This is a genomic window from Tropicimonas sp. S265A, from assembly GCF_049800835.1.
Taxonomy (GTDB): domain Bacteria; phylum Pseudomonadota; class Alphaproteobacteria; order Rhodobacterales; family Rhodobacteraceae; genus Dinoroseobacter.
On the sequence record NZ_JBNAFU010000012.1, the window covers coordinates 1 to 57,671 of the forward strand.

The 57,671-nt window shown below is 63.7% G+C and carries 47 protein-coding genes; 19 read left to right on the forward strand and 28 right to left on the reverse strand.

Annotated elements, in window-relative coordinates; translation table 11 throughout:
* The coding region (locus ACP15N_RS18770; protein WP_425093853.1) for a glycosyltransferase at window positions 1-1,563 on the forward strand (1,563 nt) is incomplete at its 5' end.
* A gap of 10 nt (window positions 1,564-1,573) precedes the next feature.
* Here the strand turns inward: ACP15N_RS18770 and ACP15N_RS18775 are convergent.
* Entirely contained in the window at window positions 1,574-2,506 is a 933-nt protein-coding gene (locus ACP15N_RS18775) for a glycosyltransferase family 2 protein (protein WP_425093854.1), read from the reverse strand.
* On the reverse strand, window positions 2,503-3,312 hold the full coding sequence (locus ACP15N_RS18780) for an ABC transporter permease (protein ID WP_425093855.1): 810 nt from the start codon (window positions 3,310-3,312) through the stop codon (window positions 2,503-2,505). Before ACP15N_RS18780 ends, ACP15N_RS18775 begins: the two co-directional genes overlap by 4 nt.
* 124 nt (window positions 3,313-3,436) lie before the next feature.
* Here ACP15N_RS18780 and ACP15N_RS18785 point away from each other — a divergent pair, with 124 nt between their 5' ends.
* Window positions 3,437-4,663: a capsule biosynthesis protein gene (locus tag ACP15N_RS18785; protein WP_425093856.1), complete on the forward strand. Its 1,227-nt coding sequence runs from the start codon at window positions 3,437-3,439 to the stop codon at window positions 4,661-4,663.
* A 9-nt stretch (window positions 4,664-4,672) separates the two neighbouring features.
* The gene (locus ACP15N_RS18790) at window positions 4,673-5,332 is read left to right on the forward strand and encodes an ABC transporter ATP-binding protein (RefSeq protein ID WP_425093857.1); all 660 of its coding nucleotides are present in this window, start codon (window positions 4,673-4,675) and stop codon (window positions 5,330-5,332) included.
* A gap of 3 nt (window positions 5,333-5,335) precedes the next feature.
* Here the strand turns inward: ACP15N_RS18790 and ACP15N_RS18795 are convergent, their stop codons facing one another.
* The 3 genes from ACP15N_RS18795 to ACP15N_RS18805 all read right to left on the reverse strand — a co-directional run bounded on the left by ACP15N_RS18795 (window position 5,336) and on the right by ACP15N_RS18805 (window position 10,343).
* Window positions 5,336-6,280, reverse strand: coding sequence for a hypothetical protein (locus ACP15N_RS18795; protein WP_425093858.1), 945 nt, complete (start codon window positions 6,278-6,280; stop codon window positions 5,336-5,338).
* A 53-nt stretch (window positions 6,281-6,333) separates the two neighbouring features.
* Window positions 6,334-9,057: a calcium-binding protein gene (locus ACP15N_RS18800; protein WP_425093859.1), complete on the reverse strand. Its 2,724-nt coding sequence runs from the start codon at window positions 9,055-9,057 to the stop codon at window positions 6,334-6,336.
* 119 nt (window positions 9,058-9,176) lie between these two features.
* The gene (locus ACP15N_RS18805) at window positions 9,177-10,343 is read right to left on the reverse strand and encodes a nucleotide sugar dehydrogenase (RefSeq protein WP_425093860.1); all 1,167 of its coding nucleotides are present in this window, start codon (window positions 10,341-10,343) and stop codon (window positions 9,177-9,179) included.
* 242 nt (window positions 10,344-10,585) lie between these two features.
* Between ACP15N_RS18805 and ACP15N_RS18810 the strand changes: the two genes are divergently transcribed.
* From ACP15N_RS18810 to ACP15N_RS18820, 3 genes are read left to right on the forward strand one after another with little or no spacing between them, the layout of a single operon-like run.
* A complete protein-coding gene (locus tag ACP15N_RS18810) occupies window positions 10,586-12,019 on the forward strand; it encodes a mannose-1-phosphate guanylyltransferase/mannose-6-phosphate isomerase (protein ID WP_425093861.1) in 1,434 nt (477 codons plus the stop codon).
* Between the two features lie 23 nt (window positions 12,020-12,042).
* Complete coding sequence (locus ACP15N_RS18815; RefSeq protein ID WP_425093862.1) at window positions 12,043-13,056, forward strand: lysylphosphatidylglycerol synthase transmembrane domain-containing protein; 1,014 nt, start codon at window positions 12,043-12,045, stop codon at window positions 13,054-13,056.
* A 15-nt stretch (window positions 13,057-13,071) separates the two neighbouring features.
* A complete protein-coding gene (locus ACP15N_RS18820; protein ID WP_425093863.1) occupies window positions 13,072-14,340 on the forward strand; it encodes a glycosyltransferase family 39 protein in 1,269 nt (422 codons plus the stop codon).
* A gap of 46 nt (window positions 14,341-14,386) precedes the next feature.
* Here ACP15N_RS18820 and ACP15N_RS18825 read toward each other — a convergent pair whose 3' ends face one another.
* Both ACP15N_RS18825 and ACP15N_RS18830 read right to left on the reverse strand, forming a co-directional pair.
* Window positions 14,387-15,103, reverse strand: a complete 717-nt coding sequence (locus tag ACP15N_RS18825) for a hypothetical protein (RefSeq protein ID WP_425093864.1) — start codon at window positions 15,101-15,103, stop codon at window positions 14,387-14,389.
* A 133-nt stretch (window positions 15,104-15,236) separates the two neighbouring features.
* Entirely contained in the window at window positions 15,237-16,706 is a 1,470-nt protein-coding gene (locus tag ACP15N_RS18830) for a UbiA family prenyltransferase (RefSeq protein ID WP_425093865.1), read from the reverse strand.
* A 594-nt stretch (window positions 16,707-17,300) separates the two neighbouring features.
* Here ACP15N_RS18830 and ACP15N_RS18835 point away from each other — a divergent pair.
* Window positions 17,301-20,534 carry a right-handed parallel beta-helix repeat-containing protein gene (locus ACP15N_RS18835; protein ID WP_425093866.1) on the forward strand — a complete coding sequence of 1,078 codons (3,234 nt, stop codon included), beginning with the start codon at window positions 17,301-17,303 and terminating at the stop codon, window positions 20,532-20,534.
* 18 nt (window positions 20,535-20,552) lie between these two features.
* Here the strand turns inward: ACP15N_RS18835 and ACP15N_RS18840 are convergent, their stop codons facing one another.
* The 12 genes from ACP15N_RS18840 to xrtD form a co-directional block, all read right to left on the reverse strand.
* Window positions 20,553-21,443 carry a hypothetical protein gene (locus ACP15N_RS18840; protein WP_425093867.1) on the reverse strand — a complete coding sequence of 297 codons (891 nt, stop codon included), beginning with the start codon at window positions 21,441-21,443 and terminating at the stop codon, window positions 20,553-20,555.
* Window positions 21,444-21,556: 113 nt separating this feature from the next.
* A complete protein-coding gene (locus tag ACP15N_RS18845; protein WP_425093868.1) occupies window positions 21,557-24,178 on the reverse strand; it encodes a hypothetical protein in 2,622 nt (873 codons plus the stop codon).
* Window positions 24,178-25,656: a hypothetical protein gene (locus ACP15N_RS18850; RefSeq protein ID WP_425093869.1), complete on the reverse strand. Its 1,479-nt coding sequence runs from the start codon at window positions 25,654-25,656 to the stop codon at window positions 24,178-24,180. The genes ACP15N_RS18845 and ACP15N_RS18850 overlap by 1 nt, the downstream gene beginning before the upstream one ends.
* A gap of 3 nt (window positions 25,657-25,659) precedes the next feature.
* Window positions 25,660-26,166, reverse strand: coding sequence for a hypothetical protein (locus tag ACP15N_RS18855; protein WP_425093870.1), 507 nt, complete (start codon window positions 26,164-26,166; stop codon window positions 25,660-25,662).
* Window positions 26,167-26,193: 27 nt separating this feature from the next.
* Window positions 26,194-26,454, reverse strand: a complete 261-nt coding sequence (locus tag ACP15N_RS18860) for a spike base protein, RCAP_Rcc01079 family (protein WP_425093871.1) — start codon at window positions 26,452-26,454, stop codon at window positions 26,194-26,196.
* Between the two features lie 194 nt (window positions 26,455-26,648).
* Entirely contained in the window at window positions 26,649-27,617 is a 969-nt protein-coding gene (locus ACP15N_RS18865) for a glycosyltransferase family 2 protein (RefSeq protein ID WP_425093872.1), read from the reverse strand.
* Window positions 27,614-28,207: a serine O-acetyltransferase gene (locus tag ACP15N_RS18870; RefSeq protein ID WP_425093873.1), complete on the reverse strand. Its 594-nt coding sequence runs from the start codon at window positions 28,205-28,207 to the stop codon at window positions 27,614-27,616. Before ACP15N_RS18870 ends, ACP15N_RS18865 begins: the two co-directional genes overlap by 4 nt.
* Complete coding sequence (locus ACP15N_RS18875; RefSeq protein WP_425093874.1) at window positions 28,200-29,198, reverse strand: glycosyltransferase; 999 nt, start codon at window positions 29,196-29,198, stop codon at window positions 28,200-28,202. Before ACP15N_RS18875 ends, ACP15N_RS18870 begins: the two co-directional genes overlap by 8 nt.
* A 1-nt stretch (window position 29,199) precedes the next feature.
* Window positions 29,200-30,753 (reverse strand): hypothetical protein, encoded by a 1,554-nt coding sequence (locus ACP15N_RS18880; RefSeq protein WP_425093875.1) that lies wholly within the window; start codon window positions 30,751-30,753, stop codon window positions 29,200-29,202.
* A gap of 7 nt (window positions 30,754-30,760) precedes the next feature.
* Entirely contained in the window at window positions 30,761-31,561 is an 801-nt protein-coding gene (locus ACP15N_RS18885; protein ID WP_425093876.1) for a WecB/TagA/CpsF family glycosyltransferase, read from the reverse strand.
* Window positions 31,562-31,595: 34 nt separating this feature from the next.
* A complete protein-coding gene (locus ACP15N_RS18890) occupies window positions 31,596-32,687 on the reverse strand; it encodes a glycosyltransferase family 2 protein (RefSeq protein WP_425093877.1) in 1,092 nt (363 codons plus the stop codon).
* A 103-nt stretch (window positions 32,688-32,790) separates the two neighbouring features.
* Window positions 32,791-34,395 (reverse strand): VPLPA-CTERM-specific exosortase XrtD, encoded by a 1,605-nt coding sequence (gene xrtD / locus ACP15N_RS18895; RefSeq protein ID WP_425093878.1) that lies wholly within the window; start codon window positions 34,393-34,395, stop codon window positions 32,791-32,793.
* Window positions 34,396-34,741: 346 nt separating this feature from the next.
* On the opposite strand from xrtD, the gene ACP15N_RS18900 reads away from it, so the two are divergent.
* Complete coding sequence (locus tag ACP15N_RS18900) at window positions 34,742-36,013, forward strand: glycosyltransferase family 4 protein (RefSeq protein WP_425093879.1); 1,272 nt, start codon at window positions 34,742-34,744, stop codon at window positions 36,011-36,013.
* On the opposite strand, the gene ACP15N_RS18905 is transcribed toward ACP15N_RS18900, so the two are convergent.
* Both ACP15N_RS18905 and ACP15N_RS18910 read right to left on the reverse strand, forming a co-directional pair.
* On the reverse strand, window positions 36,002-36,811 hold the full coding sequence (locus tag ACP15N_RS18905) for a polysaccharide pyruvyl transferase family protein (protein WP_425093880.1): 810 nt from the start codon (window positions 36,809-36,811) through the stop codon (window positions 36,002-36,004). The two genes, ACP15N_RS18900 and ACP15N_RS18905, sit on opposite strands and share 12 nt — an antisense overlap.
* Before the next feature lie 105 nt (window positions 36,812-36,916).
* The gene (locus ACP15N_RS18910) at window positions 36,917-37,504 is read right to left on the reverse strand and encodes a VPLPA-CTERM sorting domain-containing protein (RefSeq protein ID WP_425093881.1); all 588 of its coding nucleotides are present in this window, start codon (window positions 37,502-37,504) and stop codon (window positions 36,917-36,919) included.
* Window positions 37,505-37,994: 490 nt separating this feature from the next.
* Here ACP15N_RS18910 and ACP15N_RS18915 point away from each other — a divergent pair, with 490 nt between their 5' ends.
* Together ACP15N_RS18915 and ACP15N_RS18920 are read left to right on the forward strand one after the other, a co-directional pair.
* Window positions 37,995-38,936 (forward strand): glycosyltransferase family 2 protein, encoded by a 942-nt coding sequence (locus tag ACP15N_RS18915; RefSeq protein ID WP_425093882.1) that lies wholly within the window; start codon window positions 37,995-37,997, stop codon window positions 38,934-38,936.
* Window positions 38,937-38,962: 26 nt separating this feature from the next.
* Window positions 38,963-39,883: a sulfotransferase domain-containing protein gene (locus tag ACP15N_RS18920; protein WP_425093883.1), complete on the forward strand. Its 921-nt coding sequence runs from the start codon at window positions 38,963-38,965 to the stop codon at window positions 39,881-39,883.
* A 21-nt stretch (window positions 39,884-39,904) separates the two neighbouring features.
* On the opposite strand, the gene epsE is transcribed toward ACP15N_RS18920, so the two are convergent.
* Window positions 39,905-41,137: an exopolysaccharide biosynthesis GT4 family glycosyltransferase EpsE gene (gene epsE, locus ACP15N_RS18925; protein WP_425093884.1), complete on the reverse strand. Its 1,233-nt coding sequence runs from the start codon at window positions 41,135-41,137 to the stop codon at window positions 39,905-39,907.
* A 197-nt stretch (window positions 41,138-41,334) separates the two neighbouring features.
* Between epsE and ACP15N_RS18930 the strand changes: the two genes are divergently transcribed.
* Both ACP15N_RS18930 and ACP15N_RS18935 read left to right on the forward strand, forming a co-directional pair.
* Window positions 41,335-42,912 (forward strand): GMC oxidoreductase, encoded by a 1,578-nt coding sequence (locus tag ACP15N_RS18930; RefSeq protein WP_425093885.1) that lies wholly within the window; start codon window positions 41,335-41,337, stop codon window positions 42,910-42,912.
* Window positions 42,909-43,694: an SDR family oxidoreductase gene (locus tag ACP15N_RS18935; RefSeq protein ID WP_425093886.1), complete on the forward strand. Its 786-nt coding sequence runs from the start codon at window positions 42,909-42,911 to the stop codon at window positions 43,692-43,694. Before ACP15N_RS18930 ends, ACP15N_RS18935 begins: the two co-directional genes overlap by 4 nt.
* Here the strand turns inward: ACP15N_RS18935 and ACP15N_RS18940 are convergent.
* From ACP15N_RS18940 to ACP15N_RS18950, 3 genes are read right to left on the reverse strand one after another with little or no spacing between them, the layout of a single operon-like run.
* The gene (locus ACP15N_RS18940) at window positions 43,691-45,073 is read right to left on the reverse strand and encodes an oligosaccharide flippase family protein (protein ID WP_425093887.1); all 1,383 of its coding nucleotides are present in this window, start codon (window positions 45,071-45,073) and stop codon (window positions 43,691-43,693) included. The two genes, ACP15N_RS18935 and ACP15N_RS18940, sit on opposite strands and share 4 nt — an antisense overlap.
* On the reverse strand, window positions 45,060-45,896 hold the full coding sequence (locus tag ACP15N_RS18945; protein ID WP_425093888.1) for a hypothetical protein: 837 nt from the start codon (window positions 45,894-45,896) through the stop codon (window positions 45,060-45,062). The genes ACP15N_RS18940 and ACP15N_RS18945 overlap by 14 nt, the downstream gene beginning before the upstream one ends.
* A 44-nt stretch (window positions 45,897-45,940) precedes the next feature.
* Entirely contained in the window at window positions 45,941-46,510 is a 570-nt protein-coding gene (locus ACP15N_RS18950) for an SIS domain-containing protein (protein WP_425093889.1), read from the reverse strand.
* Between the two features lie 150 nt (window positions 46,511-46,660).
* On the opposite strand from ACP15N_RS18950, the gene ACP15N_RS18955 reads away from it, so the two are divergent.
* The 6 genes from ACP15N_RS18955 to galE are packed head-to-tail and all read left to right on the forward strand — an operon-like array spanning window position 46,661 to window position 52,324.
* A complete protein-coding gene (locus ACP15N_RS18955) occupies window positions 46,661-47,941 on the forward strand; it encodes a glycosyltransferase family 4 protein (protein WP_425093890.1) in 1,281 nt (426 codons plus the stop codon).
* Complete coding sequence (locus ACP15N_RS18960) at window positions 47,938-48,921, forward strand: GHMP kinase (RefSeq protein WP_425093891.1); 984 nt, start codon at window positions 47,938-47,940, stop codon at window positions 48,919-48,921. Before ACP15N_RS18955 ends, ACP15N_RS18960 begins: the two co-directional genes overlap by 4 nt.
* A 10-nt stretch (window positions 48,922-48,931) precedes the next feature.
* Window positions 48,932-50,053 (forward strand): NAD-dependent epimerase/dehydratase family protein, encoded by a 1,122-nt coding sequence (locus ACP15N_RS18965; protein WP_425093892.1) that lies wholly within the window; start codon window positions 48,932-48,934, stop codon window positions 50,051-50,053.
* The gene (locus ACP15N_RS18970; protein ID WP_425093893.1) at window positions 50,050-50,769 is read left to right on the forward strand and encodes a nucleotidyltransferase family protein; all 720 of its coding nucleotides are present in this window, start codon (window positions 50,050-50,052) and stop codon (window positions 50,767-50,769) included. The genes ACP15N_RS18965 and ACP15N_RS18970 overlap by 4 nt, the downstream gene beginning before the upstream one ends.
* The gene (locus tag ACP15N_RS18975) at window positions 50,766-51,341 is read left to right on the forward strand and encodes a D-glycero-alpha-D-manno-heptose-1,7-bisphosphate 7-phosphatase (RefSeq protein WP_425093894.1); all 576 of its coding nucleotides are present in this window, start codon (window positions 50,766-50,768) and stop codon (window positions 51,339-51,341) included. The genes ACP15N_RS18970 and ACP15N_RS18975 overlap by 4 nt, the downstream gene beginning before the upstream one ends.
* A complete protein-coding gene (gene galE / locus ACP15N_RS18980) occupies window positions 51,338-52,324 on the forward strand; it encodes a UDP-glucose 4-epimerase GalE (RefSeq protein WP_425093895.1) in 987 nt (328 codons plus the stop codon). The genes ACP15N_RS18975 and galE overlap by 4 nt, the downstream gene beginning before the upstream one ends.
* 51 nt (window positions 52,325-52,375) lie before the next feature.
* Here galE and ACP15N_RS18985 read toward each other — a convergent pair whose 3' ends face one another.
* From ACP15N_RS18985 to ACP15N_RS18995, 3 genes are all read right to left on the reverse strand, one after another.
* The gene (locus tag ACP15N_RS18985) at window positions 52,376-53,539 is read right to left on the reverse strand and encodes a UDP-N-acetylglucosamine 4,6-dehydratase family protein (RefSeq protein WP_425093896.1); all 1,164 of its coding nucleotides are present in this window, start codon (window positions 53,537-53,539) and stop codon (window positions 52,376-52,378) included.
* A gap of 173 nt (window positions 53,540-53,712) precedes the next feature.
* On the reverse strand, window positions 53,713-54,717 hold the full coding sequence (locus ACP15N_RS18990) for a ParB/RepB/Spo0J family partition protein (protein WP_425093897.1): 1,005 nt from the start codon (window positions 54,715-54,717) through the stop codon (window positions 53,713-53,715).
* Window positions 54,718-54,770: 53 nt separating this feature from the next.
* Entirely contained in the window at window positions 54,771-56,162 is a 1,392-nt protein-coding gene (locus tag ACP15N_RS18995) for an AAA family ATPase (protein ID WP_425093898.1), read from the reverse strand.
* Between the two features lie 393 nt (window positions 56,163-56,555).
* Between ACP15N_RS18995 and ACP15N_RS19000 the strand changes: the two genes are divergently transcribed.
* Window positions 56,556-57,584, forward strand: a complete 1,029-nt coding sequence (locus ACP15N_RS19000; RefSeq protein ID WP_425093899.1) for a replication initiator protein A — start codon at window positions 56,556-56,558, stop codon at window positions 57,582-57,584.
* The last annotated feature ends 87 nt before the right edge of the window (window positions 57,585-57,671 follow it).

A 57,671-nucleotide genomic window follows, 5' to 3' on the forward strand; every position in this document is an offset into this window, starting at 1 on the left:
AGTGTCACGCCGATGTCGAACGATGCCGAGATTTTCTCGGCGCCGCTGATCTGCAAGCGACGGGCGCTGCGGGCGGGGGAGGGGGATCATCTGGCCGCCCTCGCGCGCAAGTTCCATCCCGAAGCCCTTCTGTCAGTTGTGCCGACGGGGGTCGGGTTCTGCATGGCGCTCAACATCAAGTGGCTGCGCAAGGAACCCCGGCTCGACCCGGCTTTCGGGCGCGGCTACGGCGAGGAGGTCGACTGGTGCCAGCGCGTGCGCGCCCGGGGCGGGCGCCATCTGGGGCTGCCGGGGCTGTTCGTGGAACACCGTGGCGGCGAAAGTTTCGGCTCGGCGCAGAAGCAGGCGCTGGTGCAGGCCAACAACCGCATCATCACCGAGCGTTACCCCGGCTACGACCGCGAAGTGCGGGATTTCATCACCGCGGACCCCATGGTCACGGCCCGCCTGGCCCTGGCCCTCGGCCTTGTCGGCATCCGCGCAGGGGAAGCCCCGGTGACGATCGCGCTGGCCCATACCCTTGGCGGGGGGGCGGATGACTATCTCGAACAGCGCCTTGCGCAGACCGTCCGGCAGATCGGGGGGGCGGTCATACTGCGGGTTGGCGGGCGCCAGCGCTGGCAAATCGAGGTGCTGACGCCAGAGGGCCGGATCTGCGGCCATACTGATGATTTTACCTTTATAGAGACGTTACTGGACCCGATCCGCACCCGTCACATCCTCTATTCCTGCGGTGTCGGGGATCGTGATCCGGTCAGACTGCCGGGTCTGCTGGCGCGGTTGAAGCGGCAGGCCTGGGACCAAATCGAGGTGCTTTTTCACGACTTCTTTCCGCTCTCGCCGTCCTACTGTCTGCTGGAGGCGGATGGCGCCTATCGCGGTGTCCCGCGTTCGGGCACGCGCAATGCGGCCCACACCACCCGGCGGCCCGATGGAACCCGCGTGGACCTGAGCGGGTGGCGGTCGGCCTGGGCCGGGCTGCTGGCGCAGGCCGAAACCCTGACTGTGTTCTCGCAGGACAGTCGGCGGCTGGTGGCGCAGGTCTATCCCGCATGTGCGCCCCGGATCGTGGTCGCGCCGCACGCGTTGTTGACCCCTGTCCCCCGGGTGCAGGCGCCGCCGCCGCGCGGTGGGCAGTGTATCGGTGTTCTGGGCAATATCGGCTATCAGAAGGGCGCGCAGGTCGTTCAGGATATGGCGGTACGGATGGGGGATCTGCCCGGGCGCGCCATGGTCGTGATCGGGAACATGGACCCGTCTTTCGCCCTGCCTGACCATGTGCATGTGCACGGGACCTACCGGGTTTCCGATCTGGCCCGGCTGGCCACTCGATATGGCATCACCGACTGGCTGATCCCGTCGGTCTGGCCGGAGACGTTTTCCTACACCACGCACGAGGCGCTGGCGACCGGGCTGCCGGTCTGGGGGTTTCACCTCGGCGCGCAGGGGGAGGCGCTGATGCAGGCGCGGAACGGGCATCTCATTCATTTCGATCCTGACAGTGATCTGGCCGATACCGTCCTTGCGGCCCTCACCGTGGACCGCAAAGCCGCAGCTGCCTGACCCTGCGTTGTCAGGCGCGCCCTGCCAGGGCGAGCGCCGTCAGCGCCATTTGCCCTGCGCGGCTGTCCCGGTGTGCTCCGGCCCGCTGGAGCGCCTGTACCCGGCGCAGGCCGCGCTGGCCAAGCGATCCGGTCAGAGGGGCAATCAGGGCGCGGTGGGCCGGGGTCAGCACAGCCGCCACCTCCTGCAGGGCGCTCAGATTGGCGTACGACCATCGCAGATAGGTGCCATCCAGCACGAGCCCGAGCCTGCGCAGCCGGGCTGCGGCGCTGCCATGCGCCCCCAGCGCGTTGCGTGCGTGCTGACGGTAAAAGACGGTGGCTTGTTGGTCCTGGATCACCGCGCCCCCGGCGCCTGTGACCAGCAGGTATAGCCACCAGTCATGGAACGGAACCGGCTGGCGCGGGCAAGTGCTGCGCACAAGCGCGAGGGCTTCGGGGTTCAGCGCCATGGTGTTGCCCGCCATCACGTTCTGAACCAGCGCGTTGCGAAACCCGCCGGCCTTGCGCGTTCGGGCCTGTTTGCGCAGGGGACGCAGCGTGGCATCCGTCACCACGGTTTGCGCGGCATACAACGTCGGACGCGCCCCTGCTGGAGGCTGCAACGCGCGGGCCGCCCGCGCCAGTCGGTCCGGGTGCCACACATCGTCCTGATCCGACAGGGCCACACAGGCCCCGTCCTGCGGCATCTCGGGCCGGGTCATCAGGCTTAGAAAATTCGCGGCCAGCCCCTTCTCAGGCCCTGTGAAGAGCCTGATTTCCCGCTCGGGGTGTGCCGCGGCAAAGGCGGCCAGAATATCCCGTGTGCCATCGGTGGACCCGTCATCGGACACCCACAGCGCCCAGTCCGGATGGCTCTGGGCCACAAAACTGTCAAGCTGCGCCTGCAGGTATGGCGCGCCCTGATACGCGGCCATCAGGATCCGCATCCGGGGCAGGGTCATGCGTGCACCGCGTCGCGCCCGTACCGCTTGAGAAACACCACCCCCAGTCCAAGCAGGATCAGGCTGATCGCGAACACATAGGTCGGGCTGACATAGCTCGCGTCATACCCGGGATAGAACGCCGCGCGCGTCATCCCGGACAGATGCACGGTTGGCAGCCACCACAGCATCTCCCGATAGGGCAGGGGGACGGTCTCGAACGTGAAGAAAATGCAGGAGGCGATGAAAAGCGGGCGCATCAGGATCGCCCAGATGCGCTGCCAGACCGGCATGATCGAGATCAGCAGACAGTTCATCACCCCGACCCCCAGCGCCAGCGCCAGTGTCATGGCCCCGGCCAGCGCCAACTGGTCAAAGGCCAGAACGGTCTGCGTCTCGAACGCCAGCAGGAGCCCGCCAAGCAGCAACGCGGCCACCGCCAATTGCGTCAGCCCGTTCAGTACGAACCTGGCGATCAGCGCGTCCATGTAGGTGACCGTCGGATAGGCAAGCAGTTGTTTGGAAAACAGCAGCGCCGTGCCCAGCTTGCCCGAGATATCGGCATACATCAGGAACGGGATGATCCCCGTGGCATAGAAGAACGGAAAATTCGTGCCCAGGGGCGGCGCATGAAAGCCGAGCGAAAACACCGCCGTCAGCAGGATGATCCCGGCTGCAGGTTCCAGCACCGCCCACAGATACCCCCCAGGGGACCGTCCGTAGCTGGTCGACATCTCGCGCAGGATCAGCGCGCCGATTGCCCGCACCGGGGCAAATCCACGGGTCTTGCGCACGGGCAGCGCCGGAGCAGGGGGAACCATCGTCATGGGGCACAGTGCTAGCGCCGAACTCTTTGTGCGGGCTTAACGGCCCCCCTGTGGTCCGGCGTTAACCCCGTTTTCGGACCCACGGGCCTAGAACCGGAGGGGACACTGCTTTGGACGGAACCCTATGACAGATATGAAACCGATCTCGCGCGGGCCCGCACCGCAAGCCGGGGCAAAGTCCGTGAACCTGCGCCAGATGCGCCCGCGCCCGCCTGCACCGGCCCCCAAAGCGCGCCTGCGCCGCCGGCACCATCTGGTTCTGGCCAGTTTCGTCTGTCTCGTGCTGGCTCCGATCCTTGTGGCGGCGTGGTATCTGTGGACGCGCGCGGTGGACCAATACGCCTCTTTCATTGGGTTTTCCGTCCGTGCGGAGGAGGTGGGGTCGCCGATCCAGCTTCTGGGTGGGGTGACGGATCTGTCAGGGTCCTCCAGCTCCGACGCCGATATTCTGTATAAATTCCTGACCAGTCAGGAGCTGGTGGCGCGCATCGACCGCACGCTCGATCTGCGGGCGATCTGGTCGAAGGTCCCGCCCGGGCAGGACCCGGTGTTCAGCTATGCCCCGCCCGGCACGATCGAAGACCTGCTGGCGCACTGGTCCCGCAAGGTCACGGTGTACTATGACACGACCTCCGGGCTGATTGACCTGCGGGTGCTGGCCTTCGCGCCGGGCGATGCCCAGGCCATAGCACAGCAGATTTTCGAGGAAAGCAGCGCGATGATCAACGCGCTCTCGGACCTCGCGCGGCAGGATGCCATAGGCTACGCACGGTCCGAACTGGATCAGGCCGAAGACCGGTTGCGCGCGGCGCGCCTTGCGCTGAACAGCTTTCGGAACCGCACCCAGATCGTCGACCCCACCATCGATGCGCAGGGGCAGATGGGGCTGCTGAGCACGTTGCAGGCGGAACTGGCCGGGGCGTTGATCGATATGGACCTGCTGCGGGAGGTGACCGTGGCGCAGGACCCGCGTCTGGTGCAGGCGGCCCGCCGCATCGCGGTGATCGAGACGCGGATTGCCGAAGAACGCCAGAAGCTCGGGCTTGGCGGTCAAGGTGGTGGCGGGGGCACGGACCCGGTCTTTGCCAATCTCGTGGGGGAGTATGAGACCCTGCTGGTCGAGCTGGAGTTTGCCGAACAAAGCTACACCACGGCGCTGGCCGCCCATGATGCCGCCCGGCACGAGGCGCAGCGCCAGAGCCGCTATCTGGCAGCGCATGTCACGCCGACCCTGGCCGAGAAGGCCGAGTACCCGCAACGCTGGATGATCCTGAGCCTGTTGTCGCTCTTTGCCGTTCTGGGCTGGTCGGTGTTGGTGCTGGTCGGCTATGCGCTGCGCGACCGGCGCTGAGGTGCGTGCATGATCCGGTTTGAGGGGCTGACAAAGCAATTCAGGTTGCCGGGGCAGACCAAAACGCTGCTCGCGCCGACCTCGCTGGCGATACCGACGGGGCGTGCGGTCGCGTTGCTGGGGCGCAATGGGGCCGGAAAATCGACCCTTCTGAAGATGATCGCGGGGACAATGGACCCCAGCGGGGGGCGTGTGCGCTCTTCGGGGACGGTGTCCTGGCCGGTGGGGTTTGCCGGGGCGTTTCACCCGGACCTGTCGGGGGCGCAGAACACGCGGTTTCTGGCACGGGTCTACGGGGTGGACACTTCGGCGCTCAGCCAGTTCGTGGAGGCGTTTTCAGAGCTTGGACCCCATTTCCGCGCGCCCTTTCGTACCTATTCGGCCGGGATGAAGGCCCGGCTGGGCTTCGGTGTGTCCATGGGCATCCCGTTCGACACCTATCTGGTGGATGAGGTGACAGCCGTCGGCGATGCCGCGTTTCGCGAAAAGTCGATCTGGTTGCTCAAGGCGCGGCTCAACGCAGCCGGGGCCATCGTCGTCAGCCACTCCATGGGGCAATTGCGGGCCCTGTGCGACAGCGCGCTGGTGCTGGAGAAGGGCAAACTGACCTACACACAGGACCTGGAGGCCGCCATCGCCCTGCATGAGGCGCAGATGCACGCGGCCTGAGGCTCAGGCCATCAGCCGGTCGACCAACTGCATCAGGTCCCGCATCCGCAGGTTGGGGGCGGCTTCGGGCGGATCCTCCGGTACCGGGCAGGTCGTCGCCTCATAGGGGTTCTCACGCCCGAAGGCGGCAAAAAGCGCCCCGGTCTCCGGCGCCATCGCCTGGAGCACCGCCCGTCGGTCGCGGGAGGAGACGTGATAGGGGGGCGCTTTCGTGAATTCCTTCTGCGCCAGATGATAGAGTTTCTTCTGCTTGTCGGGGTCCATGCCGATCAGCTTGCTCAGGCGCATCGCCTCGATCACCGCGCCCGGCACGCTGGGATTGACCCGTTGGGCCGGGGCAATGGCCTCACCCGGCAGTCCCATGATCTGCAACACGCGTGCCAGCGGGGGGCCATCCTCATACAGGCACAGGCTGATCGCTTCGGTTCCGAACACTGTCGCCCAGGCCGACAGGCAGGTGTGCACGCGGATATCCGGGTCGATCTGGTCTGGTGTGGCGATGAACGGGGTGATCGGGCGGCAGAACTGGTTGCCGGGGTGTTTGGCCTTCTGGTTGTACATCGACATCAGGAAGGCGTCCGGGCGGCGCACGAAGGCGACGATCCGGGGTGTCGCCCCCTGCAATCCCTTTGCAAAGAGCCTGATTTGTGGCTCTGGTGCGGAAAAGAATTCCTCGCTGGAGATCAGGATCTTGTCGGTGCGCGCCCGCGCGATGGCGCTGTTGAGCGCGTCCAGTTCGACCGGCAGGTCGGGGATATCGCCCCGGGCGGGGTCAGGGCTCCGCTTCAGGGCAAAGGCCAGACGATGCTGGGCATAATGGTACCAGTTCACCTTCGGATAGAGCACACCCAGATCGCGCAGGGCCCGGGCCTGATTGGCGCAGGTTTGCTGGATGGCGGTCGTGCCCGTCTTGTGGGCCCCGATATGGATGAACAGCTTCTTCGCCACGGCGGTGCGTCTCCGGCAGGGTCTGGCCCGCCGGGCATGTGCCGGGCAGACCGTCAGATGAAGATGATATCATCCACAAATGGTGTAAGAGACGTTAGGCCGAGGAAGGTTAGCGTATCTCCGTCGCCGAAATCGAGCATGATGCCGTCATCGGTCGTGGTCGCACTCTCCAGAAACCGGGTCATGCCCTGGAATCCGTCGGGCTGACCGATATCGAGATAGACCAGATCGTCGCCGTTCTTGAAATCAGCAATCACGTCGGCGCCGTCATCGAAGATGAAGACATCCGCGCCAAGCCCGCCGGTCAGGCGGTCATCGCCGTCCCCGCCAAAGAGCATGTCATCGCCCTTGCGCCCATGGAGCAGGTCATTGCCCTGATTGCCCCAGAGGGTGTTGTTCTGCCCGTCGCCGCGCAGATCGTCGCCAAACCGCGTGCCCTGCAGGTTCTCGATATCGCCATAGGTGTCACCGGCGGCCTCGCCGGTGTTGCGGAAGGATTCCTGCAGATCCGCCAGCACCCGGGCCGGGGCCGTGTAATAGGCCGCGCGGTCCACACCCTCGCCGCCCCGCAGGGCATCGGCCCCGGCGCCGCCCAGAAGGATGTCATCCCCGGCCTCGCCAAAGAGAATGTCGTCGCCCAGACGGCCGTGAATCTGATCATCCCCGGCATTGCCCCAGATCGTGTTGTCCTGCCCGTCGCCCCGCAACTCGTCGTTCTGCTGCGAGCCTTGCAGATGCTCGATCCCGGCATAGGTGTCGCCGGCGGCCTCGCCGGTGTTCACATGGGCAAACTGCAGGTCGGCCAGCACGCGTTCCTGTGCAGAATAATAGGCCGCGCGGTCCACGCCCGCGCCCCCGTCCAGCGCGTCCGCGCCGGTGCCGCCCACCAGAATGTCGTTGCCATCCTCGCCAAAGAGCGCGTCATCCCCATGCCGCCCGTGGATCTTGTCATTGCCGTCCTGACCCCGGATCGTATTACTCTGCCCGTCGCCGCGCAGGTCGTCCTGACCCTGGCTGCCCTGCAGATTTTCGATCTCGGCATAGGTGTCGCCCGCGGCCTCGCCGGTGTTCACATGGGCAAATTGCAGATCGGCGCGCAGGCCCGCGCCTGCGGTATCGTAGGCGGCCATGTCCTGCCCGGCCCCGCCGATCAGCGTGTCGGCCCCGGCGTTGCCGCGCAGGGTGTCGTCGCCATCATTGCCTTCGAGCAGGTCTGCTGCCGTCCCTCCGACAAGCGTATCACCGTTGCCGGTGCCCCAGAGATGAAGGGCGGCATCGCCGACGGTGTCCTTGGCGAGCGTCACGCGTGCCAGTTCGTAGTTCTGGGTCAGGTCGACGGTGAAACTGGTCCCTGCAAAGGCGATGCTGTGATTTTCGACAATCGCACTGTCCTGCGACAGGGTCTGTTCGATCTGATACGCGGGCGTGTCCGAGGTGACATGCGTGCTCCAGGCAAACGCAATGTCGGACGCCTCCGTCAGGTAGGCGCCCAGATCGACCGTGTAGCTGAGGGTCGTGTCGGTGGCTTCGGTCTCGAACCGGTTCGCGGCGACGAAGACCACGTATTTCGAGGCATCCTCGAACACGAAGACCCGCGCGGGCAGGGGATCGAGGTCATCGCCTTCGATATCGCGGTGATAGCCCGGAACGATACGGTCCCCGTTGGTGTCATAGGTGAACTCATGGGCGATGCGCATGCCATCCAGACTGTCGGTGATCAGCCGCAGTGTCTCGCCCTTGGGGGTCAGGGTCAGGTTGCCCTCGGCATCGAAAGAGCCGCTTTCATTGGGATGCACATGGGAAATGCCCAGACCCCAGTGGGCCGCCTTGTCGACCCCCAGCAGGCTGAAATTCGCGAACATCTCCACAACCGCGCTCAGTTCCTTCATGCCGTAATCCTGCGCGAAGGGATCTGGCGGGGTGATGTCGCCATTTTCATCCCGGCTGTTGGGGATGCCGGTGTTCCAGGCCGAGACGTAGTGATCCAGCGTGCTTTCATCCTTGCCGGTCTTGTCCAGCCATTCCTCGAAATAGCGGTTGGACGCCTTGTGCAGCCCGTTCCAGCCCCAGTCCCAGGACAGGCCGTGGCCCTTGTTCAACTCGTGCATCCGGACCGCATCGATATGGCTCGCAAGGGCGTCGTCGATCTGATCGATGACCTGCATGTTCATCGACTGGTCGCTGTTGACGCCCATCTGCATCGCGATCTCGACCGGGTCGTCCAGATCATGGGCGCTCAGCACATCCGCATAGGCCTGCAGGAACACGTTGGCGATCTCGCCATAGACGGATTGATCGTCGCCAAAGTGGAAAAACGCCTCGTTGCCGATCTCCAGCGTGAAATCCGCCGGGAGCGCCCCCCATTTCTGCGTGACCAGCAGGTCTTCGAGGAAGGCGGTGTATTCGGTATAGGCCCGTTGCAGGTTCGGCGCCTCCAGCGTGCCGCCCTTGGCCGCATCGGTATAGGACAGGGTCGGCACGATCACCATCAGGCCCAGACCGTGCTCATGCGCGGCGGCGATCATCTCCGACAGACCCGCTTGCGGGGTGCCGCCGGGGTCCTGGTTCTCCATCAGTTCGGGCGCTGTCAGGTCGTAATAGCTTTGCTGGCCCGTGTTCTGATAGCCCGTCTCGGCAATGGTGCCGCCGGGCCACCGGATCGAGGTGATGCCAAGTTCCCCGGCCGCGTAGAGGAACTCCTCCAGCGGCACGCGGTTCGGCATGGTCCCCGTGTAAATAGCCCCGAAATGATCTTCTGTGAGTGTCTCGTACGTCATCGAATGCCCCGTATTCGCCAGCGGCACAGTGCCGGCATGGCTGGGGCCGCCTGACGGAAACAACAGGGCGCAGACGTGAAGAACCGCTAAACTATGAAATGAATTGCGCAGGGCCCGCGTCAGCTCTCGCCAAAGAGATCGCGGGTAAAGACCTTGTCGGCGACATCCTCCAGCGCCGGTTCGCGCCGGTTGGCCACGATCACATCCGCCTCCGACTTGAACCGGTCCAGATCACGCTCCACGCGGGAGTTGAAGAAATCGTCCGCCTCCAGTTGCGGCTCGTAGACGATCACCTCGATCCCCTTGGCCTTCAGGCGTTTCATGATCCCCTGCACGGAACTGTCGCGGAAATTGTCGGACCCGGCCTTCATCACCAGACGGTAGATGCCCACGCGGGTCGGTTTCAGGGCCAGCACCTGTTCGGCGATGAAATCCTTGCGCGTGGTGTTGGCATCCACGATGGCGGCGATGATGTTCTGCGGTACCGCATCGTAATTGGCCAGAAGTTGCTTGGTGTCCTTGGGCAGGCAATAGCCGCCATACCCGAACGAGGGGTTATTGTAGCCTTTCCCGACACGCGGGTCATGGCACACGCCTTCGATCACCGCGCGGCTGTCGAGCCCCAGCGACATGGCATAGCTGTCAAGCTCGTTGAAATAGGCCACCCGCATCGCAAGATAGGTGTTGGCAAACAGCTTGATCGCCTCGGCCTCCGTGGGCCGGGTCAGCAGAACCGGCACGTCCCGGTCAAGCGCGCCTTCGACCAGCAGATCGGCGAAGGCGCGGGCCTGCGGGCCGTCGCCGCCCACCACGATGCGCGAGGGATGCAGGTTGTCCCACAATGCGCGCCCTTCCCGCAGGAACTCGGGGCTGAAGAAAATCCCGTCGATCCCGGTGCGGGCGCGCAGGTCCTCCGTATAGCCCACGGGAATCGTCGATTTGATCACGATGGTGGCGCCCGGCGCATGGGTCTTGGCCGCCTCCACCACTGCCTCCACAGAGGAGGTGTCGAACCGGTTGGTTCTCGGGTCATAGCTGGTCGGGGTGGCGATGATGATGAACTCGGCGCCCGCGAACGCCTCTGCCGGATCGGTGGTCGGGGTCAGATCAAGGGTCTTTTCGGCCAGAAACGCCTCGATCTCGGGGTCCGCGATGGGGGATGTGCGGGCCTTGAGCAGGGCGACTCTGTCTTCGGAGATATCGAGGGCCGTGACCGCATGGCGCTGTGCGAGCAGCACGCTGAGGGACAATCCGACATACCCGATGCCGGCAACTGCAATCTTCATAAACCAACCCTAACCAGATCCTGTGGTGCCAAAGGCATCGTTCAAAACTTGCGAAACTTTAAGGCGTGCACGGGGCAGGGTCACGGCACACCTGTTGAAAGCTGTGCAGGTGCGGCGTGGCTGCTACAGCGACTGTTTCCCAAATGCCCCTTCCGCGGGCTCAATCCACAACGCCGCCTTGCGGAACCGAAGGCGGCGATGTTCTCTGCCCGCGACATCCCAAGTTTCACGAGGGCCTTACGATGATCCATCCTGTTATCCTGTGCGGGGGTTCCGGCACCCGGCTCTGGCCCTCTTCGCGCAAGGCCTACCCCAAGCAGTTCGCGCCGCTTCTGGGGGATGAAAGCCTCTTTCAGATGACACTGGCCCGGTTCGCGGCCCCGCAATTCGCCGCCCCGCTTGTCGTCACCGGCGAGGATTTCCGGTTTCTGGCCACAGAACAGGCGGTCGCGGCGGGCTTGAGCGATCCGCGTGTCATTGTCGAACCCGAGGGCCGCGACACGGCCGCCGCCGTTCTGACAGCCGCGCTGTTGTTGGCTCAGGATGATCCGGACGCGATGATGCTGGTGGCCCCGTCGGACCATGTGATTGCCGATACGGAGGCGTTTCGCGCCGCGGTTGATGCCGCCGCCACCGCCGCCACGGACGGCGCGCTTGTCACCTTTGGTGTCACCCCAGACCGACCCGAGACGGGCTATGGCTATCTGGAACTGCCCGATACGCCTGACGGATCCGGGGCCCCGGTGCGGCTCAAGAGCTTTCGCGAGAAACCGGATCTCGCCACGGCGGAGGGGTTTCTGGCCGCAGGGCGGTACCTGTGGAATGCGGGTCTGTTCCTGTTCCGCGCCAGCGATGTGATCGCAGCGTTCGAGGCCCATGCGCCCGGCCTTCTGGGCCCGTGCCGCGACGCGATCGCCACCGGCGCGCAGGATCTGGGCTTCTTCCGGCTCGGGGCGGCGGCCTATGGGCAGGCGCAGGCGATCTCGTTCGATTTCGCGGTGATGGAAAAGGCCGCCCATGTGATGGCGGTCCCGCTCAGCGTCGGCTGGTCTGATCTTGGGTCATGGGATGCGCTGTGGCAGGCGGCGGGCCCGGATGCGGATGGGGTGTCCACGTCGGGCACAGTGACGGCGCTGGAGTGTGCCGACAGCTATCTGCGCTCTGAGAGTGACGGGATGCAGGTGGTCGGCTTCGGGCTCAAGGGGATCGTCGCGGTGGCAACTCAGGATGCGGTTCTGATCGCCGATAAGGACCGGGTGCAGGACATCAAATCCGTCGTCAGCGCCCTGCGCGCCAAGAAGGCCCCGCAGGCCGACAATTACCCGCGCTACCACCGCCCCTGGGGCTGGTACGAGACGCTGTGTCTGGACGCGCGGTTTCAGGTCAAACGCATCATGGTCAAACCCGGCGGCATCCTGAGCCTGCAAAGCCATGTGCACCGGTCCGAACACTGGATCGTCGTGGCAGGCACGGCAGAGGTTACCATCGGGGACGAGGTCAAACTGGTGACCGAAAACCAGGGCGTCTACATCCCGCTTGGCGCGAAACACCGGATGGCCAATCCCGGCAAGCTGCCCATGTATCTGATCGAAGTGCAGACCGGCAGCTATTTCGGCGAAGACGACATTATCCGCTACGAAGACATTTATAACCGCCCCGAACGGCACGAAGTCTGAGCCAACCAGTCCAAGGAGCCGGCATGGAGACGCCCGCGCGACCCCGATCTGCCGCTGCTGCCCCTGATCTGGCAGCCCGCGCCCGGTTCCGGCGCACGGCGCTTGCGCTGGGGGCGTTTCTGGTCGTGATCGCGTTGGCGATGGTGCTGACTGGCTGGGAAAAGGCGGTGGAGGCCCTGGTCACGCTGGGGGCGATGAAGATCCTCGCCTTGTGTGTGCTGGCAGGCGGGCATTACGTGCTGCGCGCCCTGCGCTGGCACATGATGGTGCGCGCAGGCGGCATCCCGACCGGTGCTGGGCAGAATTTCAGGCACTATTTCGGCGGTTTTGCCATGACAGCCACGCCTGGACGGCTGGGGGAGCTGGTCCGTCTGCGCTGGCTCAAGCGCGAAACCGGGCTCGGCTACACCCGCCTTCTGCCCGTGGCCTTTGCCGACCGGGCGATTGAACTGGGGGCAATCCTGCTGGTCATTGTCGCCGCCCTTGGCGTGGCTGGCATGGGGGCCGGGGCTGCCTGGTGGGTGGTCGGTGTGGCCGCTGCGATCGTCTGGGTGGCCTGCACCCCGCGCCTGCTGGAGGCGGCCGTGGTCGGCCTGTGGCGGCTGACGGGGCGGCGCAAGACCCGGGCTTTTGCCCGCCTGCGCCGGATGGCACGGGACCTGACCCCGTTCATGCGCCCCCGCGTGCTGATCCCGGCCATGGCGCTGGGGCTTGTGGGCTGGGGGCTTGAGGGCGCGGCGTTCTGGTGGCTGCTTGGCTGGCTCGGCGCCGATGTCAGCCTGGCGGCGGCCACCGCGATCTTTCTGGTGGCAGTGCTGTCGGGGACGCTCTCGGGCCTGCCGGGCGGGCTTGGCGGGACAGAGGCGGCGGCGGTCGCGCTGCTGCTCGTGCAAGGTGTGCCCGCGGATATCGCGATCCTGGCCACGGCGATCATCCGGGTCACAACGCTCTGGTTCGCTGTCCTTATCGGATTTTTCGTCTTTCCCGCCGCCGAGATGCGCGCCACCGCCGCCATGACCCCGAAAGCGGCTCTTTAAAAGGTATTTTCAGATATGCGTTTGCCCTCTCTTCCCGTCCTCCTGCTGATCGCGCTGGTGTTGCGCGGGATCTGGGCGTTCTTGATTCCCGTCGATCCGGTCTCTGACGGTCTGGCCTACCAGACCTTTGCCACCAACATCGCCGATCACGGGGTGTACGGGTTCACCCCCGACGAGCCCGGCGCCTATTGGGCGGTTGGTCCGGCGGCGATCTATGCAGCGGCCTACATGGTCTTCGGCACAGGGTCGGGCCTGGGGGTGGTCGTGGTCAACCTGATCTCGTCCCTGCTGGCGGTCTGGGGGCTCTATGATTTGGGGCGCCGTTGGTTCGGCGAGACAGAGGGGCGTCTGGCGGCGCTTTTGTTCGCGCTCTGGCCGATGGCCATCCAGTTCACCACCGTTCTGGCCAGCGAGCTGCATTTCATCGCGCTGACCTGTCTGGCACTGATGGCGTGGGACCGGGCCCTGCCGCGCGATGCGGAGGGGCGCGTGCAATGGACGGCACAGGGGATCGTGATGCTGGCGCTGGCGGGCCTTGCCTTCGGGGCAGCGACGTATGTGCGCCCCATCGCCCTGCTGATCCCCGCCGCACTGGGGCTCGCGGCCCTGCTGCATGCGCCGCGCGCGGCCTGGATCCCCCTGCTGAAGGCCGGGGTCGCCACCGCGATCATCTTTGCCACCGTGGCCCCGTGGTCCGAGCGGAACGCCCGCGTTCTGGAGGCGGATGTGTTCATGTCGACGAACTTCTGGGCCAATTTCTGGATGGGCAACCACCCCGGAACTAATGGCGAATACCAGCCCCTTCCGCCCGAAACCCGCGGGTTGAGCGAGGTGGAGCGCGCCGCCTTCATGCGCGAGCTGTCCCTGTCCGATCTGCGTGCGGACCCGGCGGGGCTGGTGTGGCGCACCGGATGGAAGGCGCTGAAACTGCACCAGCGCGAGACGATCGGGGTTGGCTGGAACAGCCGGCAACTGGGGGCCCTGGTCGGCGGGGCCGGGGTGGCCGGGCTGAAACTGGTTTCCACCGGCTGGTGGTACGCGATGCTGCTGGCGGCGGCGGGGGGCATCGTGGTGCTGGCGCGCCGGACCGGGGTCTGGGCCACGCTGTTGTCGGTACCGGTCTGGCTCTGGCTCTATTTTACCGGGGTGCACGCGGTGATTGTGGTGGGGGACCGGTACCACATGCCCGCCATTCCGATGATTGCCCTGCTGGCTGCGATTGGACTGGCGGCGCTTGCCGTCCGGTGGACCAAGGCGGACCCCGTGCAGACACCACAAACCTGAAATCTGGCTCGCGTGTCGAGCACGCGCGCTTGGAGAAACGCTTCGCCTAGAACTTGAGCGTATGGATGGTCGTGTCGACGCGCGGCGCATGGCGGCCCGCAAGCCGTGTCATCATCTTGTTTGCGTAGATCCGGTTTTTCGTCGTGTTCGCTGGTGGCGGGTTGTAGCGCTTGGCCGGGGTCGTACCGCTGGCGGCTGCAAGATCAGCGAGTGTCTGGCGCATTTTTTCCGGCGCAAAGAGATCCTTGAAAGACAGCGCTATCTGCGGTCGCCCCGTCCAGAACTCCCAGAATCGGTCGTATTGCGGTCCGTACTCCGCCTCGGCCTCTTCAAGGGCTATCCCGTGCCAGCGCGCCAGCGACCGGCAGACATCGCCACGGTCCCGCCGCACCGTGATGACCAGCCCCTGCGCAAGCAGGTCCGTGATGGCCGGATCGCTGGCCATGCTGTCCGGCACGCTGAGCGGCATGTGGGTCTTGATCACGTGCCCTGCATCCGGGGTGACCTGTGCCAGAAGATCCCGGTCGGTTGTGGACTGCTTCACGCATTGGTCCAGATCCACATAAAGCGGGCGATTGCGATAGCCCGGCATGTTGTTGAGGATCAGGTCGATCAGCACATGCGTGCCGCTGCGCATCGGCGTGGCCACGATCAGGTTGGGGCGGCCAGTGGCCCGCAATTTGCCCGGCGGGCAAACCACCCGCGGGTTGGTAAACGGGAGCAGGTGGGTCCCCACGAAATTGGCAAGGCTCTTGGGTGCCATGTCTTTCCTTGCAGTACTCAGCGGCCTGACCGCGCCCGCATCGAGGCCGGGTCGGGGCGCGGGATGTCCGGGCGAAGTCCGATAGGTCGTGTCCTTACAGTGAAATCTCCGGTCGGCACAGACATCTGAGGCATCACAGGGCCGCGACCACCACGACACAGACCGACAGGGCCACGGTCAACAAACTGGTGCGGTCCTTTGCGGCAAAGACAATGGGATCGTCGGTCATGTAGCCGCGATGGGTCACCATCACCATCCGCAGCAGCCAGTACAGAAGCAGCGGGCAGACCAGCCACAACAGTTCAGGCCGCCCGTAAAGCTGCTGCACGGCGTCCGAGCTGATATAGAGCGCCATGACCAGAACCGTGGCATGGGCCGCCGACAGGGCGATGCCGCGCAGGATCGGCAGATCCTCCACCAGATAGGCCCGGCCCGCGCTTTCGCGCCCGGTTTTCATCTGGTCGGTCAACTCGGCCTGCCGTTTCACGGCCGCCAGCGCCAGAAACAGGAACATCGAAAAGCCCAGCATCCACGGCGACAGGACAACCGCGGCAGCAGCCCCCCCGGCCACGATGCGGATCGTGTAAAGTGCTGCCAGCATCAGCACATCGACCAGCAGTTTGCGTTTGAGCCAGAGCGAATAGGCGAAGGTCAGCACCAGATAACCCGCCAAAACCCCTATGAAGAGTGGGTTTCCGGTCGCAAGGCCCAGGATCAGGGCCATCAGCAGCAGCCCCCCGGCCATGGCCACGCCGGTCGCGGCACTCAGGTCGCCAGCGGCAAAGGGGCGGCGGCATTTGCGCGGATGCGCCCGGTCTGCGGACAGATCCACCAGATCGTTCAGCACATAGACCGCCGATGCGGTCAGGCAGAACGCGACAAACCCCAGCAGGACATCGCCAAAGGCCGAGAGCTGGTGACTGGCCAGCAATGGCAGGAACAACAGGACGTTCTTGGACCATTGATGCGGGCGCATTGCCTTGAGCATCGGGCGCGCCTTGCTGCCGGCAGGCGCGATATGCTCCACATCCGGGTTCGCGTCCGCGGCAGCAGCCTGCAGTTTCGCCGTGCCCCCGACGGTGATGGCGCGCCGGGCGGCAGCCCAGACCGGCAGGTCGGCCTGGGAATCCCCCATATAGTCGAACCCGCCCTTGCCGTAGCGCTCCGTCAGGAAGGCGGCCTTCTCGGCGCCCTTGAGGTTCCGCGCCTCAGTGCTGCCATGTACCTCGTCAAAGAGTTCGGTGACAGAGGCCACAGCCTCGGCCTGCCTCTGGTGCGATGCGGTCACGAGCGCTGTGCGCCGCCCTTCCGCGCGGGCAGCCTTGATCGCGGCAATCACATCGGTGTTCAGCGGCAGGTCGGATCCGTTGATCACCTCCGCCTCGGCCATCCGCGCCTTGAATGCGGCCTTTCCGGACAAGAGCGAGCGGGCCAGGGCAAGCGCCTGAAACGGCGCGCGGGCCATAAGATTAAGGGCCGCTTCATGCAGCGTATCGGTCCGGCACAAGGTGCCATCGAGATCAACAACCAGCACAGGCGCCTCCGCGGAGGGCGCCTCCGGCACCGTCGCGGACGGGTGGGTCGGAGAAGGCTGTGTCGTCATATCGAAACCCTGCGATCTTCTGCGGTGCAGCGCAACTACGCCCGACTCCATCGGTGGCGGTTGTGGCTTGGGAGACCCAGCGTCCCTTCGACCCGGAGACTTTGTTTCTGACCCGGAAACAAAAAACGGAGGAGTCAAGCCACCTCTGCCCCATGGCTGCCGTTAGGTTGCGGCAAGATCATGCCAAGCGCCCGGCAGGTTTGTGCCGAATTCCGATGCTGCGGCGCCGCGCGCCTTGCCTCTGTGCCCCCACAACTTCTTATCGGCGCCAGTACGAGCGCCACATCAGTATCCCCCACACTCACTTCAGGCCTGAGGAGCTCATGCCCTTTTTTTGCCACATCGCTGTCAGGACATGGCCTCTCACGCGGCCTGAAACCGCCGTTAACACATTGTTAACCAAAGCGGTAAACACAACGCTTGCGACACAACCGGTCCTATGCGTTCCTTGGAGCACCCCGGAAACCGCGCTGGTTTCCGTAGCACCGAGAGAGCCCGATGGATCACACCTTCCGCCGCAAGCTAGCAAAAACTGGAAAGCTTGCTGCCGTGCTATTCTTCTTACTTGGTCTCGTACCCGCATTCGGTGGTCTCATGGGTAGCCGCGAAGATACCTCCGAGCCAGAAACGTCCCGGGTCGCCGAAACGCCCGAGCGTGGGGCGCCCGAGCGCGTCGCTTTCGTGCCCACCGCGCCCGAAACGGAAGAAGTCGTCGAGACGCCCAAGGCCGCAGCTGCAGAAAAAGACGCGGTCGCAGACCGCACACCGGCGCGCCAGGAGCCTGTCGAGCAGCCCAACAATGCAGGTGCAGAAACACCGCCTCCCGCGCCGGATGGTGAACAGGACCGCGAAGAGCCCGTCGTAGAGGCACCCGCGATCGAAACCCCCGACCGAAACCCGCCGATTGTCGAAGCGCCGGCGATCCCGGCCGTTGAAAGACCTGCCGAGCAGGACCCGGTTCAGGAAACGCCCGTTATGGCGGACGTGCCGGAACGCACCCCCGAGCCGGTCGAGCAGGAAGCGCCTGCGCGCGCCGAGCCCCCCCTTGAAGCACCCGTACAGGATGCAGGCGTTCAGGGCCCGGGTGCCGATGGCGCCACAGGCGTTCAGGTCGATGGGGCCCTGCAGGTCGTGTCCGGTCGTGTGACCACACTGGTGCCCGAGGGGGATAACATCGCCTCCGTGCAGGTGCTGCAAGGCCCGCAAGAAGGCACCCTGACGGTGAACCCCGACAATACGCTCGCACTTGTTCTGACGGATACGAGCTATACGGGCACACTGAACCTGTCCTACGAGGTCACCTTTGCCAATGGCAGCACCCAGACTGTGGCGCCGAAGATCACGGCTGTCGAAGGTCCGGTCGAAGGCGGGTGGGGCCAGGGCAACTTCTATATGCTCGAAACCGATGCCAACGATAATCTGATCGTCGAACACGGCGATAATCACCGGGATGTCTACGTCTCAGGGGACGACACCGCGCTGTCGCTTCAGGAGATTGCCGATATCGAAGGGCTCTCGGTCGACAAGATTACCGGCCGCTGGCTGAGCAACCATCCCGAATATGGCTCCAGCCCCGAAACGGCGCTGGCCGACGACGCCGGATCCAGGCTGTGGAAGACCCTGTCGCAAGATTCCTACAAGGAACCGGCCTCGCACTGGCTGCACCTTGAAAAGGGCTATGACTACGACATGGGCGGTCTGCTTCACAAGGGCATGTACGGGGAATCCGAACTGCACCCGCTGCACATCACGGCCTATGGAACCGGCGACAAACCGGTGATCACCTCCGATTTCGGGATCACGGGCGAAGGTGTCACCAATGTCGTGGTCAGCGATATCACCTTCACCAAGGGTGGTTTCCTGAACCCGGGCCGGAACCTGATCATGGAGAACGTGACCTCCACCGGCGATGCGGAATTCGCCATCCTGCAATCGGACGGGTTCACGCTGCGGAATTCTGAGATCTACGACATCCATCACGAAGCTCCGATGGACCCCAACGCGTGGAACGAATCCAAGGACCGGGTAAGCGGAATTTATGTCGGCCGGGGCACCAGCGGCGTGCTGATGGAAAACAACCTGTTCGACCGCAACGGCTGGGAAGAGGGCTATTACAGCGGAACCGACCCCAACAGCCCGCAGGCGCCCAGCATCTACAACCATAATGTCTACATCGCGTCATCGGTATCGGATCTGACGTTTCGCGACAGCATTTCGATGCGAGGGGCCTCGTTCGGCGCCCAGTTCCGCGGCGGGGCGGTCGTCGAGAACAACGTGTTCCTCGACAACAATGCGGCCGTTTTCGTGGGTGGCGGAAAGAACAACGATGACGAGTTGAAGGGCAATTACTCAATCTATTCCGAAAACATCGTCACGTCTGCCGCCCATCGTGACTACGGCGTTCTGAAGGGGCAGGTCGCCGGCGGCATGGCATCCTATGCGCCGATGACCACCTTGGTGGACAATATCGTCACGCACATGGCCGACCCGAACAATCCCGAAGAGCAGGCCGAAAAGGGGCTCAGCAACTTCGCGCTGCGGGCCGAAGAGGACGCCTATTACGACGACACGATCGTCCACAACTGGGGCGGATCCAAGGAAGGTGGCGACAAATGGGATGCGAATACCGAAGGGCTTGACCCGAATGTCCTTGATGCCACCACGATCCAGATCTTTGCAGCGCAGCTTCTTGGCGACCCGGATGCCACGATCGATGACCTGGCAATGTATCTGCGCGACTCGGCCGAAGACGAGGTCTTCAACGGGGTTTCGGATGCCGAGCTGATCTCGGACTTCTTCCGCGCCGGTTTCGGTCTGGACATTGAGGACCGCGTGATCGCAGAGACCCTGCGGTTCGTGCCCGATGACATGGGCGACGGGATGCGCTGGGACAATACCATGAACTGGTCCACCGACGATCTGCCCGGCACGGCCACGGGCGACAGCGTCGATCTGGCAGGCAATACCGTGATCTACGGCGGCACCAACACGATCAAGGATCTGGACCTTGGCGACGGGGGTGAGCTGCGCATCGGCTACGGGCGTCTGAACGTGACCGGTGAGATCACCAGCGAAGGGGCAGGCGGGCAGATCAAGATCAGCGAAGCCGGCCAGCTCTGGACAGACGGGTATTCCGACAACGCGGCCCTTGAGATCGATGTCACCGGCGGGCGTTTTGCCAACACGGGGGCCATGGACGGGCGAGTTGATCTTGAGGTCAGCGGCGGACAGGCCCTGCTGGCGACCGACAACGCCCGCTATGACGTGGGCGATGGCAGCCGTCTGGACATCATCGGCGACGACGCCAAGGTCGGGTTCGAAGGCAAGGATGGCGGCACCGCCGTATTGCGCTTCGATGAAGGCGGCGTGTTGCGCTTCGAGGCCAAGGACGGCGGCATCGGCAGTATCGAGGAGTTTCGCAGCGGCGCCAATGGCGATGAGGCAAACGACGTGGCCTCTGGCGCCCATTTCGGGGAAGCCACGCTGGAGCTGGACCTTGCGGGTATCGACTCCAAGGCGGGCAATTACACCCTTCTGTCTCTGGACGAGATGATCGGGGCCTTCTCGGAAATCGACGTGCAGGGCCTATCGAACACCCGCGATGCCACGCTGGTCTTCGACTATGGCAAGGATGAAGTGGTTTTGCAGATGTCCAACGCGGGCGCAGGCTCGGGCAACTTCAAGTACGAAGTCCTGGGCGATCAGACCGATGCAATGTCGTCAGATGACCTCTGGGCCGCCCTGACAGCCGGCCAGCCGGTCCTGTCGGACGAGGTTGTCCCGGATACCGTGTCGGTCGACGACCAGCAGATCTACGACTTCCTGTGAGCGCGCCAGGCGCCGGGGCTATACCAGCCCCAGCGTCTCCGCCAGCGCCTTCAACTCCGCATGGTTGGCCACCTGAGTGGCTTTGCGGTTGCTGCTGATCTTGGAGGTCCGCGCCTTTACCGGGCCGGTCGGATGCCCGATCAGGTCACAGATCTTGTCGACGGTGGCCTGCTGTGCCTCCGGGCTGCACAGGTGGTCTTCGTATTGCACCCGGATATGGGGCACGCACGACATCAGCTGGTCTTCGTAATCCAGCATCGCGGCGTTCCATTTCAACTGGTGTTCGAACTGGTCCGTATCGAGCCTGACCTCGGTCGGCAGTGCGCTGTTGACCGGACCACGATCTTCCCAGCTGGTATAGAGCCCCACGTCCTGCGCTTTCGCCAAGGACAGGCTTTGCGGAAACGTCTTGCGGCGCAGGTGGATCAGATGGAACCCATCCGCCTGCAGCGCGTCCAGAAACGGCAGCGGGTCCTTCATCTTCTGGACTTCGAACAACTGGTAGGACAGGACCTTGCAGCCATACGCTTCCTGAACACAGGTCCGTGCAAGGGCAGACAGCAGGCGGGCGGGTTGATGGACCGCAAAATGCAACATCTCGCCATCACAGCGCAGCCCGTCGATCTGGCGCAACAGATCGACAAGCAGGGTCGAACCGCTGCGGGGCCGGGATATCACGACAAAGCGCCGCTCTGCGCCCCGCTTGCCCTTCAGGGCAAGCGCGGCGGCGCGCGTCCGCTTGCCAAGTTCCATCCTGTAGCCCGTCAGGGAAGCGCGGTCGCGATGGACGCGCCCAAAGGCGTACTTGGATCCGGCGGCAGGCATATGATGGACCGGGTGGGTAGCCAGGGCGGTCCGCACCTGCGCGCGACCGCCCTTGTCGTTCTGCATTCCACCATGCACGTTCACGTCCGGACCTCATCCAAGCGAAATTCAGTTCCGCCAGAGTTTAATGACGCCCATCAGACCGGACAAGCAGCATCGCGGCCATCTCCAGCTTGGGGCTGACTGTTGTCAGTCCGTCACACAGAGACTTCCAGCCGGTTCCCGATCACCGACACACCGGCAGGCAGTATCGCGCCATTATCGGTCAGACTGTCCACGTCGATCAGTGTATAGGTGCCCGGTGCGAGCCCAGTCGTATCCACGCTCACCACAGCACCGGCCTCCAGCGTCACCTGCGATGTGAGGTTGGGATCGCGGGGCTGGCCTGTCACGCCCCCACCGAACTCCTCTAGCCCGTAATGGCCGGAGCGGAATTCCCGGATCGTGGACACACCCGCATCTCCGGCGATGAATGCCAATGTGCTGCCGGAGCCGAAGATCACCGCGGCCGTACCACCTTGCCCATCGAACCCGACGCGGGCTGCGTCTCCGTTCAGGGTGAGGGTGTCATCGGCCCCGAACGTGACCGAACCGCCCTGGTAGACAACGAAACGGGCATCGTTGAACACATTTGCCGACAGCCCGCCGTCAATCGTGCCCGAGACACTGATGCGTCCACCTGTGACTGTGGCATCCAGCACCGCGCTGCTCGTGCCCTTGAACTCGAACTGACCAGCTCCGCGCACGTCCAGACCACCGGCGCCATGGGTTGTCGTACAGGACATATATCCGCCAGAGACCCGTGCCACAGCCCCGTTCTCGAACGCGATATCGGCCGCTCGTACCGTACGGTACCAGCCCACCAGAGACTTCAGAACGAGATTGTCACCATCCACCGGGAAATCCCGCTTGCCGTCGATGCGCCAGTTGTGGGGATTGTCGCCCCGGTAGCCTTCCGCCCAGGGGCAGTAGGTCGCGGGATCGAAAATGATCGTTCCGGGTCCGTGACCGAATGTCGGCATGTCAAAGCGCGTTGCCGCAAAATTCCAGATGTCCTGAAACCGGGCCGCGGCATCTGGAAGGGTCCGCAGATAGTCGATGGCCTCGAACGCGGTGGATGTCCCGATCGGCTGGGATTGATGGGCATCGGCCCACCCCCCGAACGTCACCTCATTCAGGGTGCTCGTGTCGAGCCCGGCAATGTCCTTGTCGTTTGACGAGGGCCCCCAGTTATAGGCCTTGATCGTGCCGGTGTAATGGCTCTTGTCGACCTGATCCTGATCACTTCCGACCAGGGTAATGCCAAGTTCCCCATTGGTGAAGAAGCCCGACTTGGCCGAGATCTCTTCAGGGTTCTGCGGATCAACGCCATTGGCGATGATGAGGTTCGCATGCACCGCATCGAGATGCTCAAGACCGTTGAACGCCTTGGTCCGGACACCGATCAGATTGCCGGGCCGGAAACCCGCCCCCATCGTCAGAACATCAAGCGTGGCCCCGTAGTTGCCAAACTCGGTGACGCTGAGAATTTCTCCCGTCGCGCCTGAAACCGAGGCCGTGACCGTCTCGCCGATCTGGAACTGCGTTTGATCTGCAGTGAGGGGCGGGCGCACCCGGAACGCATACTGGTATGTCGTCCCCCCCAGCATGGGCGGAGACATGGCGCCGCTCGACTGTCCCGTGACAATATCGTCTTTCTGAAACTTGATCGTGCTGTCTGTCTGATAGGAGGACCCGGCCCGGCCGTGGAACGACCCTGCATTGTTCTCCCCGTGAACGGATGGCCCGAGGAACCCGCCACCCCGCAACTGTACGGAGTTGTGGGAAGCCCGGGTGCTGATGCTCTCGATGAACGTCACATCCGAGACGTTTTCCGTGCAATAGACATTGTGGTTCTTGTCGTTCGGCGCCTGCGGCAGGCTGCCATCGGCATTGACCGGGTCATACCCGATCTGCCACCCGTTCAGATCCAGAAAGACGTTCCACATCAGAACATGAGACGCGCCGCTGCCAAAGAAAATGCCCGAGGCCCGGTCGCCACCTGACCAGTTGGTACCTCCGGGGGATTTGACGTGGACATCCCAGACATTCGTGCCGAACCAGGTGATGTATTCCGACGGGGCGGCATTGACGACTGTCTCATGTTCGGACAACAGCACGTCGGAAAACAGCGTTCCGTACGCACCGGCCTGCATCGCGTAGCCCGGCATTTCCAGGCCGGAATAGGCATTGTAGTAGGGCCGGGGATCGCCCAGAGAGCGTTGCGGGGCTTCCGCCAGTTTCGGCTTTGGCCCGGAGCCGAACGCGCCGTGCACGACGGGGTGCAGCAGGCACTCCCCCGAGACAACCCGGGTGTCGAACTGATACGTGCCCCCGCGCTCGAACATCCACCAGTACGCCACGAATTTCGTGTCGGACTGCGTCTCGTTCATCTTGCTGGTATAGATCGATCTGCCCGGTCCGGCCCCGCCCGCAACATCCCATTCCAGCGGGTGACTTGAGCGCTTGCCATAAAGATCCTGGCCATTCAGCCACGCATTCGTCACCTGCGATGTGCTGGACAAGCCTGGCTCGGCGTCCACGATATCCTGCCGCGACCAGCCGCGCCCCTCGGTCGTGAGGTACCAGACCTCAGTCGTCGTGCCAGGCTCGAACTTCATGGCAACCGGGTTGGCCGGATCGACCTCCAGCGCGTAGTGGTCGCCCTCCCCGAACCCGTTGGGGAAATCAAACCGTGTCTGCCCGTCGGGCTGGAACGCAGGGTGGTTCGACAGCACGCTCTCGGGGATGATCGTTCCGCGAATTGTCAATGTGGGCATCATGCCACTCCCGTAACGGCAACTGCAGCCATGGCAATCGCGCGGTTGTTGTTTGTGGTGCCGTTGGTATCGACGATCACCTCGAAGTCGCCGGGTGCGACCCCGTTTTCCAGCTTCAGATCAAAGGCCGCGCGGTCCTGATCGGACGACGCGGTGCTGAAACCCCCGGTCCAGGATGCCTGGCCCGACTGGTTGCCCTTCGCCCCGAAAAGCGCGACGACCGAATGATTTTCAGGCACATCCGACAGTGTGCCGGACAGGACGTGGGTGCCGGTGCCCGCAGCGAAGTTGACCGCATCCGTCGCCGTGACCGCCGCAGCGCTGAGCGTTTCGGTGCTGGACAGGATCATTGCCGAGACAAGATCGACCGTGCCCGTTCCGCTTTGGGTCAGCGTCAGCGTGTCGGCTGCGGCCGCTTCGACAAGGTAGATCGCGCTGTAGGCCACGTTGTCGGCCGAGGACGTGCTGACCAGCCGGGTCACGGTCGAATTCGCACCACTTACGGTGATATCAATCGTGCCCCCGCCGAAGGTCGTGTTGTTGGCATTCAGCGCCAGGAGCCAGGAGCCCGCTGCGTTTGGCACAGCACCTGTGTTCGTCTGGGCCTGCCCGGTCGTCAGATTGGCCTGGTTGAACCAATGCACCCCGGCAACCGCCAGCGTGGTCGGAACAGAGGCTACAGACGGCGTGAACGCGACATCAATCGGCGTGTCGGAGATCTCTCCGTTGACATTGATCGCCCACACGCGGAGCCGGTTTGCCGTGGTGGTGGCCGGATAGGTCAGCGTATAGGAAAACGGCCCTGAATCCGCGACCTGCGTACCCGCCTGTTCGACATTGCCCGTCACGGCACCCTGGTTATCCGTGACCGGGGGGGTCCCGCCGGATTTGGTATCGTCCCAGAGCGCCCAGACCAGAAGTCCGTCACCTGCCACCTTCATGTCGATATCGACCTGCAGATCACCGGCCACATCGTCAAACGACAGCCCCGAGATCGTGGGGGATGTGGGGGGCAGCATGGGCGCCGCCGCCATGATACTGTCGGTTGTCTCGCTCGTCGCGGTGTCCGACCCTTGGGAATTGGTTTCGGTCTGACGGACGCTGAGCCCTGACCCCACATCGGCGGCCTGCAGCACATAGGTCAAACCGGTCGCACCCGGAATCACGGCGCCGTCGCGCAACCACTGAAGCGCTCTTACCGGGACCGGAAAGCCTGTTGCAGCCGCCGGCGTGACGGTCAGGGTCGCCCCCTGTTGCTCTGTACCGGAGATCGTCGGAACACCGGAAATCACCGGCGCGACATCGGCAGCCGCAGGCGTAAACGCGGGGCTCGGATCCTGCAGGACCAGTGCACGGTAGGCGGTCCCGTTCGACAGCCCCGACAGGTTTGCCTCCTGCAGGGTTGCATTGGCCAGTGTGGTCGGCAGACCGTCCGCGTCGCAGTCAGCCGCGGGGAGGGTCAAGAATTTCTCGGGCATGTCCTACGCTCCTGGGAATGAGTTGATGGTCGCGCCGCCGTCACCCGGGGCGATGTCCCACGTGCCGGTTGGCGCGCCGGGGAAGGACGCGATGGTTGCGGCCGCATCCCCTGCACTGATCTGCCAGATGGACGGAAGCGGCGGCGGAGGGGGAGGGGGAGGGGGGATCTGGATCGTATCCGTCGGCGCACTGGTTGCCGTGACCCCGCCGGTGCTGTTTGTCTCGACCTGCTGCACCGCGATCGCGGTCCCGTCATCGGCCGCGCTCAGCACATAGCTGGGCCCGGTCTCACCGGAGACGAGCACACCGGATCGCAACCATTGCCAGCTCCGGACCGGGGGCGGAAAACCGGCCACGGGGGCGGGGCTGGCCATCAGAACCTCCCCGACAAGCGGAACACCGGAGATCGTCGGCACGCCATTGATCACCGGAGCGGCCGTGCCGGGATCGAAGACTCCGGTGCTCGAAGCCGCACCACGGCTGAGGCTATTGGGAAAACCAATTCGCATATGAAGGCCCGTCGCTAGAGAGAAGGATCAGTAAAGGGCCACGATGCCCGTTGCCGTGGTGCCAGAGGCCCATACGCGGGTGCACCGGATCGGAAACGGCACACCGGCCACCACCGAGACATTGGCAGTATCGCCGCCAACCGTGGTCACCCGGACAATGCCTTCGGAGGCGACATTCAACGCGCGACTTGCCACGGGCAGGTCCTCGGTATCGCTGGGGGTCACTTCCAGAATGTGACTGGCAGGGCTTTCCAGCGAGGGGCTGAAAGAAGCGAAGATGTCTTTCATGTCGGATATCCGTCTATGCTCAGGGTTGGGATCGAAACCGCTCCGATCAACCGGCGGGCAGCCAGGTCGGAACCGAACTCTCCCTAAGCGTCACTGGATATCGTTAAAGGACCCGAAGCGCGGCGTGCGTTGCGCGGGGCTGCTTGGAAACCAAGCTTTACAGGGTCTTACGAAGGGCCGTGGCGGGTGCTGTGCTACTTGTACTCGATCAGCTGCGCGGGCTTTGCCCGGAGCCGCCGCCAGACCCATGTCAGCGCGCCCTGCATCTCGGCCAGCTTGCCCAGCATCAGGAATGCGGCACTGGAGGACCGCATCCCCCGACGCTGCAACCGAAGGACCTGCAAGGGCCAGATCAGCAGAAGCAGCAGGGCAAAGGGCGTCACGAACATCCCAAGCACGACAATCAGCGGCAGAACGCCCCCCCAAAGGATCGTGCGCCGCAGCCGGGCCACGTTGTGCCGCTCCGGCGGGGCCCCATACATGGCGACCCCTTCGGCATAGGTGTAGCCCGCGCGCCGACAGCGGCTCCACCATTGGGAAAACCGGGTCATGGCCGCATCATGCAGCGTCATTTCGGCAGGCAGGCGCCAGACCTCCCACCCGGCCTGCCGGAGCCGCACACACAGTTCCGGCTCTTCCCCGGCGATCAGGTTCGGGTTGAATCCGCCAACATCCATGAGCGCCGCCCGGCGCATCATGGCATCCCCGCCGCAGGCCCGGACCTTGCCCGGGTCCGCCGCCCATTCCTCGTCCGTCAGCCGGTTCCACAGCGTGGCCTCGGGAAACCGTTCCCGACGGCGCCCACACACCACCGCGACCTTGGCATTGTCCTCCAGGAACCGGCGCGCCGTATCGATCCAATCGGGCTGAACCTCGCAATCGCCGTCCACGAATTGAACATACCGGATCTGCGGATCATCCGCGACATGTGCCAGACCTGCGTTGCGGGCCCGCGCAGCCGTGAAGGGCTGGCTCGTGTCCAGCTCGACCACTTCCGCCCCAAGCGCCTGCGCTTGTGCAAGACTGTCATCGGTGGACCCGCTGTCGATGTAAACGATCCGTCCAACCCGCCCGGCAAGAGAGGACAGGCAGCGCACAAGCCGCTCCCCCTCGTTGCGGCCGATCGCAATCGCCGCGACATCCTCTGCCGCTCCCCTGATCACGCCGAAAACCCATCCTTCATCCGGATCAGACGCGCCGGCACACCGCCGACGATCGCGCCGGCTGGCACATCCTTGGTGACAACCGCATTGGCCCCGACAATCGCGTCATCGCCCACATGGATCGGCCCGACCACGACGGCCCCGGCGCCCAGTTCCACCCGGTTGCCGATCACGGGCCGGTCCTTCAGGGCGTCCAGCCCGGCAATGCCGAAAGTGGTGTTCTGGCGGATGATCACATCGTCGCCGATGGTCTGAGCCACCAGGATCATGCCCCCGAAATGTTCCAGCCGGACACGCCGCCCGACCCGCACCGTATAGGGCAGGTCGATCCCCCCCATCCATTGGCAGAGCTTGTGCATCATGCGGTACAGCAGCGTCAGCGGCACCCGCAACAGGCGCGGGCGCACCCCCATGCGCCAGTTGCCGAACCGGTGCCAGAACAGCGCCCAGAATCCCTGGGCCAGCACGTCACCGTCATGGGTGCGCAGGTCTTCGGCAATCAGGGCGCGCAGCCCGATGCCGGTCGGATTACAATTCTCCGACCCGGGGTTCTGGACGAAAAGCGCCTGTGAAGGGCCTGTGTCAGCCATAAGACCCCTCCCGCAGGCCCAGCAACGGGCGCAGCACGACCGCCCAGAAATCCCCGAAGAACCTGTTAGGCACCGACGCGCCCCGGCCCGGGATCAGCGACAGGAGAAGATTGCCAACCGCCCCCATCACCCAGCACAGAGCCGCGATACGCACCCCCACGGGACCGTAGGTATCGGTGAAATACTTGCGCCATGACCGGTACCAATAGGCAGGCTTGCGGGGGCGGTTCCGCACCCCGCTTCTGACATTGGTCGCCGCCCCTTCGGCGTGGATGACCCGGGCCTGCGGAACGAACCATGTCTCCCACCCGGCGCGCGCCGCGCGGTGCATCAGGTCGACCTCTTCGTAGTACAGGAAATACTCCGGATCGAAGAACTCAAGCGCTTTGAGCGCCTCGAACCGGATCAGGACCGCCGCGCCCGCAACCCACCCCACGGGGCCCTGCGGATGATCGGGGGGCAGGGGCACCACGAGGTTCGGCGCCAGTCGTGTAACCGGGCCAAAGGCCAGCGCCCGGGTGAATTCTCCCACCGGGCGCGGGAACCGAAAGGCGGCCGTGACCGCACCGGTTCCGGGCTTGTCGATACCGGCCCCGGCAAAGGCCGCTTTCGGGTGCGCATCCAGATGGGCGGCCAGAATGTCCAGCGCTTCGTTTTCGAGCCGCGCATCGGGGTTGAGCAGAAAGACATAGGTCGGCGGGGCGGGGCGGGCGGCCAGATCCTGAAGCACAAGGTTGTTTCCACGCCCGAAGCCGTGGTTTTCGGATTCCAGATGCAAGGTCACGTCCGCGCCCCAGCCAAGATCCCGTGCAGCCCGCTGAAACGCCGCGGCATCCTTGCCCCCGGGGGAGGCATTGTCGACCAGATGCAGATCGACACGGCGGCCGCCATGGTTGCGCGCGCGCACGCTCCCGACCGCTTCGATGGCCAGATCGGCAGTGCCATAATTGACCACGATCACCGCGATCTCGGAAGGGGAAGAGGCGGTCATATCAGCGTTTGGTCGGCGACAGGCGCCTGCGTAGCGGGGCCGCGCGCTCGGTCTTGCGGTGCAAGGTCAGTTCGGTATGGCGGGCCGGTGGCTCGGACGCCCGTGCCAGAGTCCCGACAGGTTCGGCCGGGCTCCGCCCCGGGCCAAAGCGGCTGTATTGCACGCGGCGAGGGGTGTCGATGACCGGCACCTCCTCGGAGATCTCGGAAATGCGCCCGTGTTCGTACCGACCCAGAAGTGCGCCGGCAAGCAACCAGGTCACCGGGGTCAGCGTGGCGTTGGGAATGAGATCGACCATGTTCCCGGCCAGAACCACCGCCAAACCTGCCGTCGCGGGCGTTATGTCGAGCCTTCGCCCCGCCATGGCCAAACCGATGATTCCCGACGACAGCAGCCCGAAGATGCCGATATATCCCGCCCATCCGTTCGTGCCGATGGTGATGATCCAGTAGCCATCCGGAATGGTCAGGGAGCTGCCCGTATTGTCATACACGCGGTTCCGGCCCCAGGTCCCCCACCCGAAAACCGGGCGTTGCTGCGCCTTCTCCAACAGCAGGTCCTCGTTCCGAAGCCGTGTCTCGAAGGACAGGGCCCGGTTGGAATCGATGGTTGCTGCAAATGACGACATGCGATCGATCGGCACCAGGCCAGCACCACGCAGCATCGGATACATCGTCACGGATATCGCGAAGAAGCAGGCGATCAGAACCTGCATCCGCACACTGAGAAACAGGATGACCGGGGCCAGCGCCAGCGTGATCAGCAGCGCCCCCAGCGACTTGGTCAGAACCAGCGTCATCAGCACCCACAGCGCCACGAACAGATACCGCACGCGCGTCGGTGGCGGCGTGGCCTTGAACAAGGCCAAGGCCGACAGAACAACCGTGGAAAAGAACAGCGATACCCAGAGTCCGTGCTGCAGGAACACGATCGGCCGGAACCCGTCGCCCCGCACATGCTGGCCCCAGCGGTGCTGAAAATAGCCATAGATGTTGGTGTTGAGCTGCGGCGACATCCGCGTCTCGTAAAGCGACAGGAACGAATAGGCCGTGCCCGCCACCACCACCACCCAAAGCAGCGTGACATGCGTGTCGGGATGCCCCAGAAAGCGGCGCGCAAGCAGGAAGGGCAGCAACAGGATCCCGGCCTGAACCAATAGGGATGCGGCATCATAGGGGCGCAGACCGGGCAGGGTCAGCGGCCCGTGGACAAGACGGTCCCCGTTGGTCAGCACCATCCCGATGAAACTCAGCGGCACGATGGCCAGGAACGCCAGAACAAGGGGTTTTCGCGGCAACCAGGTCGTCAGGAAGCGGGGATCGGCTGTGTTCTTTGTACGTGCCAGAATGATGAGCATGGCAATCAGAACAGCCACGGCGGGCACGAAATCCTTGTTGATCGGCGGCACCATCGGCAGGTCCAGCCCGCGCCCATGCGGCAGAAACAGATAGCCGGTGACAATGGCGGCCGCCATGGCAAGTACGGGTTTGAGCCGGGCAAACAGAACCACCACCAGAAACGGAAACGCGAACAGGGCAAGAAGCGGGGGCACCATGGCGCGCCTACCTTTCCTGCCTGTAGCGCAGGCGCATGGCGGAGGCGGCCAGCCCGGGCAGAATGGTGATGCAGGCCAGGTACCGGCGCCAGAGCCGTCCGGGGTTCTGCAAAAGCCGCCAGACCCACTCCATCGCCAGCTTCTGGACCAGGACCGGGGCGCGCGTCTGCGAGCCTGCCAGAAAATCGAGCCCCGCCCCGATCGACAGCACGCCGATTTCGGGGAAGGCGGACTGGATACGGGCGGCCAGAATTTCCTGTTTTGGGGCTCCCAGGGCCAGGAACACCACCCGCGCGCCGGAGGCCTGCAACTCAGCGATCAGCGCATCGGCTTGCGGGCCGACAGGATCGAACCCCATCGGCGGGGCAATACGCGCGGCCACCTCAAGCCCGGGCACCTTGTCTTTCAGCGCCGCCTCTGCCGCCGCAAGAGACCCGTCATCAGAGCCGAAAAAGCCGACCGGCACCTCTTGGCGTGCCGCCAGGGTCGCAACCGGCACCACAAGCTCGGATCCCGGGACCAGCGCCACCCTTTGACCCGCCAGACGCAACAGCCAGACGATCGGGTTGCCATCGGCCGTTACATGGGTGTGGGCCTTGTAAGCCTCGGCAAAGGCAGGAAGGCTGCGCAGCTTGACCACATGGTCGAGGTTCAGCGTGGCGATGGAAAACCCCTGCTTCCGTACCAGGCGGCCTTCGAGATCGGCAAGCAATGCCTCTTGCGACACGACATTGACGCAGGTCGCCTGTCCCTGATCCGTGACATGGCCAGACAGCATCGGCCAGTCGATCGCCGCCGCGACGCTCATCCGCTCCGCACGCGGGCATCAACCAGCGCCGCCCTCATTGTATGTCTTCCAGAATGCGTTTCTGGAAATCCGGATACCAGCTGTCGATTTCCTCTTCGCTGCGCGACCAGATTTCGCGCCAGTGCCGCATCGCCAGCACAACGCCCGCCACCTGCGGAAATTCCCAGCGCCGCGACAGGCTGTCCTTGAGGAACTCCGACAAGAGCCTGCGCGCCAGCATCACCCGGTAGGCCGCGCGGAACCTGTCGGGCTTTTCCGCATGTCGTTTGAGGAACACAGCCATGTTGAGCAGTTGGAACACGATGACCTTCTTGCGCTTGATCCGGCCGGGGGCGGCTTCGTAATGATGCAACTGGGCGTCGCCAGCCCGCAAGAGTGCGCCATGACGGGCAATACGATAGCAGATGTCGAGATCCTCGAAGGCCGCATAATACCGAAGGGCCGTATCGAACTGCTCGACATCGCCGATCGACCGGCGAAAACTCATGCCAGAGCCTGGCATGAACGGGGTCGCCTTCACCTTGAGGTGCGCGACCGAAGGCGGCACCTCCCGCGCACGCGGCTCATCATAGCGCATGAACAGCTTTTCTGCGTTCTGAAACAGGATCTCGCGGTTGATCCAACGCCCCAGCCGGGTCTTCATCACCCTCTGGGACAACCCCGCTGACGCGGTCCGACCGGTCCCCTTGCGTTGCAAACCCGGCGTGGCGCCATCCGAGGTTTCAACCTTGTCCGCCACCGGGTTCACATCCGTCAGGCGCGCGCCGACACCGGCAACGGCCGCCTCGGTATCGGCCTCGTAGACGCGCAGAAGCTCTTCGGCGCAGGTGTCGTGCAGAAAGGAATCGTCATCCATGAGGAAAACGATATCGCCGGTGCACATCGAAATACCGAGGTTGCGCTGGGTCGCAGAAGACCGGACCGGGCTTGTCACGTAGATCAGCTCGATCCCGGTCTGCCCGGCCAGAATGTCCGTCGCACGGGCCTTGCCCTCTTCCCAGTTGTCACTGGCATCGACGACGACGATCTGCCCGGGCAGCCGGGTCTGCCGGACGACCTGAGACAACGCCAGCATGAGCACATCGTGCCTGTTGAGCGTTGCGATACACGCGCTCCATGTCAGCATGCCAAGACTTCCGTTCTCAAATCATATCCGTGCAGTGGACATCCTGCTGCGGTGCAACATTAGCCTACGCGTCCGAACGATATCCATGCCAATTGGGGAAAAGTCACTCTTCGGGCATGAAACGCGGAAGATCGTGGCGCAACTCCGACAGCATGTCGAACAAACGCGCCTCTGCCTGGGCATCCGTTTCCTCTTCGAGGATCGGGGTCGTCAGGCGGATCAACCCGCCATCGGTGCGCCCGGTGCGAATCCCGTCCACCATCAGCCAGAACTTGGCGGCGATGTCCCAGGCAATCCGGCGCTCCCGCTGCTGGAACCAGTAGAGCACCATCAGACGTGTCTCACCCTTCTGGATGATGGCCCGATTCACATTGTACTTCGAAGGAATGTCGAGTTGCTGCGAGATGTCGGCCCGTTCGATCCAGGCAATCTCCCAGCCCGCGCCGGGCAGACACACTTCGGGGCTGTGGACCCCGCCATTGGTCTGATCGGCATACCACGCCATGAACAGCTCAATGCTCGCCGCTGCATCGGAATTGACGAAATTCGCTGACCGGTAGTCATCGGCTTTCAACGTCCGTTCGATCGCCGGATCAAGTCTTACGGCGGGCCCGTCCTGACGCCAGTCTCCGATGGTACGGGGGAAGGTGACGAAGCTGTCACGCTCGATCTCCCCCCGCTCGGGCTGGGGCACGGCCTGCCAGGCCAGGGCCCCGAAGAGCGACAGGCAGGCAGCAGTGATCATCGCCGGGGAGGCCTGGATCAGGCGCAGGCGCGCCGCCTGCGTGCCAAGCCCGTCGGTTTCCAGATCCAGCGCCTCGGAAAGCGACATCTTCTCGGGTTGCAGCATCAGCATGATGCGCGCCAGACCGAACAGCAGGACGATACAGGCCAGAAAGATCACCCAGCCTTCGAAGAAATGCGTGAACCCGTCGAGCCATTCGACCCCGTATTCCTGCGCGATGACCCCCGCGACCGCGATGCGGACAGAGTTCATCAGAACCGTGATGGGCGCCGCCGAGATCAGCAGGACCGCCTTGTGCCACATCGGCCCGCGATAGAGCACCGCGAAAATGTAGGAAAAGGACAGGATCGGGAACAGGTATCGCAGACCCGAACACGCCTCGGCCACGTGCAGTTTCAGCACGCCCAGATCGATGATGTTGCCCTCAAGGAACACCGGCACGTTCATCACACCCAGGAACCAGACGCCCAGTTCGGACGAGACCAGCTGCAACCAGGCCGAGAACTTGTAATAGAACGTATCCGGCAGCGGCAGCATGTAGACAAGGTGCAGAACCGGCGGCCAGAACAGCAGTCCCACGCGCCAGCCAAAGCTGATCAGCAGGATACCGAAGATCCAGATGATCACGCCATAGGCCACGATGTCGGAGATGTTGGCCATCTTGCCGAGCAGGGCAAAGCCGAGCGACAGCGCCACGACGAAGACACCCGGCCAGCGATCCTTGATCGGACCGGTCTGGATCGGCACTTCCTTGAGTTGCCGCAGGAACAGAAGACCCGACAGAACCGGGATCAGCGGACCGTGGCTGTATTCCGGACGCGACCACGCCAGCAGAAGCGCATCGAGCCCATCCGCGAAAAACAGCGCAGCCCCTGCACAGGCCACAAGAAACCACAGCATACCCGGGGTGAAGAAATCCCCCAAAGTGACCGACCCTGGTTTCAACTCACTCGTAATCGACATCAAATCGCCCTGCGCTCAGATCAATTGAGAAAAGTAAATACGCTATGCTGGGCGAGAATATGCCAGTTCCGTGGACATCTGGCCAGCACATCGCAGAGTTCTGACAGCTTTGTGTCCAACACGGCAAGGACCTGTGCATTTGGGTCACTATTGGCCGGATCTGAGAACAACCACTGCGGATGTCAGACACACGACTGTCAGCGCGAAAAATGTCGATCACCCCCCTGCACGCCCGGGCCGTCCCCTCAATGCCGCACTGCGGAATGAAACGCGGCTGTTTCCCTGTGCAAGCGTCACAGCGGTTGGTATGAGGCAACAGAAGAACCCAACGCGCAAGAGGTCCCGGGTGCACGCAAAAGACCGGCCTGCGGTCCTGATCATAGCCGAGGCGGCGAATCCCGAATGGGTCAGCGTTCCGCTGATCGGCTGGTCGTTGTCCCAGGCCCTGGGCGAGGTCGCCGACACCCATCTTGTCACCCAGATCCGCAATCGCGACGCGGTCCTGCGCGCCGGGCTGATCGAGGGGGTCGATTTCACGGCCATCGATTCCGAGGCCGTCTCGCGCCCGATGCACAAGATCGCCAGCGTCCTGCGCATGGGCAAGGGCAAGGGCTGGACCATGACAACGGCGATGAACGCCCTGAGCTATCCGTATTTCGAGCATCTGGTCTGGAAGACGTTCGGTGGTGATATCCGTGCGGGGCGCTACGACATCGTGCACCGCGTCACGCCGCTGACGCCGACCACCGTCTCGCCGCTGGCTGCCAAATGCGCCCGGGCCGGGGTGCCGTTCGTGATCGGGCCGCTCAATGGCGGGGTGCCCTGGCCCAAGGGCTTTGATGCCGAACGCCGCCGCGAACGCGAATGGCTGTCTTATGTGCGCGGTATCTACAAGGCCCTGCCGGGACGGCGGAAAATGCTGCGCAATACGGCGGCGATCCTGACCGGCTCGCGGTTCACGCAAAGTGAAATTCCCGCGCCGTATTCCGACAAGACCCATTACATCCCTGAAAACGCGGTCGATCCCACCCGGTTCAGCCAGACGGCCGCGCAAGACATCACGGGCCCCCTGCGCGCTGCGTTCGTTGGTCGGCTGGTGCCCTACAAGGGCGCGGATATGGCCATCGAGGCCGCGCTGCCGCTGCTGCAATCGGGGCAGATGACCTATGACATCATCGGCGACGGACCGATGCGCGCGGACCTCGAGGCGCTGGCGGTGCAGCACGGCCTCAAGGAAGCGGTGCGGTTTCACGGACAACAGCCGCACGACCGGGTGCAGGACATCCTGTCGGCGGCCAATATCCTGCTGTTCCCGTCCATCCGGGAATTCGGCGGCGGCGTCGTGCTGGAGGCGATGGCCCTAGGCGTGGTGCCGATGATCGTGGATTACGCAGGGCCGGGGGAACTGGTCACACCGGACACAGGGCTCACGGTGCCGATCGGCACCCGGGCCGAGATCATCGCCGCCCTGTCGGAGCAACTGGTCAGACTTCGTGACGACCGCACGGGCCTGCCGCAGATGGGCCAGGCTGCACGCGCGCGGGTCGAGCACCAGTTCACATGGTCCGCCAAGGCCCGGCAAATCGCCGAGGTCTACGCGGGTGTGCTAGGTCACTGACGCGGTTTCCTGCTTCAGCAGTTCGACCTCTTGCAGGATCCGGTCCTGGGCCTTCTCCAGTGTCGCCCAGGGGGACAAGCCAAAGTCGAAACGCGCGGGCGGGGTCCATTTTGACGGTTTGAACCGCTTTCGGATCGCCAGCGGGGCGTAGCAGATCAGGGGCAGGGGGGAGAATGCATAGGGCGCATCGATGCTTTCGCACCAGTCGCGCCATTTGAACACGTTCGACGCGCCGGCCTTGTAGGCCACATCCAGCCGCAGCCCCGCCCAGGGGATACGGTAGGCATCGGCGATGATCGCGCCGTGCATGGCCTCGCACACCACTTTCTCACAAGAGGCCAGCTCCTGCACGAAGGCCTCCACACCGAGCGCCGGGGACACGACCCGCGCATTCAGGGCGGCAGCCACCTGTGCAACGGTCTCAGGCCGTGTCTTGAAATGCGGGACAAACCCGAGGCCGCTACGCGCCCCTGAAGCAGGCAGAAGACGCGGCAGCACGATCGCCGGATCGGACACGAACGCCGCCCCGGTCAGGCGTGCGGTCCTGGGCCCGCGCACAAAGCGCAGATCCCACTCCGCCGCCGAGAAATCCGGCAAGGTCCGTCGCGAGCGGGCACCGGATCCGAACACCGTGATCTTGCGGGCGCGCTTTACGTAACCTTCGACCAGAATGGTCCCAATGCCGAGAAAGGCATGGTCCGGGTCATCGTCCATCAAGGGGCCAAGCAACCTCGACCAGAGCCAGGGGTTCAGAGCGTCCCCGACATTCGGTTCGGACTTGTAATAGATCAGACGCATGGCGGCACGGGACAGGGCTCAGGGGCAAGATGCGGACAGGTGTACGCAAAGAAAAATCCGCCACAAGGGCGGATTTTCCAAACTTTCGGTAAGTCGCTGGACGACTTAGCTTTTCTTGCGGCGCATCATGCCCAGACCACCGACACCGGCCAGCAGCATCAGGGCAGTTGCCGGAAGCGGCACTGCGGAGATGCCGATCGCGTCAACGTCAAAGCCGTCGAAGCTGGTGGTGCTGCCGAAGAATGTCTTGGTGATGTCGACGATCAGGATCGAGTCGAACGCACCATTGACGATCACGGAGCTTTCACCGCTCGGGGAGTTGGTGATAACGCCCAGAAGCGGGGACACGACACCGCCCAGAACAGCGTAGATCTCAGCCGCTTCGTCGTGGTCGTTGTTGCGGTTCGTCGTGATCTCGTACGACGTTGCGGTACCGCCCGGGAAAGGCGCACCAGCGAAGGTTACCTCGATGCTGCCGCCGAAGCCGAGCGCCGTGAAGACACCGTCGGGCGAGCCCAGTGCGTTGTTTTCATCATAGCGGGTCGGATCGTATGCCGAACAGTCTGCAGGACCGCCCGTGCAGAAGCCTTGAGTGTAATCAACGACAGTGTCCGCGAAAATCGAAGCAGCGTTTGCCGCGGCGCCGCTGACGACAAGCGCGCCTGCAACCAAAAGTGTTTTCACAAGTTTCATTCTTGCACTCCATCGCCTCACTAATGATCCAAGCGGTGCTGGATGAGGCATCAAATTTTTACACCAAAAGCCCACGGAAATGTGGACTAACCAAGTTCAACGTACCTCAAGGCAGGGGGGTCCGCAATAATTCGATTAACAATTTGGAAAGATTTGCCCGGAAAAAGCCTTTTTTTTGTCGCTCTGCCCAAGAATCGTCCTGTGGACCCGTGTCCGGCGCGGCACGTCCAGCCCCAAAACCCGGCACAAATCCGGTCGCGCGGTCGATGTTGGAGAAATTTTGAAGCATTTTCAATTTATTAGAACGATTCTCTCGAAATCACCTCTGCGCGGGCCTGCAAATGGCCATCTGGGCCATGTCAGGCAACAATCCGCTTTCTGCGACATGATTGTCCCATCCGCTATCGGGCCGGCAGGACAGGCCCAATTGAGACTGGATTCCGCGCGCGCCCGTGGTGTAAGCGAAACCGACAAATTTTCCGGTGTCCCTTTGACTTCCAATCCGTTCAGCGCGCGCGCCTACGTCGTGATCTCCCCCTGCCGCAACGAAGCAGATTACATGCGGCGCACGCTCGACAGCGTGGTTGGCCAGAGTTGCAGGCCCACCGCGTGGGTCATCGTCAATGACGGGTCCACCGACGACACCCAGAAGATCCTCGAAGACTACGCCGCGCGCCACGACTGGATAAAGGTCGTCGCCAAGCCCGACCGCGGCAAGCGGGCCGTGGGGCCAGGCGTTATCGAAGCCTTCTATTTCGGCCTGAAAACCGTTGATTTGCAGCCCTTTACCTACCTCTGTAAGCTTGATCTCGATCTGGACCTGCCGCCCCGGTATTTCGAAACGCTGATCGAACGCATGGAGGCAGAACCGCGCCTGGGAACCTGTTCCGGCAAACCCTATATCCGGCGCGGCGACACGCTGGTCTCGGAGCGCCGCGGCGACGAGATGTCGGTGGGCATGACCAAGTTCTACCGCCGCACCTGCTTCGAGGCGATCGGCGGCTTCGTACCCGAGGTCATGTGGGATGCCATCGACTGCCACAAGGCCCGTCAGCTGGGCTGGCTGGCCGCCAGCTGGGATCATCCGGACCTGAATTTCGAACACCTGCGCCCCATGGGATCAAGCCAGAGCAGCATCTATACCGGCAAGCGCCGCCACGGGTTCGGCCAGTATTACATGGGCTCGGACCCGGTCTATTTCGCGGCAACCTGCGTGTTCCGCATGGCCGAGCCGCCCTATGTGCTGGGCGGGCTGGCCATGATGCAGGGGTTCCTCGGGGCCTGGCTGCGCCGCGAGGCCCGCCACGGCGACACCGAATTACGGAACTTCATCCGCGCCTGGCAGCGCCGGGCGCTGCGCGTGGGCAAATCACAAGCCACTGCTGAATTCGAAGCGGCGCGGGCCGATCTGTTCCTCGACAGCCCCGCCTGACCGCGACAGAGCCAAGGACCCGCGAGATGCCAAGCCCCAAACGTATGATCAAGTCTCTGGTCAAGACCCCGCCGCAACCCAGGGTCCGCTTCGCCGAAGGGGAACCGCGCCCGGATTCCTACGACCAGTTCCGCATCTATGATGCGGAGATGCACGACGACACGCACCGGTCGGTTCTGTTCTTCACCACCCATAAATGCGCCAGCATCTTTCTGGGCGACATCATGCGGACCGCCAGCCAACTGTCGTCGATGCGTCATCTGAACTACGCCGCCGCGATCTACCGCATGAAGGACACGATCGACACGCGCGGATATGACCACACCGAGATCGAGCACCTCATCGCGCGGAATGCGGACCGCCTGTTCCGCCCGCGCGGCGAGATTTACGGCCCCCTGCGCCGCGGCGTCGATTTCCCGGAGCGCCGCGACTACACGCAGATCTTTTTCCTGCGTGATCCGCGCGACGTGCTGGTCAGCGCCTATTTCTCCTTCGGCGGATCGCACGGCACCCCCCACAGCACCGAAATGGCGCGCCTGTTTCAGGACGAACGCACCCGGATGCAGGAAGAGGGGATCGACCGCTACGCGCTGCGCGCCGCGCGGGACTGGATCGGACCGGTGTTCGAGGAATACGCCGCCTTCAAGCGCGACTCCGAACACAGCCACTATTTCTCCTATGATCTTTACAAGAACGATCCGGCCACGTTCCTGAAATCCGTCCTCTCCGCGATGGGGCTCGATCTGGACGTGGAAACCACACCTGAATTGCAGGCGTTTCTGGCCCGGGCGGTGAATGCCACGGCGCAACGTGCCCCCCAGACCAAGAAAACGCACCGCCGGTCGGGGCAGTCCAAGCAGTTCCTGACCGAGTTGAAGCCGGACACCGTGACCGAGTTGAATGACATCCTCGGGCCCGTGCTGGAGTTCTGGAATTTCGAGATCTGACCAGCGCGTCTCGGACAGCGCTCAGCCCGCGTCCTGCGCGGTCCTGATCTCGGCCAGAAGCCGGGCTGCGTTCGCGCGGTAATCAAACAGTTTCAATGCGGTGGCGCGCGCCGCCGTTCCGATGCGGGACGCGTACTGCGGGTCGTCTGCCAACTGGCGCAGCGCCGCGGTGATCGCCTCCACATCCTCCTGCGGCACCAGAAGCCCGTCGCGCCCATCATCAACCATGTCCGGGGTGCCCCCGATAACCGAGGAGATTACCGGCAACCCGCAGGCCATCGCCTCCATCACCGCCACCGGCGCGGCCTCGCCCTGGCCGATGCTGGTCAGCGCCAGGGCATCCGCGCCCTGCAGCAAGCTCAGCACGCGGTCCTCGGACACGGACCCGATCAGATCCACCTGATCCCCGAGGCCGAGTGCGGCGATCTCGGCGACAATTGCCTCCCGCGCGGGGCCGTCCCCGGCGATGGTGTAGTGCACCGGCGCCCCGCCCGCATCGCGCAGCGCCGCCATCGCACGCAGAAAGAACCGGTGCCCCTTGGTGGGATTGAGCCGCGCAATGCTGACAACTTCGAACGGGCGGGCCCTGGCCCCCTCCGGGGCCGGGGCCGGGGCAAAACGGTCGGTGTCGACCCCCATCATGATCACAGGGGCAGGCAGATCGGCACGCACGGACCGGATTTCATCGGCAAGGGGCCGCGTCACCGCACTGACAAACCGCGCGCGGGCCATCTTGGATCCGTGGTCCGTGCCATAGACCGGCAGGTTGCCGTGCAGGGTCAGGCTGTAGTCGATCCCACCCAGAATCTGGGCCAGCGCGCCCAGATGGGCGGCATTGGCGCAAGAGTGGATATGGACGTGGTCAATGCCCTGCGCCTGGCAGAGCCTCACCAGCTCCACGGCAGACGGGATCAGCCCCACCAGCCGGGCACGGCGCGCGGCGGGGGTTTCCCGCAAGCCCTGCACGTAGCGCAGCGCGGCAAGGGCGGCGCCGGGCCTGCGGGCCAGAAACAGGGCCGCACGACCGATATCGGGGGGAAACACATACGTCGTCCGTGCCACGGCCGCCTCGCGGAACGTATGCGGGCATGCCTCGGGCGCAGGCTTGCGGGTCGAGACGATCTGCACCGGCGCACCTGCCGCCTCCATCGCGGCGATCTCGCGCCAGAAAAAGGCATGGGTCTGGCCGGGGAATTCCGGGATCAGCATCGCGATGCCGCGCGACCCGCCAGGTTTGGCCGCATCTGCTGTCATACTCACATCCCGTCCCTGGTTCTGCACTCGGATGTGCGGCCTGCCGACCACACCTGTCGCGCCGCAAAATAGCAAGGCTGACGGTTCTTGCTATCAAGTTCCGCCGAACCGTAGAAAGAGAAGGGCTGCGGATGATTTAAGCCACAGTCCGGCGCACCCGGCACCCGCCCCACAGGCAGCAGGATAGACCACGCACGATGGAGACCCTTTCACTGGACCAAGCGCAAGCGCGCGACTGGGACGCCATCGTGATCGGGGCCGGACTGGGCGGTGGAATCGCCGGACGACGCCTGGCCGAGGAAGGCCTGTCGGTGCTGTTCATCGAAAAAGGAGCGGCCGGATACCCGACCGAGGAAAACGGCACGGGCAATCGGGCCAAAAGCCCCGAGGCGCGGCTTCTACGCGGGCTCTGGCCGAAAATGGTCGAGGCGCGCGTGGGCGGCACCACACAGCAATTCTTCGCCCCGATCGGCAGCGGGGCGGGCGGCTCGTCGGTGTTCTATGCGGCAGCCCTTGAACGGCCCGAGCCGCACGATCTGGATGATCTGCCGGGTCTGCCCCATCCCGCAGGCGGCTGGCCGGTGGGCTTTGACGCCTTTGGCCCGTGGTTTGATGAAGCCGCGCGGATCATGCATCTGTGCGGCACGGACGATCCGCTCTCCGGGGCCGCACCCCTGCCGTTGAACGACCCGCCCCCCGCACGGGAGACCGACACCGCCACGCTGGAGGATCTGCGCGCGCTTGGGTTGCATCCCTACCGGCTCAATCTTGCGCTGAAGACCCCCGCCACATGCCAATCGTGTTTCGGGCATAAATGCCCGCGCGCCTGCAAGATGGACGGGCGCTCCGCCGGGGTGCGCCCGGCGCTGGCCACCGGGCGCGCAGGATTGCTGACCTATGCCGATGTCGAGAACATTCGCGCCGCGGACGGGCGCGTGACAGGGGTCCGCGTGCGCAAGGACGGCGCCGAGGTGGACCTGTCGGCCTCGGTTTACATTCTGGCCGCCGGCGCGCTGGGGTCACCGCGGCTGCTGCTGGCCTCAGATGTGGCCAATTCCAGCGGCTGGGTCGGGCGCGGGCTGATGTTCCATCTCAACGAGATGTTCGCGCTTTGGCCTGGAAACCGGATGCCAGAAGGGGAAACGCCGTCGAAATCCGTGGCCCTGCGGGACATCTACACCAAGGATGGCGCGCGGTTCGGCATGGTGCAATCGATGGGGCTGGAGGCGAGCTACGGCAATATCTACCACCACCTGACACAGGTGTTCGACCGCTCGCCCTTGCGCCGGGTCCGCACGCTGCGCGATCTGTTGCGCATCCCCGCCGCGATCGCCGCGCGCGTGTTCGGGAATGCCGGGATCTATGTCGGGTTCATCGAGGATTTTCCCCTGCCCGAGAACCGCGTCGTGCTGAACGCAACCGATCCGGAGGTTCTGACCTTCGAGTACCGCTACACGCCCGAGCTTCTGGCCCGGCGCACCGCGTTCCGGCGCGCGATCAAGGCGGGCCTGAAGGGGCGGCGGATGTTCTTTCTGTCGCAATCGCCTGCGCTGAATTACGGCCACCCATCGGGCACGCTGCGGTTTGGCACAGACCCCGCGACATCGGTGCTGAACCCCGACTGCCGGGCCCATGATCTGGACAATCTTTATGTGGCGGATGCGTCCTTCATGCGCAGTTCGCTGGGGGTGAACCCGAGCCTGACGATCGTGGCCAATGCCCTGCGCGTGGCCGATATCATCGCCAGGCGTCAACCCCGCGCGGAGGCCGCATGACAGAGACTGACCCCACCGCTCCCCAAACCGCCCCGATTGCAGTCGTCACCGGTGCCGCCCGGGGGCTGGGGCGCGCCTTGGCGACCGAGCTCTGCGCCCGCGGCGTATGTGTGGCCGGGATCGGTCGCAGTGCCACGTCTCTGGCCCCTGTGACAGAGGCCTTGGCAGAGCATACGTTCCTGCCCGTCGTGGCCGATATGGCGGACCCGGACGCGGTCGCCGCCGCCTTTCGGGAGGTTGATGCCGCCTTCGGCCCCGTAGAGATCCTGATCAACAACGCCGCCGTCTATCCGCACCGCGATATCCTTGAGGAAACGCCGGGCAGTTTCATGGACACGCTTGCCATCAATCTGGGTGGGCCCGTCGCGGCCAACCACGAGGCCCTGAAACGCATGGTGAAGACCGGGCAGGGCCGGATCATCACCGTCACCTCCTATGCCGGGCGGCGGCCTGCACCGATGTCGGCGGCCTATTCGGTCTCCAAGGAAGCCGCGCGCGCCTTGCACCGCGCGCTACATGCCGATCTGGGCGATCGCTTTCCGGGGATCATCCTGACCGACTGGATTCCCGGCGCGTTGAACACCGAGATGGGCATTTCAAACGGGCTTGATCCGGCACGGGTGGCCCGCTGGGGGGCAGAACTGGCCCTGTCGCGAGACCGGTCGCTGAACGGGGCGATCTTTGACGAGAACCGCGAAGACCTGCCGCCGCAATCGTTCAAACGGCGCCTGTTCGAGAAAGTGACAGGCCGCGCGCGCCGACCGCGCGTGCTGCCGGGCTAGCTGCGCGGGATCGCCAGAATGGCCTCGGTGTGCAGCCACCATCCCAGGACCATCAGGCCAAGCGTGAGGGCAAAGAACACCGCGTCATGCACCGGGTCCCAGGCCCGGTATCGCTTGGTCAGCGCAACCATGATCGGGTAGTGAAAGAGCGTCGCAACGGCCGGCGCCAGGGCCGCCCCAATGATGCCGAAATTGATGATCCCGACCAGCAAGGCCACAAGGCGCAGCGCCCCGCGGCTGATGACAAGCAGGGCATGCTTGTCCGAGCGGTTGTTCGACAACAGGATCGTGTCATAGCTGCCGACGATCAGCAGCGGCAGGAACCCGATGGCGATCAGCACCAGCATACCGCCCCCAAGGTAATAGCGCGGATCGTACAGCAATCGGATCAGGGGATCGCCAAAGATGATCATGACCGCGCTCGCGCTGAAGGCCGCGCCCGTCAACAGGAACCGGGCCCGGAACAGCTTGCGGCGGTTTTCATCGCTTTTGTGCGGCGGTCTGCGACTGTAGAGCGGGAACACGATCTTGTTGCCCAGCCCCCTCAGCAGTTCCATCGGCACGGCCGCCAGCGTGAAGGCCACCGTGTAGATACCCAGCATGTCCAATTCGACAAACTTGCCGAGAATGGCCCGGTCCCCGCTGTTGGTGACAAAGGCCGCCGCGGTGCTGAGCAGGATGAACGACCCGAACCCGATGAGATCGCGCAAGGCCGCGCGATCAAATGCAAAGCCGTCCGAAATGCCGGTCAGGAAATGACGCAGCAGCATGTTGCGCAACACGCTTCCGATCAGATTGCCGAAAACCAGCGCCCAGACAGATTGCAACATCCAGGCCAGAAGGATGGTGATGAGCACGATCAGGACCTGACTGATGAACTGGATCGCCATCATGCGCCCCAGCATCAGGTGGCGACTTGCCGTCATGACACGCGCGGGCATCAACCCGTTGAGAACCAGTCCAAGGGCGGCCACGGGCAAAAGCTCCGCCAGAAGGGGCTCTTCGTAGAAATCGGCGACGTAAGGCGCCGCCAGCACCACGATGAGGGCCAGCACGATCCCGCGCAGGACCTGGACCGTCCAGGCCGTGCGGATGAAAACGGGGTCGTCCCCGCGCTCATGCTGAACGATCGACGCCTTGATGCCGACATCCGAAAACATCTTCAGCCCCGACATGAACACCTGCATCAGCGCCATCAGGCCGAAAGCTTCGGGAAAGAGCAGGCGCGTCAGAACCAGGTTGGACAGAAGCCGGACGAAACTTGCACCACCAAACTTCAGGACAACGAAAATCGATCCGCGGCGCGCCCGCGCAGCCAGCCCATCGCCCGTCAGTTTGTCCTTGAGAGAGGCCAGCATCGCGCCGCTACGCCTTGCCAAGCGGCAACGACCCGTCCGCAAACCGGGACAGCAGTTCCGGCGCCTCTGCCCGGGCCTGCCGGTAGAGCGCTACATCGTCGGCATAGTACTCGTCGACGAACGCATGCACTTCGGGCATATCCAGCACGCCGCTGCTCTCGGCCGCACTTGTCCGGGTGGCCAGAACCCCGAGGGCGGCATCCTTGATACGTGTGTGCAGGCCCTGTGGCAGACGCTTGCGCAGGAACCCGTTCACGCGAAACGCCAGGGGTCCCATCCATTTCGCGCGCAGATCCACATTCTGATTGCTGCGCCGGTCGGCATCCATCGGCGTGCCGGTCTTCTGTGACAGATAGGCGATGAACGCGCCCACATGCTCGATTGGAACAAGGTGGTCGACCATTCGGTCAGGCCCGTCAAAGACAAAGGAGCTCTGTCGGGCGAAAAAGATCATGCGGGCCGACGGCGCGTCGATCTCGGCGACCAGATCATCCATGATCTCCAGCGTCCGGGCGCGCAGGGTCTCGGGGTCGATCAATGTCATCGGCGTCCGCTCATACCGCCAGAGCGTCTGGCGAAGGGAGGAGCCGAACCGGCTCAACGGATCGCGCAGGATCGCAAAAGAACTCAGATCATGCAGATACGCATAGTTCTCGGGAAAATACTGCCGCAACTGCGACAGGGGCACATGCCCGTAATCGATTCTGCCCAGCTCCGGATGGGGCCCGGGCAGGGCCATCGCGATATGATCCGGATCACAGGCCGCAATCTGGGTGCGGACGGATGTGCCTGCACATTTGGGGACGTGGACGAAAACGAAGCGATGCAGGGGACTTATGATCATGAACCTGTCCGGCTTTGGGGCTGCGGGGCGCGGACGCGGCGACCTTATTCCTTGCGCGCCTTCATGTACTGGGTCATCGCGTGGATCAGGCTTTGATGCGTATCTTCGACGATGCCGTAATTGTCGACCTCGATATGCACCACATGCTGGGCCAGTTCCTTGAGTTTGCCGCCCTTGAACCCGACGAACGCGATGGTCGGAACACCCTTTTCATTGGCGTATTTGCACGCTTCGACAACATTGGGCGAATTGCCGCTGGAACTGACCACCAGAAGCGCGTCGCGCTCGGTCAGGTAGTATTTCAGCTGTTCGGAGAACACCGCATCATAGGATATATCGTTGGCCAACGCCGTCAGCATGGGCACGTTGGAGGCAAGCGAGATGGTCCGGAACGGCGGATGACCATCCACATGCGTCCCCTTGGAGCAATCGCAGACCGTGTGATCGGCAATCGCGGCACTCCCGCCATTGCCCGCCACGAACACCGTCCCCCCCTTGGCGGTGATGTCGTCGAACACGGCCAGGATATCCGCCATCGGGCCCTTGTCGAACGCCAGAAGAGCCTCGGCAAACCGCTGGTAATAGGACGCGATGAAATCTTCAAAATCTGCCACTGGAAAATCCCTTCTCAAAGCCGTCTGCGTTGGGTGTTGAGGATGCACCTTCATTTGTCAACGAACCAGACAAGGACAGGCAATCTGCCCGCTGGTTGTTGCGCAATTCACCTGCTTGCAGGCAATTGTTGACCATTTCCGGCAGCAGTCTTGCCCCGTTTATATGCCATCGCTACGGTCCCGGCGAAGAACGACACCGGTGCTGACCTGATGATACACTACATGACCACGAATGGCGTGGGCGACGCCTGGGTCGGCAATGAATTGCGTGTCGTCAAGGCCAAGGGCATCCCCTTTGCGCTCAATGCGCTGAACCCGCCGCGACAGTCCTATTTTGCCTCCGACGACATCGCCGAAATGGCGCGCGACACCTATGAAATCTACCCTTTGTCGGCCTTCGCCGCCGTGCTGGCCTTCGCCGCCGCCCCCTTGCGGTTCGGCCCGCGGTTTTTCGGGGCGCTGTGGAATGCGCTGACCGGCCCGCGCGAGTCGTTTCGCAACCGCGTGGTGGGGCTGTGGCACCTGATGGTGGCGTGCCACTGGGCAGCGGCCCTGCGCAACCGCGAGGTGCACCACATCCATTCGCAATGGATCCATTCGGCCGGGACCGTGGCGATGTATGGCGCGTGGCTGCTGGATCGCCCGTTCAGCTTCACCGGGCATGCCGCAGATCTCTTTCGGGAACGCTGCGCGCTGAAAGACAAGATCAGGCGCGCGGCCTTCATCATCTGCATCTCGGAATTTCACCGCCAGTTCTACACTGATGAGGGCGCGGACCCCGCCAAGCTCCACGTGGCCTATTGCGGGATCGACACGTCCCATTTCAGCCCGCGGCGGCGCACCCGCCCCGACGGCGCGCCGTTTCACATCCTGTCCTCGGGCCGGTTGGTCGAGAAGAAGGGTTTTCACATCCTGATCCAGGCCTGTGGCCTTATGAAAGAGCGCGGGTTCGATTTTCGCTGCACCATTGCCGGCAGCGGCCCGCTGGAGGCAGAGCTGCGCGCGCAGATCACCGCCGCCGGGCTGGAGGATCAGGTGCAGATGACCGGCGAGGCCCTGAAGCAGGAAGACATCCCCGGCTTCATGGAGCAGGGCGATGCCTATACCCTTGCCTGCGTCTGGGCCTCCGACAACGATGTGGACGGGCTGCCGCAAATGCTGATGGAGGCGATGGCCTGCGGGCTGCCCGCCGTGTCCACGCAACTGGTGGGCATCCCGGACCTGATCCTTGACGGGGAAACCGGGCTTCTGGTGCCGCCCGAAGACGCCACAGCGCTGGCAGATGCGTTGATGCGCCTTGAAAAAGACCCTGATTTTGCCACCCGACTGGCCCAGCAAGGCCGGGAACGGGTGGTCCAAGTATTTGACCTCGACACGTGCCTCGACCCCTTGCTTGACCGGTTCCGGGCTCAATTGGAGCGCCCCTTATGATCATTACCCAGACTCCCTATCGCGTCAGTTTCGCCGGTGGCGGCACCGACCTGCCCGCGTTTTACGAACATGAATACGGCGCGGTGCTGTCCGTTGGCCTGATGCGGCACATGTACGTGACTGTCTCGCCGCGCTTCGACAAAACGACACGCGTCGCCTACACCAAGGTCGAGATCGCCGACGAGATCGACAAGATCGAACACACCATCGTCCGTGAGGCCCTGCGCATGACCGGGCTTGGCGAGCATCTGGAGATTACCACCGTGGGCGATGTGCCCTCGGGCACCGGGCTCGGGTCGTCCTCATCGCTGGCTGTCGGTGTGCTGAACGCGCTGCATGCCTATAAAGGGCAGGTCACCAGCCCCGGCATGCTGGGCGAGAAATCCTGCGAGATCGAAATCGACATCCTCGGCAAGCCGATCGGGCGCCAGGACCAGTATGCCGCCGCCTATGGCGGGGTGAACTACATGCGGTTCAATCCGGATCATTCGGTGGATGTGGAGCCCGTGCCGGTGGATGGGGGGTTCATCAAGGCGCTCGAGGATCACATCCTGCTGCTCTATACCGACCAGCAGCGCGATGCGGATGCGATCCTGCAAAAGCAGTCCGATGGATCCGCCGACAAGATGACCGTTCTGCGCCAGATGCGCGATCTGGCCGGCGAAATGCGCATCACCATGGGCAAGGGCGATCTGAACGAGTTCGGCGAACTGCTGCACCAGGGATGGGAGCTCAAACGCTCACTCGGCTTCGGGATCACCAATGCAGGCGTCGATGAATGGTACACCGCCGCGCGGGAAAACGGCGCCATGGGGGGCAAACTGCTGGGGGCAGGGGGCGGTGGCTTCCTGCTGGTGATGGCCCCGCCGCACAAGCACGCTGCCATCCGGGCCGCTGTCGGCCACCCCAAGGAGCTTGAGTTCCGCGTCGACCGGCGCGGCAGTCGCGTGATCTTCATCTCTGACCGCTACGCGTTCTGAGGAGGCCCTTATGAAGGTACTGATCACAGGCGGGGCTGGCTTTATCGGCTCGCACACCGCAGACGCGCTTCTGGCACGGGGCCATCAGGTCCGGGTGCTGGATATCCTGCAACAACCGGTGCACCGGGGCGGCGAAAAGCCCGCCTATCTGGACCCCGAGATCGAGTTCATGATCGGCGATGTCCGCGACGAGGCGGCGTTGCTGGCCGCGATGCGCGGGGTGGACGCGGTCTATCATCTGGCCGCGTTTCAGGACTATCTGCCCGAGTTCTCGAAGTTCTTTTCGACCAATGTGACCTCCACCGCGCTGATCTACGAGCTGATCGTGCGGGAAAAGCTGCCCATTCAGAAGGTGATCGTTGCCTCCAGCCAGGCGGCCCTTGGCGAGGGGCTTTATCTGGATGCCGACGGGCGCCGGGTGCTGCCGGGGCTGCGCCCGGATGAAAACCTGCGCAAGGGGCTCTGGGAAATCCAGCCGGGGCCGGGTCAGACCGGGCCCCTGCAATACCAGGCCACCGATGAAACCGTGGCCAACCCGCAGAACTGCTACGGGACCTCCAAGATCGCCGAGGAAAACGTCGCCCTGAACCTCGGGCGGATGTACCAGATCCCGTCTGTCGCCATGCGCTACTCAATCGTGCAAGGCCCCAGACAGAGCCTTTACAACGCCTATTCAGGGGCCTGCCGCATCTTTTCACTGTCTTTTCATGCGGGCCGCGACCCGGTGATCTACGAGGATGGCAACCAGGTCCGGGACTTCGTCAATTACCTCGACGTGGTCGATGCCAATCTCAAGGTCCTCGAAGACCCCCGCGCCGATTACGAGATGTTCAATGTAGGCGGCGACAAACCCGTCACGGTTGGAGAGTTTGCCTGGGTCGTGGGGCAGGTGTTCGGGCGTAACGACTACACGCCAAACGCCTCGGGCAAGTACCGGTTCGGGGACACGCGCCATATCTTGTCGGATGTCTCCAAGCTGAAGGCGCTGGGGTGGAAACCCACGCGCAGTACCGAGGATTCGGTGCGCGCCTATCGCGACTGGATGGAAACAGCCGCCCCCGCCGAAGACATTCTTGAGCAATCCGACAAGCTGATGAAGGCGCTCGGCGTCGTGCGGGAAGTTGGAGTATGAGCGTCAAGGCGATCCTGCTGGCAGGGGGGCTGGGCACGCGGCTGCGCCCGCTGACCAATACGGTGCCGAAATGCCTGATCCCCGTGGGCGGGCGGCCCATGCTGGATTATTGGTGCGATGCGCTGGAAGCCGCTGGCATCTCGGAGGTGCTGCTGAACACCCATCACCTGCCGGACCCGGTCCGCGCCTATATCAGGACCGCCAATGCCACGCGATCCCTGACCCTGACCGAGACTTACGAGCCCGAACTTCTGGGCTCCGCCGGGACCGTGACCGCCAATCGCGGCTGGATGGACGGGGCAGAGGCCTGCGTGGTGATCTATGCCGATAACCTGTCGACCCTCGATCTGTCGGCCATGGTCACCTTTCATCGCGGCCACTTGCTTCCGATGACCATGGCGCTCTTTCACACGCCCTACCCATCGCAATGCGGGATCGCGACGCTGGATGCGGCCGGCCGGATCACCGAGTTCATCGAGAAACCGGAACAGCCCAAATCCGATCTGGCCAATGCGGGGATCTACGTGGTCGATGCCGACGCCTGGCGCGAGATCGCGGATATGCGCGTGTTCGACTTCGGCCATGACGTGCTGCCGGAATTCGTCGGACGCATGCAGGGTTATGCGTTTGAGGGCTATCACCGCGATATCGGCACGCCTGCGGCCCTTGAGCAGGCCGAAAAGGACGTTGCAGGCCTCTTCCCGGAGCGGTCATGACCCCTGCGGTATTTCTGGACCGGGACGGCACGCTGATCGAGCTTGTGCACCACCTGACGGAGCCGGATGATGTACGGCTGATCCCAGGCGCTGCAGAGGCGGTAAAAGCCCTACGAAGAGCCGGTTTTTACATCGTGATCGTCACCAATCAGTCGGTGATCGGGCGCGGCAAGCTGACCGAGGCCGGGCTGGCGGAGGTCCATGCGGAAATGCACCGCCAACTGGCCACCGAGGGCACAAACGTTGATGCGATCTATTTCTGCCCGCTGGCGCCAACGATCAAGGACCCCACGGTGATCGAGGATCCCATGCGCAAACCCGGGCCCGGCATGCTGTTGCAGGCCGCGCGGGAGCATGACCTTGATCTGGCCCGCAGCTGGATGGTCGGCGACACGATCTCCGACATGCTGGCAGGGCAGAATGCGGGCTGTCGGTCACTTCTGGTGGCCACCGGCTATGGCGACAGGGTTCCCCCAGACGCCCCGGGCATCACCGCCCGCGTCCCCGATCTGGCCGCGGCAGCCGACCTTATTCTGACCGAAACCGTATTGAACGACGAGGATACGCCATGAAAATTCTGATCACCGGCGGGGCCGGCTATGTTGGCAGCGCCTGCCTGCGTTACGTTGCCAGCCAGGGCCATGAGGTGATGGCCTTCGACAATCTGGTCATGGGCCACCGCGACGCGACCGATGGCCACCCGCTGGTCGAAGGCGACATTGCCGATACGGAGCTTCTGACCAAGACGCTCAAGGACTTCGGGGCCGATGCGGTCATGCACTTTGCCGCCGCCACCTATGTGGGCGAGTCGGTCGAGGACCCCGAATATCACTACCGCAACAATATCGGTGGCACCCTGAGCCTTTTGCAGGCGATGCGCGCCGCGGGCGTTGACCGGCTGCTGTTTTCCTCCACCTGCGCGACCTATGGCATGACCCAGTCTGAAACCATGTCCGAGGCCACGCCGCAGGATCCGTTCTCCCCCTATGCCCGCACCAAAATGGCGGTGGAATGGATGATCCGCGACTTTGCCCATGCCTACGGGATGGGGTTCACGCTGCTGCGGTATTTCAACGCCTCCGGTGCGGACGCCGATGGTCGCCACGGCGAGGATCACCGCCCCGAAAACCATCTGATTCCGCTGGTTTTGCAGGTGGCCCTTGGTCAGCGTGACGAGATCAAGGTGTTCGGCACGGATTATCCAACGCCCGATGGCACCTGCATCCGCGACTATGTGCACACGCGCGATCTGGCCTCTGCCCATCTGCTGGCGATCGAGGCGACCGAACCCGGCACGGCGGAGGTGTTCAATATCGGGACCGGACAGGGCCAATCGGTGATGGATATCATCACCGCCTGCGAGAAAGTGACAGGCAAAAGCATCCCGCGCACTATTACAGAGCGCCGCCCGGGCGACCCGCCGCGACTGGTGGCAGACCCGACAAAACTGAAAACCCAACTGGGCTGGGAGCCGGTCTATACTTCCATCGAAGACACGATTGCGACCGCCTGGGCATGGCACAAAGCCCATGAAAACGGGTACCCGGACAACTGAAGCTGGCCGCCGCGCGGAGCGGCGCTCAGCCTTTAGTTAACATAACATTGATTACACGACCTGTGTGGCAAGGGGCCGGGTATCGTTTCCCGGGCCATACCCTTCAACCCACCTACGCAACAAATCGAGACCGCTGTCCCGATCGCCGGAGTCGACCGCCGTGTGCAGGCTTCGCAGGAATATCGCAATCTCCACCTCCGACAACCCGTCTTCCTGCGCGCTGAAAATCTTGGGATGCGCGGTCGGGCTCAGAATGCCGGACAGTGTCAGTTCCTCGACCATTTTTTCGCCGGGCCGCAGTCCCGTCAGGGCAATCTCGATATCGCCATCGGGGGTGTGTGCGTCCCGCGGGCGGTACCCCGCGGCGGTGATCATCCGGCGTGCCAGATCCAGGATGCGCACCGGCTTGCCCATATCCAGCACGAAAACTTCCGCCCCTCTGGCCATGTTTCCGGCCATCAACACGAGGTGCACCGCCTCTTCCATGGTCATGAAGTACCGCATGATGTCGGGATGGGTAACCGTCACGGGGCCCCCGCGCCTGATCTGGTCCTGAAACAACGGAACCACAGACCCCGAGGACCCCAGGACATTGCCGAAGCGGACAATGGCGAAGGCCGTATGCACACTGCGCCCGGCCAGATCCTGGACAACCAGTTCCGCCAGGCGCTTTGTTCCTCCCATGACATTGCCGGGCCGCACAGCCTTGTCCGAGGAGATCAGAACAAACCGCTCAACCCTGTGCCTGTCCGCCGCGCGCGCCAGAACCTGCGTGCCGATAACGTTGTTGGACAGCCCCGCCAGGGGGTTGGCCTCCACCAGTGGGACGTGCTTGTAGGCCGCAGCGTGCAAGACCACCTGCACCGCATTCTCTCGCAGAACCTGGTCCGCAAGAGGCCCGGACCCGACCGACCCCAGCACGGGCACAATCTGGCACCCTGCGCGCGCTGCATGGGGGCGCAATGCGGCCTCGACCGAATAAAGCGCAAACTCGTTGAGTTCGAACAGCACCAGAACCCTTGGGCGATGGGCCAGCAGTTGTTGGCAAATTTCAGACCCGATGGAGCCCCCTGCCCCTGATACCAGCACCGACTTGCCGCGATAGGCCGCACAGTTGAGCGTCGCGGACGGCCTGAGCGGTGCGCGGTCCAGCAAACCTTGGGAAATGGAGAGAGCGGTGGTCCTGGAAGACGTCCGTTCAGATTGCAGTTCCACCGCGACACCCCGACAACAACAGGGTCAAACACCGGCAGGACCCCCGGCTGCAGCATGGGGCACCCTTGGTAAATTCAGGGTAAACCGAACTCCCTTCCGCGCAATTCAGCTTGCGGCGGCTTCAGTCCGGGAAAACTGACACAGGTTTCGCGTGCGAAACACGACGCGCCGGCTCACAGACCTTGAGTGCGCAGCCATTTCCTCAAGGCTATTTCGAACTCTGCTGTCACGCCCTGGCCGCTCAGAACGAGTCTCTTGCCCTTTCGGGTGACTTCAAGCCGGTCCGTAGTGCCGTTGGGTGCAACCGCCGGAGATGTAGGCTGCGTGGGAGCCGACCGCAGGGCCGCCTCGATCAAGGCAAGCTCTGCATCAACCGTTGCCGCAGGCGTGGCGCGCAACGCGGATTTCAGTCGATCTTCGAAACCGGGTGTCTCTTCCAACGCCTTGGCCATACGCAAGCCAAGCCGCTCGGCAATGCCGCCGGGGAACCGCAAGTCCTGCTCGAAAGCAGCAACAAGTCGCAGAAACGACCCGATCTTGGACCGTTTTGCACGTGAAGCCGATGCGAATAGCGCCCTGAGGGCCGTCCGCTCATCAGCAAACACCCCCTGCTCTACTGCCTTGGCCACGATACGCGCGCGTTCGAACGGACTCAGCCCGACGCGGATCTCGTTTTCCTCGACCATCGCGGTATAGGCGTCGCCTGCGGTCTCAGGCCTGCGCAGGAGCGCCTGCACCGTGGCAAAGCGCTCGTCGCCGGTTTCGCGGTGCAACGCGTCCAGCGCGCTCAGGCGGCGCCAGCCGGAGATGAGGCCGTACCCCCCCTGCCCCAGATCGACGACCTCAATTGGGGTTTGCTGGCCGCGCGCGCGCAGGCTGGCCTTCAGCGCGCTCATGTCCTCATCCTCCAGCACGACCCGGTCGCGCACAAGGTAGTCTCGCACGATGGTATCGAGGGGCAGTGCCTGGACCAGCCGTCCTTCGGCCCGGGCGCTGGACAGTTCTGCCGACACTTCCTCAAGTGCTGCGGTTGTCGCGGCATCCCGCGCGACCTGGGCGATCGGCGGTTCTCCTGCCCCGCTCAGGCCGGTCGCCGGCGACAGGGATGCACGACTGCCCTGACCCTCGTTGGCAAGGTACCCGGTCTGCGCGGGGCTGAGACGTTTGCGTTTTGCCATGTCAGATCCTCTCGGAAACAGGCTCTAAACCGCATGTTAGAGCCTGTATTACTCTATAGAAGCTGCCCGTCAGCTTGGTGCTCCTCACGTCGCCAGACCCCCAGCAAAAGGCGTTTGAACGCGGCATAGGTCTCGTCAAAGGTCTGCCGTCCACGGGCATAGGTCTCACGGTTGAAATCGCGATAGTCAGCTTCATAGATGCCACTGACCTGCTCCCCCGCCTGCCCGATCAGGGCCGTAAAATCCTGACGATGCGGGCTGAGGGTCTGCCCCAGATAGGCTTGCATCAGCGCGGCCAGCTCCGCCTGCTGCCCGCCGTCGTAACGGGTGACGACCGCGCGCACGGCGTCCCATTCAAACGCAAGCTCTTCGCGCCCCAGGGCGCGGGCGGCCATATTCTCCCCCTCCTCGATCGAAGAGAACGTGGAGTGCAGCATGTCAAAGAAGCGCCCGGTGCTGTCGAACTCCAGGAAGGAGGCCCCCAACGGCACCAGCAGGATATCGGCAGCAGCCAGACCGTTGATCGTCAGATACCCCAGCGCGGGCGGTGTATCGATAAAGACGATGTCATAGGCCTCCAGCACCCCGTCCGCCTCAAGACTGTCCGTCAGCGCATCCCAGAGTTTCCAGGACCGCGCCTGCATGCGCCAGACCGGGATCTGGAACTCCGCCCAGTAAAGGTTCAATTGCGCCCCGATCAGATCGATATTGGGCCAATGCGTGGGTTGGATCAGGTCCTGCGCCTTGACGTCCAACGCGTCAGACAGGGTCTCATCAAGGGGAATTGGGGCTTCGTTGCGATCCAGACGGCGCTGGTTCTCCGCCCGCAGATGCCGTCCGTAGTGTCGCGCAAGCAGCGGAAAGACCGTGCTCCACTCATCTTCGACCTGCCCGCCGAAGATCGATGTCATGGACCCCTGGCTGTCGAGGTCCAGCACCAGAACCTTGTAACCGTCAAGTGCCGCGGACATCGCCAGGTGTGCCGCTGTCGAGGTCTTGCCGACGCCGCCCTTGAAATTCGCAACGGCCACCAGCTTCGCTGGAAGCCCCTCCGGGCGGTAAGGTCGGTACTCCTTGGCCTTGGACCCACCTTCGGCGAAATGCGCCCTGAGCCGCAGAACCTCGTCCAGGGTGAACCATTTGGCGCCGCCCTCGGTTTCACTGCGCCCCTGAGGCAGATTGGGATTCTGTTTGAGCACGCGCCGGAAATGGGCCTGGGCCACGGGGATCAGATAACGGGTGATCTCCCATGTGGAGAACAGGCGCAGGGTTTTGCGCCCGGCCTCGTTCATTCCGCGGGATGCCAGATCCGCCCGCCCTCGGGCGCAGGCTTCGGCAATCGCCGCGAAACCGCCTGTATCCGTAGCCGGACCCAGGTCGGCAAGCGCTTGCTCGGGGTCTATGTGGAAATATGGAGGATGCCCGTCAGGCAGGTCCTTTGCCATGAAAACCGCCTCATGTGTTGTGTTTTCTCCAATATACCCAAAAACACCGCACATGGAAGGAAAAGCACGACTTCAAGCGATTTTTCTCTGCGAAATCCAGGATCCAGCCGACTTTTTCCAAGGTTTGAAGCCTGATGGAGATTTTTTCGCCCAGTTAGAGTCGTGTTATATAAGTGTTAAGGGCCTAATCGCTTTTGGCAAAGTCTTGTTTTTGAAGTTAGAATTTCGGCTTTATCGGGAACAGGTGACTCTGAACCCCCGAAAAGATGACTCCGATCCCACGTTCAAGCGACTCCGATCCCCCGATCCTCCGGCTTGTGCGGGGCTGTGGATAACCCTAAGCTGGGTGTCAATAAAACCACGATAAAACCGAGTCGGGCAGTGACATCGGATATGACAGTTTCTTCTTCCTCCGGTCTGGCTCCTGACCGGACTGCGCAGGGTGATTTTTTCGTCTGCGATATCTTCGATGCCATCCCCAAGGATGACTTGGCGACGATGGAGCATCCGGTGTTCTCGCTCGCCACACGGCCTGATCGCCGCGTGCTCAACTACGCGCACAATGGCATCGATATCGAGGTGATCCCGAGCGTCCGGGGTCTGGCGACGATCCATGACAAGGACATCCTGATTTTCTGTATCAGCCAGTTGATGAGCGCTCTGAACGCAGGACGCACGATCAGTCGGACGCTTCAGATCAAGGCGCATGATCTGCTGATCGCCACAAACCGGGAAACCTCCGGCGATGCGTATCGCCGCTTGCGCGAGGCTTTCGAACGCCTCGCGGGCACACGGATCACGACGAACCTGACCACCGGCGGGCAGGAGATCACCCGGGGGTTCGGATTGATCGAAAGCTGGGAGATTGTCCGCCGCGCCCGGGGCGGACGCATGGTGTCGGTCAGTGTCACGCTGTCGGACTGGCTGTTCAACGCGGTTCTCACCCAATCGGTTCTGACCCTCAGCCGAGACTATTTCCGGCTTCGCAAACCGTTGGAGCGGCGTATCTACGAGATCGCGCGCAAGCATTGCGGGCGGCAGGCGCGGTGGGTGGTCTCGGTCGACCTGCTGTTGAAGAAGTCCGGCTCTGCCTCCCCGCGCCGGGTGTTCCGCAAGATGCTGCGCGACATGATCGCGGCCGATCACCTGCCGGATTACGAGATGGCGGAACTGCCGGGGGACAAGATCGCCTTCACCCTGCGCGGCGGTCTGATTGAAGATCCCGGCGCAGCCCCCCACCCTGCCCCACTGGCCCCCGACACCTTGCAAGAGGCCCGCATACTTGCCCCCGGTTGGGATGTGTATGCGCTCGAGGCGGACTGGCACGCCTTCTGGGCGGGCTCCGGCCGTCCCCGCCTGCGCAGCCCCGACAAGGCGTTTCTGGGCTTCGTGAAGGCGCGCATGGCGCAGCAAGCCGACTAGCAACGTTTCGCGCGCGAAACATTCTTGGGGCCTCTGTGCCCAGTGTTGTGCATTTGCGGCATTTGCGCCGGGCAGCGAGGCAATATC

Bases quoted from the DNA above. Each gene is read 5' to 3' on its own strand.
- ACP15N_RS18775 (WP_425093854.1), bottom strand. From the start codon at position 2,506: ATGACCCTGCCCCGGATGCGGATCCTGATGGCCGCGTATCAGGGCGCG.
- ACP15N_RS18780 (WP_425093855.1), bottom strand. From the start codon at position 3,312: ATGACGATGGTTCCCCCTGCTCCGGCGCTGCCCGTGCGCAAGACCCGT.
- ACP15N_RS18785 (WP_425093856.1), top strand. From the start codon at position 3,437: ATGACAGATATGAAACCGATCTCGCGCGGGCCCGCACCGCAAGCCGGG.
- ACP15N_RS18790 (WP_425093857.1), top strand. From the start codon at position 4,673: ATGATCCGGTTTGAGGGGCTGACAAAGCAATTCAGGTTGCCGGGGCAG.
- ACP15N_RS18800 (WP_425093859.1), bottom strand. From the start codon at position 9,057: ATGACGTACGAGACACTCACAGAAGATCATTTCGGGGCTATTTACACG.
- ACP15N_RS18805 (WP_425093860.1), bottom strand. From the start codon at position 10,343: ATGAAGATTGCAGTTGCCGGCATCGGGTATGTCGGATTGTCCCTCAGC.
- ACP15N_RS18810 (WP_425093861.1), top strand. From the start codon at position 10,586: ATGATCCATCCTGTTATCCTGTGCGGGGGTTCCGGCACCCGGCTCTGG.
- ACP15N_RS18815 (WP_425093862.1), top strand. From the start codon at position 12,043: ATGGAGACGCCCGCGCGACCCCGATCTGCCGCTGCTGCCCCTGATCTG.
- ACP15N_RS18820 (WP_425093863.1), top strand. From the start codon at position 13,072: ATGCGTTTGCCCTCTCTTCCCGTCCTCCTGCTGATCGCGCTGGTGTTG.
- ACP15N_RS18825 (WP_425093864.1), bottom strand. From the start codon at position 15,103: ATGGCACCCAAGAGCCTTGCCAATTTCGTGGGGACCCACCTGCTCCCG.
- ACP15N_RS18830 (WP_425093865.1), bottom strand. From the start codon at position 16,706: ATGACGACACAGCCTTCTCCGACCCACCCGTCCGCGACGGTGCCGGAG.
- ACP15N_RS18835 (WP_425093866.1), top strand. From the start codon at position 17,301: ATGGGTAGCCGCGAAGATACCTCCGAGCCAGAAACGTCCCGGGTCGCC.
- ACP15N_RS18845 (WP_425093868.1), bottom strand. From the start codon at position 24,178: ATGCCCACATTGACAATTCGCGGAACGATCATCCCCGAGAGCGTGCTG.
- ACP15N_RS18850 (WP_425093869.1), bottom strand. From the start codon at position 25,656: ATGCCCGAGAAATTCTTGACCCTCCCCGCGGCTGACTGCGACGCGGAC.
- ACP15N_RS18855 (WP_425093870.1), bottom strand. From the start codon at position 26,166: ATGCGAATTGGTTTTCCCAATAGCCTCAGCCGTGGTGCGGCTTCGAGC.
- ACP15N_RS18860 (WP_425093871.1), bottom strand. From the start codon at position 26,454: ATGAAAGACATCTTCGCTTCTTTCAGCCCCTCGCTGGAAAGCCCTGCC.
- ACP15N_RS18870 (WP_425093873.1), bottom strand. From the start codon at position 28,207: ATGGCTGACACAGGCCCTTCACAGGCGCTTTTCGTCCAGAACCCCGGG.
- ACP15N_RS18875 (WP_425093874.1), bottom strand. From the start codon at position 29,198: ATGACCGCCTCTTCCCCTTCCGAGATCGCGGTGATCGTGGTCAATTAT.
- ACP15N_RS18880 (WP_425093875.1), bottom strand. From the start codon at position 30,753: ATGGTGCCCCCGCTTCTTGCCCTGTTCGCGTTTCCGTTTCTGGTGGTG.
- ACP15N_RS18885 (WP_425093876.1), bottom strand. From the start codon at position 31,561: ATGAGCGTCGCGGCGGCGATCGACTGGCCGATGCTGTCTGGCCATGTC.
- ACP15N_RS18890 (WP_425093877.1), bottom strand. From the start codon at position 32,687: ATGCTGACATGGAGCGCGTGTATCGCAACGCTCAACAGGCACGATGTG.
- xrtD (WP_425093878.1), bottom strand. From the start codon at position 34,395: ATGTCGATTACGAGTGAGTTGAAACCAGGGTCGGTCACTTTGGGGGAT.
- ACP15N_RS18905 (WP_425093880.1), bottom strand. From the start codon at position 36,811: ATGCGTCTGATCTATTACAAGTCCGAACCGAATGTCGGGGACGCTCTG.
- ACP15N_RS18910 (WP_425093881.1), bottom strand. From the start codon at position 37,504: ATGAAACTTGTGAAAACACTTTTGGTTGCAGGCGCGCTTGTCGTCAGC.
- ACP15N_RS18920 (WP_425093883.1), top strand. From the start codon at position 38,963: ATGCCAAGCCCCAAACGTATGATCAAGTCTCTGGTCAAGACCCCGCCG.
- epsE (WP_425093884.1), bottom strand. From the start codon at position 41,137: ATGACAGCAGATGCGGCCAAACCTGGCGGGTCGCGCGGCATCGCGATG.
- ACP15N_RS18930 (WP_425093885.1), top strand. From the start codon at position 41,335: ATGGAGACCCTTTCACTGGACCAAGCGCAAGCGCGCGACTGGGACGCC.
- ACP15N_RS18935 (WP_425093886.1), top strand. From the start codon at position 42,909: ATGACAGAGACTGACCCCACCGCTCCCCAAACCGCCCCGATTGCAGTC.
- ACP15N_RS18945 (WP_425093888.1), bottom strand. From the start codon at position 45,896: ATGATCATAAGTCCCCTGCATCGCTTCGTTTTCGTCCACGTCCCCAAA.
- ACP15N_RS18960 (WP_425093891.1), top strand. From the start codon at position 47,938: ATGATCATTACCCAGACTCCCTATCGCGTCAGTTTCGCCGGTGGCGGC.
- ACP15N_RS18965 (WP_425093892.1), top strand. From the start codon at position 48,932: ATGAAGGTACTGATCACAGGCGGGGCTGGCTTTATCGGCTCGCACACC.
- ACP15N_RS18970 (WP_425093893.1), top strand. From the start codon at position 50,050: ATGAGCGTCAAGGCGATCCTGCTGGCAGGGGGGCTGGGCACGCGGCTG.
- ACP15N_RS18975 (WP_425093894.1), top strand. From the start codon at position 50,766: ATGACCCCTGCGGTATTTCTGGACCGGGACGGCACGCTGATCGAGCTT.
- galE (WP_425093895.1), top strand. From the start codon at position 51,338: ATGAAAATTCTGATCACCGGCGGGGCCGGCTATGTTGGCAGCGCCTGC.
- ACP15N_RS18990 (WP_425093897.1), bottom strand. From the start codon at position 54,717: ATGGCAAAACGCAAACGTCTCAGCCCCGCGCAGACCGGGTACCTTGCC.
- ACP15N_RS18995 (WP_425093898.1), bottom strand. From the start codon at position 56,162: ATGGCAAAGGACCTGCCTGACGGGCATCCTCCATATTTCCACATAGAC.
- ACP15N_RS19000 (WP_425093899.1), top strand. From the start codon at position 56,556: ATGACAGTTTCTTCTTCCTCCGGTCTGGCTCCTGACCGGACTGCGCAG.